This window comes from Nonomuraea turcica, from assembly GCF_030718205.1.
Lineage (GTDB): Bacteria > Actinomycetota > Actinomycetes > Streptosporangiales > Streptosporangiaceae > Nonomuraea.
This window is the reverse complement of record NZ_JAUZQF010000039.1, coordinates 1-53,790: the sequence shown is the minus strand read 5'-3', so window position 1 is coordinate 53,790 and position 53,790 is coordinate 1. Positions and strand designations below refer to the sequence as shown.

The 53,790-nt window shown below is 68.4% G+C and carries 63 protein-coding genes, 1 tRNA gene, 6 pseudogenes and 1 riboswitch (1 of these 71 only partly in view); of the genes and pseudogenes, 35 read left to right on the top strand and 35 right to left on the bottom strand.

Annotation, left to right across the window (positions count from 1 at the left end):
• The 7 genes from Q9G87_RS54705 to Q9G87_RS54670 all read left to right on the top strand — a co-directional run.
• Nucleotides 1-457 carry the 3' portion of an NAD-dependent epimerase/dehydratase family protein gene (locus Q9G87_RS54705; RefSeq protein WP_305924622.1) on the top strand. 434 nt of this gene lie to the left of the window's left edge, so 457 of the gene's 891 nt are visible here — the last part of the coding sequence; its start codon lies off the left edge, out of view; the stop codon is at nt 455-457.
• Nucleotides 454-1,326, top strand: a complete 873-nt coding sequence (locus tag Q9G87_RS54700) for a 5-dehydro-4-deoxyglucarate dehydratase (RefSeq protein WP_305924621.1) — start codon at nt 454-456, stop codon at nt 1,324-1,326. Before Q9G87_RS54705 ends, Q9G87_RS54700 begins: the two co-directional genes overlap by 4 nt.
• Nucleotides 1,323-2,381 (top strand): mandelate racemase/muconate lactonizing enzyme family protein, encoded by a 1,059-nt coding sequence (locus Q9G87_RS54695; protein WP_305924620.1) that lies wholly within the window; start codon nt 1,323-1,325, stop codon nt 2,379-2,381. Before Q9G87_RS54700 ends, Q9G87_RS54695 begins: the two co-directional genes overlap by 4 nt.
• Nucleotides 2,378-4,288, top strand: coding sequence for a DUF6807 family protein (locus Q9G87_RS61140; RefSeq protein WP_371825981.1), 1,911 nt, complete (start codon nt 2,378-2,380; stop codon nt 4,286-4,288). Before Q9G87_RS54695 ends, Q9G87_RS61140 begins: the two co-directional genes overlap by 4 nt.
• Nucleotides 4,289-4,336: 48 nt before the next feature.
• Nucleotides 4,337-5,332, top strand: a complete 996-nt coding sequence (locus Q9G87_RS54680) for an acyltransferase family protein (protein ID WP_305924619.1) — start codon at nt 4,337-4,339, stop codon at nt 5,330-5,332.
• Between the two features lie 18 nt (nt 5,333-5,350).
• A complete protein-coding gene (locus Q9G87_RS54675; RefSeq protein ID WP_305924618.1) occupies nt 5,351-6,574 on the top strand; it encodes an acyl-CoA dehydrogenase family protein in 1,224 nt (407 codons plus the stop codon).
• 149 nt (nt 6,575-6,723) lie between these two features.
• The gene (locus tag Q9G87_RS54670; RefSeq protein ID WP_305924617.1) at nt 6,724-7,692 is read left to right on the top strand and encodes an NAD(P)-dependent alcohol dehydrogenase; all 969 of its coding nucleotides are present in this window, start codon (nt 6,724-6,726) and stop codon (nt 7,690-7,692) included.
• Here Q9G87_RS54670 and Q9G87_RS54665 read toward each other — a convergent pair.
• The 5 genes from Q9G87_RS54665 to Q9G87_RS54645 form a co-directional block, all read right to left on the bottom strand.
• On the bottom strand, nt 7,644-8,459 hold the full coding sequence (locus Q9G87_RS54665; protein WP_305924616.1) for a polyphosphate polymerase domain-containing protein: 816 nt from the start codon (nt 8,457-8,459) through the stop codon (nt 7,644-7,646). The genes Q9G87_RS54670 and Q9G87_RS54665 overlap by 49 nt on opposite strands.
• A complete protein-coding gene (locus Q9G87_RS54660; protein ID WP_327585085.1) occupies nt 8,456-9,013 on the bottom strand; it encodes a DUF4956 domain-containing protein in 558 nt (185 codons plus the stop codon). Before Q9G87_RS54660 ends, Q9G87_RS54665 begins: the two co-directional genes overlap by 4 nt.
• 70 nt (nt 9,014-9,083) lie before the next feature.
• Nucleotides 9,084-9,746: a response regulator transcription factor gene (locus Q9G87_RS54655; protein WP_305924615.1), complete on the bottom strand. Its 663-nt coding sequence runs from the start codon at nt 9,744-9,746 to the stop codon at nt 9,084-9,086.
• Complete coding sequence (locus Q9G87_RS54650) at nt 9,743-11,125, bottom strand: sensor histidine kinase (protein ID WP_305924614.1); 1,383 nt, start codon at nt 11,123-11,125, stop codon at nt 9,743-9,745. The genes Q9G87_RS54655 and Q9G87_RS54650 overlap by 4 nt, the downstream gene beginning before the upstream one ends.
• Before the next feature lie 12 nt (nt 11,126-11,137).
• Nucleotides 11,138-11,482, bottom strand: coding sequence for a hypothetical protein (locus tag Q9G87_RS54645; RefSeq protein WP_305924613.1), 345 nt, complete (start codon nt 11,480-11,482; stop codon nt 11,138-11,140).
• 123 nt (nt 11,483-11,605) lie between these two features.
• Here Q9G87_RS54645 and Q9G87_RS54640 point away from each other — a divergent pair, with 123 nt between their 5' ends.
• Nucleotides 11,606-12,391 (top strand): SDR family oxidoreductase, encoded by a 786-nt coding sequence (locus tag Q9G87_RS54640; RefSeq protein WP_305924612.1) that lies wholly within the window; start codon nt 11,606-11,608, stop codon nt 12,389-12,391.
• Nucleotides 12,388-13,221 (top strand): SCO6745 family protein, encoded by an 834-nt coding sequence (locus tag Q9G87_RS54635; RefSeq protein ID WP_452452607.1) that lies wholly within the window; start codon nt 12,388-12,390, stop codon nt 13,219-13,221. The genes Q9G87_RS54640 and Q9G87_RS54635 overlap by 4 nt, the downstream gene beginning before the upstream one ends.
• On the opposite strand, the gene thiC is transcribed toward Q9G87_RS54635, so the two are convergent.
• A complete protein-coding gene (gene thiC / locus Q9G87_RS54630; RefSeq protein WP_305924610.1) occupies nt 13,208-14,839 on the bottom strand; it encodes a phosphomethylpyrimidine synthase ThiC in 1,632 nt (543 codons plus the stop codon). The genes Q9G87_RS54635 and thiC overlap by 14 nt on opposite strands.
• Nucleotides 14,832-14,944, bottom strand: a riboswitch (TPP riboswitch). (Overlaps the previous gene by 8 nt.)
• Nucleotides 14,945-14,995: 51 nt before the next feature.
• Between thiC and Q9G87_RS54625 the strand changes: the two genes are divergently transcribed.
• The 4 genes from Q9G87_RS54625 to Q9G87_RS54610 all read left to right on the top strand — a co-directional run bounded on the left by Q9G87_RS54625 (nt 14,996) and on the right by Q9G87_RS54610 (nt 17,997).
• Entirely contained in the window at nt 14,996-15,601 is a 606-nt protein-coding gene (locus tag Q9G87_RS54625) for a class I SAM-dependent methyltransferase (RefSeq protein WP_305924609.1), read from the top strand.
• Nucleotides 15,602-15,639: 38 nt separating this feature from the next.
• Nucleotides 15,640-15,993, top strand: coding sequence for a hypothetical protein (locus tag Q9G87_RS54620; RefSeq protein ID WP_305924608.1), 354 nt, complete (start codon nt 15,640-15,642; stop codon nt 15,991-15,993).
• Between the two features lie 12 nt (nt 15,994-16,005).
• The gene (locus Q9G87_RS54615; protein WP_305924607.1) at nt 16,006-16,842 is read left to right on the top strand and encodes a universal stress protein; all 837 of its coding nucleotides are present in this window, start codon (nt 16,006-16,008) and stop codon (nt 16,840-16,842) included.
• 123 nt (nt 16,843-16,965) lie between these two features.
• Entirely contained in the window at nt 16,966-17,997 is a 1,032-nt protein-coding gene (locus tag Q9G87_RS54610) for a cellulose binding domain-containing protein (protein ID WP_305924606.1), read from the top strand.
• 35 nt (nt 17,998-18,032) lie between these two features.
• Here Q9G87_RS54610 and Q9G87_RS54605 read toward each other — a convergent pair whose 3' ends face one another.
• Together Q9G87_RS54605 and Q9G87_RS54600 are read right to left on the bottom strand one after the other, a co-directional pair.
• Nucleotides 18,033-18,698 (bottom strand): AIM24 family protein, encoded by a 666-nt coding sequence (locus Q9G87_RS54605; protein ID WP_305924605.1) that lies wholly within the window; start codon nt 18,696-18,698, stop codon nt 18,033-18,035.
• 234 nt (nt 18,699-18,932) lie between these two features.
• Nucleotides 18,933-19,577, bottom strand: coding sequence for a DUF998 domain-containing protein (locus Q9G87_RS54600; protein WP_305924604.1), 645 nt, complete (start codon nt 19,575-19,577; stop codon nt 18,933-18,935).
• A gap of 130 nt (nt 19,578-19,707) precedes the next feature.
• On the opposite strand from Q9G87_RS54600, the gene Q9G87_RS54595 reads away from it, so the two are divergent.
• The gene (locus Q9G87_RS54595) at nt 19,708-22,989 is read left to right on the top strand and encodes an AfsR/SARP family transcriptional regulator (protein WP_305924603.1); all 3,282 of its coding nucleotides are present in this window, start codon (nt 19,708-19,710) and stop codon (nt 22,987-22,989) included.
• Here Q9G87_RS54595 and Q9G87_RS54590 read toward each other — a convergent pair.
• Nucleotides 22,980-23,366: a response regulator transcription factor gene (locus tag Q9G87_RS54590; protein WP_305924602.1), complete on the bottom strand. Its 387-nt coding sequence runs from the start codon at nt 23,364-23,366 to the stop codon at nt 22,980-22,982. The genes Q9G87_RS54595 and Q9G87_RS54590 overlap by 10 nt on opposite strands.
• Before the next feature lie 116 nt (nt 23,367-23,482).
• Here Q9G87_RS54590 and Q9G87_RS54585 point away from each other — a divergent pair.
• Nucleotides 23,483-23,554: transfer RNA gene (locus tag Q9G87_RS54585), tRNA-Arg, on the top strand.
• Between the two features lie 175 nt (nt 23,555-23,729).
• On the opposite strand, the gene Q9G87_RS54580 is transcribed toward Q9G87_RS54585, so the two are convergent.
• The 5 genes from Q9G87_RS54580 to Q9G87_RS54560 are packed head-to-tail and all read right to left on the bottom strand — an operon-like array spanning nt 23,730 to nt 25,728.
• The gene (locus Q9G87_RS54580; protein ID WP_305924601.1) at nt 23,730-23,942 is read right to left on the bottom strand and encodes an SDR family oxidoreductase; all 213 of its coding nucleotides are present in this window, start codon (nt 23,940-23,942) and stop codon (nt 23,730-23,732) included.
• A gap of 8 nt (nt 23,943-23,950) precedes the next feature.
• A complete protein-coding gene (locus tag Q9G87_RS54575) occupies nt 23,951-24,151 on the bottom strand; it encodes a hypothetical protein (RefSeq protein WP_305924600.1) in 201 nt (66 codons plus the stop codon).
• Between the two features lie 9 nt (nt 24,152-24,160).
• Nucleotides 24,161-24,904, bottom strand: a complete 744-nt coding sequence (locus Q9G87_RS54570) for an MFS transporter (protein ID WP_305924599.1) — start codon at nt 24,902-24,904, stop codon at nt 24,161-24,163.
• Between the two features lie 12 nt (nt 24,905-24,916).
• Complete coding sequence (locus Q9G87_RS54565) at nt 24,917-25,195, bottom strand: hypothetical protein (protein WP_305924598.1); 279 nt, start codon at nt 25,193-25,195, stop codon at nt 24,917-24,919.
• Nucleotides 25,195-25,728 carry a cupin domain-containing protein gene (locus Q9G87_RS54560; RefSeq protein ID WP_305924597.1) on the bottom strand — a complete coding sequence of 178 codons (534 nt, stop codon included), beginning with the start codon at nt 25,726-25,728 and terminating at the stop codon, nt 25,195-25,197. Before Q9G87_RS54560 ends, Q9G87_RS54565 begins: the two co-directional genes overlap by 1 nt.
• An 81-nt stretch (nt 25,729-25,809) precedes the next feature.
• On the opposite strand from Q9G87_RS54560, the gene Q9G87_RS54555 reads away from it, so the two are divergent.
• Nucleotides 25,810-26,667, top strand: a complete 858-nt coding sequence (locus tag Q9G87_RS54555; protein ID WP_305924596.1) for a LysR family transcriptional regulator — start codon at nt 25,810-25,812, stop codon at nt 26,665-26,667.
• 236 nt (nt 26,668-26,903) lie between these two features.
• On the opposite strand, the pseudogene Q9G87_RS54550 reads toward Q9G87_RS54555, so the two are convergent.
• The 6 genes and pseudogenes from Q9G87_RS54550 to Q9G87_RS54525 form a co-directional block, all read right to left on the bottom strand.
• Nucleotides 26,904-27,212: pseudogene (locus Q9G87_RS54550) on the bottom strand (transposase); the annotation flags it as partial.
• A 4-nt stretch (nt 27,213-27,216) separates the two neighbouring features.
• Nucleotides 27,217-27,489: pseudogene (locus tag Q9G87_RS54545) on the bottom strand (IS30 family transposase); the annotation flags it as partial.
• Nucleotides 27,490-27,506: 17 nt separating this feature from the next.
• Nucleotides 27,507-28,055: pseudogene (locus tag Q9G87_RS54540) on the bottom strand (IS3 family transposase); the annotation flags it as partial.
• Nucleotides 28,052-28,339: a transposase gene (locus Q9G87_RS54535; RefSeq protein ID WP_305924595.1), complete on the bottom strand. Its 288-nt coding sequence runs from the start codon at nt 28,337-28,339 to the stop codon at nt 28,052-28,054. The pseudogene Q9G87_RS54540 and the gene Q9G87_RS54535, both read right to left, overlap by 4 nt.
• Before the next feature lie 401 nt (nt 28,340-28,740).
• On the bottom strand, nt 28,741-28,983 hold the full coding sequence (locus Q9G87_RS54530) for a helix-turn-helix domain-containing protein (protein ID WP_305924594.1): 243 nt from the start codon (nt 28,981-28,983) through the stop codon (nt 28,741-28,743).
• A complete protein-coding gene (locus Q9G87_RS54525) occupies nt 28,983-29,681 on the bottom strand; it encodes a DUF2975 domain-containing protein (protein ID WP_305924593.1) in 699 nt (232 codons plus the stop codon). The genes Q9G87_RS54530 and Q9G87_RS54525 overlap by 1 nt, the downstream gene beginning before the upstream one ends.
• A 553-nt stretch (nt 29,682-30,234) precedes the next feature.
• Between Q9G87_RS54525 and Q9G87_RS54520 the strand changes: the two genes are divergently transcribed.
• On the top strand, nt 30,235-30,951 hold the full coding sequence (locus tag Q9G87_RS54520) for a sulfotransferase family protein (protein ID WP_305924592.1): 717 nt from the start codon (nt 30,235-30,237) through the stop codon (nt 30,949-30,951).
• A gap of 373 nt (nt 30,952-31,324) precedes the next feature.
• Here the strand turns inward: Q9G87_RS54520 and Q9G87_RS54515 are convergent, their stop codons facing one another.
• Both Q9G87_RS54515 and Q9G87_RS54510 read right to left on the bottom strand, forming a co-directional pair.
• Nucleotides 31,325-32,515 carry an MFS transporter gene (locus Q9G87_RS54515; protein ID WP_305924591.1) on the bottom strand — a complete coding sequence of 397 codons (1,191 nt, stop codon included), beginning with the start codon at nt 32,513-32,515 and terminating at the stop codon, nt 31,325-31,327.
• Nucleotides 32,516-33,323: 808 nt separating this feature from the next.
• Complete coding sequence (locus Q9G87_RS54510; RefSeq protein ID WP_305924590.1) at nt 33,324-33,911, bottom strand: NADPH-dependent F420 reductase; 588 nt, start codon at nt 33,909-33,911, stop codon at nt 33,324-33,326.
• Between the two features lie 91 nt (nt 33,912-34,002).
• Here Q9G87_RS54510 and Q9G87_RS54505 point away from each other — a divergent pair, with 91 nt between their 5' ends.
• Nucleotides 34,003-34,506: a MarR family winged helix-turn-helix transcriptional regulator gene (locus tag Q9G87_RS54505; RefSeq protein WP_305924589.1), complete on the top strand. Its 504-nt coding sequence runs from the start codon at nt 34,003-34,005 to the stop codon at nt 34,504-34,506.
• 189 nt (nt 34,507-34,695) lie between these two features.
• Here Q9G87_RS54505 and Q9G87_RS54500 read toward each other — a convergent pair.
• The 4 genes and pseudogenes from Q9G87_RS54500 to Q9G87_RS54485 all read right to left on the bottom strand — a co-directional run.
• A pseudogene (locus Q9G87_RS54500) lies at nt 34,696-34,791 on the bottom strand (helix-turn-helix domain-containing protein); the annotation flags it as partial.
• A 415-nt stretch (nt 34,792-35,206) separates the two neighbouring features.
• Complete coding sequence (locus Q9G87_RS54495; protein WP_305924588.1) at nt 35,207-36,439, bottom strand: FAD-dependent oxidoreductase; 1,233 nt, start codon at nt 36,437-36,439, stop codon at nt 35,207-35,209.
• Nucleotides 36,436-36,813, bottom strand: coding sequence for a hypothetical protein (locus Q9G87_RS54490; RefSeq protein WP_305924587.1), 378 nt, complete (start codon nt 36,811-36,813; stop codon nt 36,436-36,438). The genes Q9G87_RS54495 and Q9G87_RS54490 overlap by 4 nt, the downstream gene beginning before the upstream one ends.
• Entirely contained in the window at nt 36,810-37,457 is a 648-nt protein-coding gene (locus Q9G87_RS54485) for a sulfotransferase family protein (RefSeq protein ID WP_305924586.1), read from the bottom strand. Before Q9G87_RS54485 ends, Q9G87_RS54490 begins: the two co-directional genes overlap by 4 nt.
• A 100-nt stretch (nt 37,458-37,557) precedes the next feature.
• Between Q9G87_RS54485 and Q9G87_RS54480 the strand changes: the two genes are divergently transcribed.
• The 7 genes from Q9G87_RS54480 (at nt 37,558) to Q9G87_RS54450 (ending at nt 43,070) form a co-directional block, all read left to right on the top strand.
• Entirely contained in the window at nt 37,558-38,331 is a 774-nt protein-coding gene (locus Q9G87_RS54480) for a TetR/AcrR family transcriptional regulator (RefSeq protein WP_305924585.1), read from the top strand.
• Between the two features lie 66 nt (nt 38,332-38,397).
• Nucleotides 38,398-38,784 (top strand): TetR/AcrR family transcriptional regulator, encoded by a 387-nt coding sequence (locus tag Q9G87_RS54475; protein WP_305924584.1) that lies wholly within the window; start codon nt 38,398-38,400, stop codon nt 38,782-38,784.
• Nucleotides 38,785-39,678: 894 nt separating this feature from the next.
• Entirely contained in the window at nt 39,679-40,722 is a 1,044-nt protein-coding gene (locus tag Q9G87_RS54470; RefSeq protein ID WP_305924583.1) for an ArsR/SmtB family transcription factor, read from the top strand.
• A 98-nt stretch (nt 40,723-40,820) separates the two neighbouring features.
• Nucleotides 40,821-41,372 carry a hypothetical protein gene (locus Q9G87_RS54465; protein WP_305924582.1) on the top strand — a complete coding sequence of 184 codons (552 nt, stop codon included), beginning with the start codon at nt 40,821-40,823 and terminating at the stop codon, nt 41,370-41,372.
• Complete coding sequence (locus Q9G87_RS54460; RefSeq protein WP_305924581.1) at nt 41,369-42,310, top strand: alpha/beta hydrolase; 942 nt, start codon at nt 41,369-41,371, stop codon at nt 42,308-42,310. The genes Q9G87_RS54465 and Q9G87_RS54460 overlap by 4 nt, the downstream gene beginning before the upstream one ends.
• A 99-nt stretch (nt 42,311-42,409) precedes the next feature.
• Nucleotides 42,410-42,544, top strand: coding sequence for a hypothetical protein (locus Q9G87_RS54455; RefSeq protein WP_305924580.1), 135 nt, complete (start codon nt 42,410-42,412; stop codon nt 42,542-42,544).
• 73 nt (nt 42,545-42,617) lie between these two features.
• Complete coding sequence (locus Q9G87_RS54450; RefSeq protein ID WP_305924579.1) at nt 42,618-43,070, top strand: hypothetical protein; 453 nt, start codon at nt 42,618-42,620, stop codon at nt 43,068-43,070.
• An 11-nt stretch (nt 43,071-43,081) separates the two neighbouring features.
• Here Q9G87_RS54450 and Q9G87_RS54445 read toward each other — a convergent pair whose 3' ends face one another.
• Nucleotides 43,082-43,546 (bottom strand): MarR family winged helix-turn-helix transcriptional regulator, encoded by a 465-nt coding sequence (locus tag Q9G87_RS54445; protein WP_305924578.1) that lies wholly within the window; start codon nt 43,544-43,546, stop codon nt 43,082-43,084.
• Nucleotides 43,547-43,632: 86 nt separating this feature from the next.
• Between Q9G87_RS54445 and Q9G87_RS54440 the strand changes: the two genes are divergently transcribed.
• The 6 genes from Q9G87_RS54440 (at nt 43,633) to Q9G87_RS54415 (ending at nt 46,974) form a co-directional block, all read left to right on the top strand.
• Nucleotides 43,633-44,199, top strand: a complete 567-nt coding sequence (locus tag Q9G87_RS54440) for an NADPH-dependent FMN reductase (RefSeq protein ID WP_305924577.1) — start codon at nt 43,633-43,635, stop codon at nt 44,197-44,199.
• 180 nt (nt 44,200-44,379) lie between these two features.
• A complete protein-coding gene (locus Q9G87_RS54435; protein ID WP_305924576.1) occupies nt 44,380-45,153 on the top strand; it encodes a sigma-70 family RNA polymerase sigma factor in 774 nt (257 codons plus the stop codon).
• A 119-nt stretch (nt 45,154-45,272) separates the two neighbouring features.
• Nucleotides 45,273-45,440 (top strand): NmrA family NAD(P)-binding protein, encoded by a 168-nt coding sequence (locus Q9G87_RS54430; RefSeq protein WP_305924575.1) that lies wholly within the window; start codon nt 45,273-45,275, stop codon nt 45,438-45,440.
• A gap of 124 nt (nt 45,441-45,564) precedes the next feature.
• Complete coding sequence (locus Q9G87_RS54425) at nt 45,565-45,966, top strand: hypothetical protein (protein WP_305924574.1); 402 nt, start codon at nt 45,565-45,567, stop codon at nt 45,964-45,966.
• Nucleotides 45,967-45,972: 6 nt separating this feature from the next.
• A complete protein-coding gene (locus Q9G87_RS54420) occupies nt 45,973-46,197 on the top strand; it encodes a hypothetical protein (RefSeq protein WP_305924573.1) in 225 nt (74 codons plus the stop codon).
• A 408-nt stretch (nt 46,198-46,605) separates the two neighbouring features.
• Nucleotides 46,606-46,974, top strand: coding sequence for an AfsR/SARP family transcriptional regulator (locus Q9G87_RS54415; protein ID WP_305924572.1), 369 nt, complete (start codon nt 46,606-46,608; stop codon nt 46,972-46,974).
• A 110-nt stretch (nt 46,975-47,084) separates the two neighbouring features.
• On the opposite strand, the gene Q9G87_RS54410 is transcribed toward Q9G87_RS54415, so the two are convergent.
• A complete protein-coding gene (locus tag Q9G87_RS54410; RefSeq protein WP_305924571.1) occupies nt 47,085-47,660 on the bottom strand; it encodes a TetR/AcrR family transcriptional regulator in 576 nt (191 codons plus the stop codon).
• Nucleotides 47,661-47,750: 90 nt separating this feature from the next.
• On the opposite strand from Q9G87_RS54410, the gene Q9G87_RS54405 reads away from it, so the two are divergent.
• On the top strand, nt 47,751-48,215 hold the full coding sequence (locus Q9G87_RS54405) for a cupin domain-containing protein (RefSeq protein WP_305924570.1): 465 nt from the start codon (nt 47,751-47,753) through the stop codon (nt 48,213-48,215).
• A 98-nt stretch (nt 48,216-48,313) separates the two neighbouring features.
• Here Q9G87_RS54405 and Q9G87_RS54400 read toward each other — a convergent pair whose 3' ends face one another.
• The 3 genes and pseudogenes from Q9G87_RS54400 to Q9G87_RS61390 form a co-directional block, all read right to left on the bottom strand.
• Complete coding sequence (locus Q9G87_RS54400) at nt 48,314-48,622, bottom strand: hypothetical protein (protein ID WP_305924569.1); 309 nt, start codon at nt 48,620-48,622, stop codon at nt 48,314-48,316.
• 11 nt (nt 48,623-48,633) lie between these two features.
• Nucleotides 48,634-49,185 carry a LysR family transcriptional regulator gene (locus Q9G87_RS54395; protein WP_305924568.1) on the bottom strand — a complete coding sequence of 184 codons (552 nt, stop codon included), beginning with the start codon at nt 49,183-49,185 and terminating at the stop codon, nt 48,634-48,636.
• Nucleotides 49,176-49,358: pseudogene (locus Q9G87_RS61390) on the bottom strand (transposase); the annotation flags it as partial. The gene Q9G87_RS54395 and the pseudogene Q9G87_RS61390, both read right to left, overlap by 10 nt.
• Before the next feature lie 78 nt (nt 49,359-49,436).
• Here Q9G87_RS61390 and Q9G87_RS54390 point away from each other — a divergent pair.
• Complete coding sequence (locus tag Q9G87_RS54390; protein ID WP_305924567.1) at nt 49,437-49,655, top strand: hypothetical protein; 219 nt, start codon at nt 49,437-49,439, stop codon at nt 49,653-49,655.
• Nucleotides 49,656-49,979: 324 nt separating this feature from the next.
• On the opposite strand, the gene Q9G87_RS54385 is transcribed toward Q9G87_RS54390, so the two are convergent.
• On the bottom strand, nt 49,980-50,609 hold the full coding sequence (locus Q9G87_RS54385) for a hypothetical protein (RefSeq protein ID WP_305924566.1): 630 nt from the start codon (nt 50,607-50,609) through the stop codon (nt 49,980-49,982).
• Nucleotides 50,610-50,759: 150 nt separating this feature from the next.
• Here Q9G87_RS54385 and Q9G87_RS54380 point away from each other — a divergent pair, with 150 nt between their 5' ends.
• Together Q9G87_RS54380 and Q9G87_RS54375 are read left to right on the top strand one after the other, a co-directional pair.
• Entirely contained in the window at nt 50,760-51,287 is a 528-nt protein-coding gene (locus Q9G87_RS54380; protein ID WP_305924565.1) for a hypothetical protein, read from the top strand.
• A 403-nt stretch (nt 51,288-51,690) separates the two neighbouring features.
• The gene (locus Q9G87_RS54375; protein WP_305924564.1) at nt 51,691-52,056 is read left to right on the top strand and encodes a hypothetical protein; all 366 of its coding nucleotides are present in this window, start codon (nt 51,691-51,693) and stop codon (nt 52,054-52,056) included.
• 335 nt (nt 52,057-52,391) lie between these two features.
• Here the strand turns inward: Q9G87_RS54375 and Q9G87_RS54370 are convergent, their stop codons facing one another.
• From Q9G87_RS54370 to Q9G87_RS54360, 3 genes and pseudogenes are all read right to left on the bottom strand, one after another.
• The gene (locus Q9G87_RS54370) at nt 52,392-52,559 is read right to left on the bottom strand and encodes a hypothetical protein (protein WP_305924563.1); all 168 of its coding nucleotides are present in this window, start codon (nt 52,557-52,559) and stop codon (nt 52,392-52,394) included.
• 302 nt (nt 52,560-52,861) lie between these two features.
• Complete coding sequence (locus tag Q9G87_RS54365; protein ID WP_305924562.1) at nt 52,862-53,140, bottom strand: hypothetical protein; 279 nt, start codon at nt 53,138-53,140, stop codon at nt 52,862-52,864.
• Nucleotides 53,141-53,673: 533 nt separating this feature from the next.
• Nucleotides 53,674-53,790: pseudogene (locus tag Q9G87_RS54360) on the bottom strand (IS5/IS1182 family transposase); the annotation flags it as partial.

The following is a 53,790-nucleotide window of genomic DNA, read 5'->3' as shown; positions in this document are numbered from 1 at the left end:
GTCCAAGGTGGCGGCCGAGCAGACCATGAAGGCGTTCGCCGAGGCGGGGACGACGAAGCTGGCCGCGATCAGGCCGTGTTTCGTCATCCCTCCGGAGGAGTGGGCCGGCGCGCCCACGCAGTCGGGGCACACCGTCACCGAGCGGCTGGACCGGCCGGAACTGGGCGGGGTGTCGCTGTTCAACTACGTCGACTCCCGTGACGCCTCCGAAATGGTGGGCGTGCTCATCGAGGCGCTGCCCGAGCTGCCGAACGGTGAGGTGTTCTTCGTCGGCGCCGCGGACGCGCTGGCCAGGAAGCCGCTGGCCGAGCTGCTCCCCCAGGTCATCCCGGGCACGGAGCCGTTCGCGGCGGGCCTCACCGGGACCTCCCCGGCCTTTTCGACGTCCAAGGCGGAGCGGTTGCTGGGCTGGCAGGCGAAGCGTAGTTGGCGTACCGAACTCAAGGAATCTCTATGAATCTCAGCGGTGTGCTGTTCTTTCCCGTGACCCCGTTCGCCGCCGACGGCACGCTCGCCGAGCAGGTGCTGGCCGAGCACATCCGGCAGGGCATGGCGCACGGTCCCGGCGGGGTGTTCGTGGCGTGCGGCACCGGCGAGTTCTCCGCGTTGTCGGAGGGTGAGCACGAGCGGGCGGTGCGGGTGGCGGCCGAGGTCGTGGACGGGCGCGTGCCGCTGTTCGCCGGGGCGGGCGGATCGCTCGGCGCGGCGCTGAACCAGGCGCGGGCGGCGCGGGAGGCGGGGGCCGACGGGTTGCTGCTCATGCCGCCTTACCTGGCGCAGGGGCCTGGGCACGGGTTCAAGGCGTATGTGGAGGCGGTGGCCGCGGAGCTGCCGGTGATCGTCTACCAGCGCGGAACCGTGGTGCTGGAGCCGGACGCCGCGGTGGAGCTGGCCGGGATCCCCGGGGTGATCGGGCTCAAGGACGGCCTCGGCGACATCGACCGGATGCAGCGGACCGTGCTGGCGATCCGGGAGACCTACCCGAACTTCCTGTTCTTCAACGGGCTGCCGACGGCCGAGCTGACCATGCCCGCGTATCGGGGCATCGGCGTGGAGCTTTACTCCAGCGCGGTGTTCGCGTTCGCGCCGGAGATCGCGCTGGCTTATCTGAACGGTGACGAGCGGCTGCTGACGGAGTTCTACGCCCCGCTCGTGCGATTGCGCGGCAAGGTTCCGGGCTATCCGGTCGCCCTGGTCAAGGCCGGGGTACGGCTGCGCGGCCTGGACGTGGGCCCGGTCCGCCCGCCGCTGGTGGACGTGACGGCCGAGCACCTGGAGGAGCTGGCGACGCTGATCAAGACGGGGCTGGAGCTGGCGACGTCATGACCATCGCGGACCTGCGTACCGAGCTGCGCACCGCCCCGCTGCCCCGGCCGTGGGGCGCGGACGTGCCCGCCAACCACGTGATCGTCACGCACGTCACGCTGAAGGACGGGCGCACCGGGACGGGGTTCTCATGGACGCCGCAGATCGGCGCGCACGCCGTACGGGCACTGCTCGACCACGACCTGCGGGAGGCGCTGATCGGGCTGCCCGCGCACCCCGAAGTCGTGTGGGACCGGCTCTGGCGGCACCTGCGTGAAGCCGGACCCGGCGGGATCACCACGATCGCGCTGGCCGGCATCGACCTGGCGTTGTGGGATCTGCGCTGCGGCGAGGCCGGCCTGGCCGACGTGCTGGGCCGGCGGCGCGACGAGGTCCCGGTCTACGGCAGCGGCGTCAACCTGCACTACTCGCTGGAGGAGCTCCTCGAGCAGGTCAGGCGGTGGATGGCGGCCGGATACAAGGGTGTCAAGATCAAGGTGGGGCGTCCCGACCTGGCCGAGGACGTGGCGCGGGTGGCCGCGGTACGCGAGGTGCTCGGGCCCGACCGGCTGCTGATGATCGACGCCAACCAGCGGTGGGACCTGCACCGGGCCCGGCGGGCTCTGGCCGCGCTGCGCGAGTTCGACCTGCACTGGATCGAGGAGCCGCTGCCCGCCGACGACGTGGCCGCCCACGTGGAGCTGCGCCGCTCCATCGACGTGCCGGTCGCGGTGGGCGAGAACGTCTACACGACGTACGGCTTCCGCGACCTGCTGGCGGCCGGCGCGTGCGACGTCGTGCAGCCGAACGTGGTGCGGGTCGGCGGCATCACGCCGTTCCTGCGCATCGTGGAGCTGGCCAGGACGTACGACGTGCCCGTCTACCCGCACCTGCTGCCGGACGTGTCCGGGCAACTGGCCCTGGCGCTGCCGCTGCCGATCATGGCGGAGGATGTGGAGGACGCGTCGTTCGCCGCGCTCGGGCTGCTGGCGGAGCCGTATCCGGTTAGCGTGGCGGACGGTGTGCTGCGGGTGGGCGAGCACGAAGGGCTGGGACTGAGGTGGGCACGACGATGAAGGTCGTTCTGGCGGGGGCGAACGGGCACGGGCAGCACCATCTGCGCAACCTGCGCGGGCTCGCCGACAGAGGGCTGGTCGAGCTGGCCGGGATCTGCGACGTGCGGCCTGTGGAGGTCGACTTCGCCTCGCCCCTGCAGTCGTCCGATCTCGGCGCGCTGATCGAGAAGACCGGCGCGGAGATCACGATCATCTGCACGCCCATCCACACGCACGCCGACCTCGCGGTGACCGCCCTGCACGCGGGCTCACACGTGCTGCTGGAGAAGCCGCCCGCGCCCAGCCCCGCCGAACATGGGCGCATCGCGGCGGCCGTGGCCGCGACCGGGCTGGCCTGCCAGGTCGGGTTCCAGTCGCTCGGGTCGGCGGCCGTGCCCGCGGTGCGTGAGCTGATCGCGAGCGGCGCGCTCGGCCGGGTGCGCGGCATCGGCGGGGCCGGCGCGTGGGAACGCCCGTCGACGTACTTCACCCGCTCGGCCTGGTCGGGGAAGCGCCGCCTCAACGGCGTGGACGTGGTGGACGGCGCGCTGACCAACCCGTTCGCGCATGCCGTGGCAACCGCGCTGGCGCTGGTGGACGGCCCGATCGCGGAGATCGAGACCGAGCTCTACCACGCCAACCCGATCGAGTCGGACGACACGTCGTGCGTGCGGATCCGGATGGACGACGGTCTCGTGGTCACGATCGCGGTGACGTTGTGCGCGTCCGAGCGGCACGAGCCGTACCTGGTCGTGCACGGCGACCAGGGCCGCGCCACGCTCGTCTACACCCAGGACCAGCTCAAGGTCGAGCACGCGGACGGGTCGGTCACGACCACCGTGTACGAGCGCACCAACCTGCTGGAGAACCTCATCGATCATCTCCGTACGGGCGTGGACCTGCTGGTGCCGCTCTCCCGGACCGAGACGTTCACGCAGGTGCTCGACGCGGTGCGGCTGGCGCCCGAGCCGCTGCCGATCCCCGAGCGGCACCAGCTCCTCGCACGGGAGCCCGGCTCGGACGAGATCGCCTACCGGTTCCTGCCCGGCATCGCGGACCTGACGGCCCGCAGCGCGGACGAGCTGGCCCTCTACTCGGAGCTGGACGCGCCGTGGACGAAAGTGCGGCTCCTGGTCGCCGGCACGCCGGTAGCGGACTACGAGCTGGAGCCCGACCTCCCCGCGACGGACTCGCCGCGCCCGTACGTGCACGGGGTGCGGACGCTGGGCGGCGTCGAGGTCACCCAGGTCCGGCCCGAGGACCACGTGCACCACCTCGGTGTCGGCGTGGCGATCTCCGACCTGGGCGGGGCGAACTTCTGGGGCGGCCGCACGTACGTGAAGGACCAGGGTCCGGCCTGGCTCGGCGATCACGGCGGCCAGCGGCACCGGGCGTTCTCGCGGCTCGACGACGACGGCTTCATCGAGGAGCTGGAGTGGATCGGCCCTGACGAGCGGCTCATGGCACGTGAGGAGCGGACGGTGGTCGTGCGACCGCTGGGCGAGGCATGGGCTCTGGACTTCACGTTCACGCTCACCAACCTCACCGGCGCGCCCGTGGAGATCAACAGCTCGGCCACCAAGGGCCGGGTCGGCGCGGGTTACGGCGGCTTCTTCTGGCGTGCGCCAGGGACCTCCACCGCCCGGACGACTCTGCCGGGCGACGAGCAGGCCGTGCACGGCAGCCGGGACCGGTGGATCGCCATGTCCGGCACGGACCCGGAGGGGCGGGACTGGACGCTGGTGTTCGTCCAGGACGACGGCGACGCGTGGTTCGTGCGGGTCGAGGAGTATCCGGGCGTCGGGCAGGCGCTGGCGTGGGACCGGCCGCTGGTCGTCGAGGACACGCTGACCCGGCGGGTGGTCACGATCGTCGCGGACGGGCGGCTCGACCACGCCCAGGTGGCCGAGCTGGCCGCCGAGGTTTAACCCGCGGTTTCCTGGCGGTTCCATGAGCCTGGCTAGGGTGCGTTGCCTGTGAGCACGACCGTAATTGCCGAGCCTGTCACCGCCAGGGATCCGTTCTTCGACAACGCCAAATACCTGGCCATCCTGCTCGTCGTGTGCGGTCACCTCATCGAGAACCAGCGGGACGCGCCCCTCGCGCACGCGCTCTACTTCTACGTGTACGTCTTCCACATGCCGCTGTTCATCGTGCTCACCGGCTACCTGTCGCGGAAGTTCACGTTCGGGGCCGGCAAGGCACGCAAGCTGATCTCCACGCTGGCGGTGCCGTACGTGATCTTCGAGCTGGCGTACTCACTGCCCCGGCTGTTCCTCTACGGGAAGTTCGAGCTGAGCCTGCTGGAGCCGTACTACCTGACCTGGTTCCTGATGTCGTTGTTCCTGTGGCGGCTGTCCACGCCGGTGTGGCAGCAGCTCAGGTGGCCGTTGCTGGTCGCGGTCGTGCTGTCGCTGCTGACCGGGATGAGCAAGCTGCCGGACGAGCTGTCCATGAACCGCACGTTCGGCCTGCTGCCCTTCTACGTGCTGGGGCTGATGCTGAAGCCGGAGCACTTCCAGTGGCTGCGCAGGCCGTACATGAGGCTGGCCGGGGCCTGCGTGCTCGGCCTGGGGCTGGCGACGGCGCTGCTCGTGCACGCCGCCGTGCCGACGGAGTGGATCAGGTGGCGGCTGTCGAACACGGAGATCGGCGTGGACGACCTCACCGGCACGGCGATCAGGCTGGGGCTGCTGGTGGCGGGGGCGCTGCTGGTGGCGGCGTTCCTGGCGGTGACGCCGGCGCGGCACACGTGGTTCAGCGGGCTGGGCGCGGCCACCATGTACGCCTACCTGCTCCACGGCTTCGTCGTCAAAGCCACCGAGCGGTTCGAGCTGGGCCTGCTGCCGTCGATCGGGCTCGGCCTGGTCGCGGCCACGCTGCTGTGCACGCCGCCGGTGCGCAAGCTCTTCCACTGGGCGGTCGAGCCCCGCATGTCCTGGGCCTTCACCCCGCTGCGCAAACCCAACTGAGAGAGTACTTTCGGGGAGGTGGCCATCGATTTCACCCTCGCCCCCGAGCACGAGGAGATCCGCAAGCGGGTCCGCACCTTCATCCAGGGCACCGTCATCCCCGCGATGGAGGAGGTGAAGGAGCACGACCGCGACGCGTACCTGCGGACTCTCGTCCGGCTGCGCTCACAGGCGAAGGCCGAGGGCCTGTGGCTGCCGCACATGCCTAAAGAGTGGGGCGGCATGGGGCTGGGCCACGTGGAGCTGGCCATGGTGCAGTCGGAGGCGGCCAAGACCCGCGTCGGCCCGTGGGTGCTCAACTGCATGGCCCCCGACGAGGGCAACATGCACACGCTGCTGCACTGGGCGACGGACGAGCAGAAGGAGAAATACCTGCGCCCGCTGCTCGACGGCACGCAGATGTCCTGCTTCGCGATGACCGAGCCCGAGGTGGCGGGCTCCGACCCCACGCTGATCCGCACCGAAGCCGTACGCGACGGCGACGAATGGGTGATCAACGGCCACAAATGGTTCATCTCCAATGCCCGGCGCGCCACCTTCGCCATCCTCATCGCCAGGACAGAGCCGGACGTGCCGGAGGGGTCGCGCGGCGCCACCACCGCCTTCCTCGTGGACCTGCCCAGCCCGGGCTGGAACGACGTGCGCGAGGTCGAGACCATGCACGGCTCGACCGGCCACAGCGAGATCCACATCCAGGACCTGCGCGTGCCCGACGACCAGATCCTGGGCGGACGGGGCAACGGCCACCGCCTGGGCCAGTATCGGCTCGGTCCGGCCAGACTCGCGCACTGCATGCGGTGGATCTCGCAGGCGGAGACCGCGCTGGACATGATGGTGGACCGCGCGCTCAACCGCTACAGCCACGGCTCCCTGCTGGCCGAGAAGCAGGGCATCCAGTGGATGATCGCCGACTCCACCATGGAGCTGTACCAGTGCAAGCTGATGGTGCTGCACGCCGCCTCCAAGATCGACAAGGGTGAGGATTTCCGCACCGAGGTGTCGATGGCCAAGCACTTCGTGGCCAACAGCCTCAACCGGATCGTGGACCGGGCGATCCAGGTGCACGGGGCACTGGGATATTCGACGGACACGCCGCTGGCGAGCATGTTCCAGCACGCCCGCTGGGCCCGCTTCGCCGACGGGGCCGATGAGATCCACCAGATGCGCATCGCCGAACGCACGATCGCCGCCTATCGGGCGACCGGCTCGACGAGCGCCGCCACCGGCGGCCTTCCTCTGTAGTCCTCCGCCCCTCCCGCCTCTCCCGCCCCGGAACGACGTGCTCGTCTCCGGGGCTTTTTCATGCCATTGCCGGGCCGGGAGGCGAATGTTACGGTTACACCTGTCAGAAATTTATTACACCCGCCAGAGCAAGATGAACAAGGAGTCTCATGAAGGCGATCCGCTTCTACGCCTACGGCCCGCCCAGCGTGCTCACTCTCCAGGACACCGGCCTGCCGGCGGTCGGCGACGACGACGTGCTGGTCCGCGTCCGATCAGCCGCGGTCAACGCCGGCGACTGGCATTTCATGCGGGGCGCGCCCTACATCTTCCGCGCGGTGGCCGGCCTGACCCGCCCCAAGGCCAACGGCCTGGGCGCCGACTTCGCCGGGCACGTCGAGGCAGTGGGCGCGAACGTCACCGAGTTACAACCGGGCGACGAGCTGTTCGGCTGCGCCGAGGGAGCGCTCGCCGAATACGTCTCCGTCCGCCAGGACGCGGCGGTGCTGAGGAAACCGGCCGGCCTGACGTTCGAGCAGGCGGCGGCCGTGCCGACGGCGGCGGTCACCGCCCTGGTCGGCCTCCGCGACGTGGGACGGGTCCGGCCCGGGCACCGGGTGCTGGTCAACGGCGCCGCGGGCGGAGTGGGCACCTTCGCGGTGCAGATCGCCAAGGCTCTGGGCGCCGAGGTGACCGGGGTGTGCAGCACCGGCAACGTCGAGATGGTCCGCTCCATCGGCGCCGACCACGTCCTCGACTACACCAAAGAAGACTTCACCCGCGGGCCCCGCCGCTACGACCTCATCCTCGACAACGTCGGCAACCATCCCCTGTCGGCGTGCAGACGCGTTCTGACCACCCGCGGGACGTTCATCCCCAACTCCGGCAGCGGCGGTCGCTGGGCCGGCCCCATGAACCGGATCATCGGGGGGAAGCTGATGTTCCTGTTCGGCGGCCAGAGGCTCGTGAACTACGTGGCCCGCCCGAGCAAGGACACGCTCGCCGCCCTGCACGACCTCCTCCACGACAAGAAGATCACCCCGGTCATCGACCGGACCTACCCGCTGAGCGAAACGCCCGAGGCGATCCGCTACCTCGAAGAGGGACACGCCAGGGGCAAAGTCGTCATCTCCGTCTGAACCGCCGGCTCGGGCTCGAGGTAGCGGTGCAATACCGGATGCCACCGGTTGGCGCGGCGGTCGCGGAGGGCGGCGACGGCGATGCAATATTTGCTCACGCTCACCGGCCGAACCCCCATCCCCCGTAACACCCGATCGACGGCCGCCTTGCCGTCCGCGGACTTCGACTCCAGCAGGACCAGGTCCCTGTGGGCGGGCACGACCCGGCCCGCACCGCGGCAGACCAGGCCGGTGTCGCAGGTGAGCCGGGCCATTCCCGCCCGGTCCACCAGGGTCACCCTCTTGTAGTCGGTGGACAGGACCGGCCCCAGCGGGCGGGGCATGGTCAGGCGGAGCTCACGCACCAGGGTGTCGCTCACGAAGTCCAGCGCCTCCGCGGTGAGCGCGTGCGCCGGCGCATCGTCGTAGGGGATGCGGTGTTTGTCGGTGCTGCCGCGTGCCCCGCCGAGCTTGAGCTCCAGCCACCGGCCGCCCCCGTCCAGGTACGTCCGCGTCCGGAGCTTGAACCGGCGGCGCCGGTCCTGCCGATGCTGCCGGAAAGTGACCAGGTCCGGCGTGTCGAAGTACGTCGAGGTGTAGCGGAACTGCCGCCGCCCGTCGATCCGCAACACCGCGAACCGGTCACCCAGCTCGGCGGCGAGCCTGACCATGGTCGCGGCCGGCACGATGTACTTGGAGTCCACCCGGCTCATCAGCTCCGGCACGTCCTCGAGCTCGATCGCCGCCGCCCCCGCGGCGACCCCGGCGAGCACCACGTCCGCGTTCACCGCACCCTCGCCTTCATGTCCGGCACCACGTAGCGCACGTCCACGACGGTCACGTCGCGTACGTAGTCCACCTGAGTGACCATGGCCTGCAGCACCCGGGCCCGCAGCCGGCTCTCCAGGTCGGCCTTCAGCAGCTCCGGGTCCGCGTGCACGACGTCCAGCGTCACGAGCTGCTGGCGGGTGCGGCCGAGCAGCCCGCGGTGGTCGGCGACGTACATCACCGCGAGCAGCACCCCGTTCAGGGTGAGAGCCGTCAGCGGCATCGCCGCCGCGATCCCGTTGACCAGCCCCAGCACGATCGCGACGAAGTAGTAGGCGATCTCCTGCTGGGTGATCTCGCTGGAGCGCAGCCGGATGATCGACAGCAGCCCGAACAGCCCGAATCCGACGGCGATGTCGACCCGCTGGACCAGCAGCAGCGACACCACCGCGAAGATGCCCACGTTCAGCGCGATGTAGGCGAACAGCAGATCGCGCCTGTGGTGGCGCCGATAGTAGATGCCGTAGGCGAGCAAGATGATCGCCACGAGGTCCATCGCCAGTCCGGTGAACACGGTCCCTCCTCTTTCTGTCCTGTTGATGAACAGCCTGGAGGAGGCCGGTGAAGCAGCCGTGAGGTGATGATTAGGCGACTCTCATGCGATATCCGGTGCCGCGTACGGTCTCGATCCGGTCCGCGCCGATTTTGCGACGCAGGTACCGCACGTAGACGTCCACGACGTTCGAGCCGGGGTCGAAGTCGAACCCCCACACGTGGCTCAGCAGTTGCTCCCGGGTCAGCACCTGATCCGGATGCCGGCAGAAGATCTCCGCCAGGGCGAACTCCCGGGTGGACAGGTCCACCGCCCGGTCCCCCACATAAGCACGCCTGGTACGCAAATCCAGCGACAAATCCGACACACGGAGCACGGTCACCTCGGGCGTACGATCGGCCCTCAACCGCAGCCGCACCCGGGCCAGCAGCTCCTCGAAGGCGAAGGGCTTGGCGATGTAGTCGTCCGCGCCGCCCTCCAGCCCCGCCACGGTGTCGGTGACGCTGTCGCGAGCGGTCAGGATGATCACCGGGATGGTCACCTTGGACTCCCGCAACCGCCGCAACACCGTGAAGCCATCGCTCAACGGCAACCCGATGTCCAGGATGAGCAGGTCGAACCCGCCCGCGCACGCCAGGTCGTACGCCCCGAGCCCGTCCCCCACCACGGCGGTCACGAACCCGTTGGCCCGCAGCCCCTTCTCCACGAAGGAGGCGATCCTGGCCTCGTCCTCGGCGATCAGAATGCGGTTCACCGCACCTCCCACAGCGGGATGGACATGACAAAACAGGCCCCGCCGCCCGGAGCCTCGGTCACCTGCACCTGGCCCCCATGGGCCTCGGCGATGGATTTGACGATGGCGAGGCCGAGCCCGGACCCGTCGTGGGCGCCGGTACGGCCCGCCCCGCGGGCGAACCGGCTGAAGATGCGCTCCCGATCCGCGACCGCCACCCCGGGACCGCTGTCGCGTACCCACAAATCGGCCCGGCCATCCCGGACGGCGGACCCGACGGCGATCAGGTCGCCGTCCTTCGTGTGCCGGAAAGCGTTGGCGACCAGCTGCATGAGCGCCTGCGTGAGCCGCTGGCGGTCGGCCGGCACGCGGGCCTCGGCCACCTCGTCCACCCGCCACTTCCGCTCGCCGAGCGCCCGCGCCTTGGCGACCACGCTGACCGTGAGGTCGGCCAGCTCGACGGTGTCCACGGCCAGGAACCCCGGCTGCTCGGCCTTGGCGAGGGTGAGGAGGTCGTCGACGATGCGGTTCATACGCTCCAGCTCGTCGGTGACCAGGGCCAGCGTCTCAGCGCGGTCGGCCGGGTCGTCGCCCATGAGCTCGAGGTGACCGCGGATGACGGTGATCGGCGTACGCAGCTCGTGCCCGGCGTCGTCCAGGAAGTTCCGCTGTACTAAGAAGGCGCGTTCCAGCCGGTCGAGCATGTGGTTGAACGTACCGGCGAGCGCGGCCACGTCGTCGTCCCCCGGCACGTCCAGCCGGCGGGTCAGGTCGGAGGAGTCGCTGATCTGCTCGGCCGTCTGGCTGACCAGCCGGACCGGCGCCAGCACCCGCCCGGCCACGAACCACCCGGCCGCCCCGGCCAGCGCCATCGCGGCCAAGGCGGACAGCCCGAGCACCCGCACCGCCTCCACGATCTCATTACGGTGAATGTCGTAGAAGATCGCTACTACGAAGTGGGCGGGGCGGGGGTCGGCGGTCACCCTGACCGGGATGACCGCATAGTGGACCCTCCCCTCGGCGGTCTCGACATTTCCGCTGATTGTCCTGGTGGCCGTGGCCAGCCGCGCCACCAGGTCGCCGTCAGCGTCGAGGGGCACGGGCGGCGGGATCGCTGTGGCCTTGTGGGGCTGGCCCTCGACGATGCTGAAGAAGGTCTCGTACCGGTCCGGCGAGTTGATCGCGAGGTACCCCTCGAGCAGGACCTCGACGTCCCTGATGGCGCGGCTGTTGTCCGCGTACTTACGCAGCTTGTCGACCTCGTTCTCGAGCTCGTGCTGCACCCGGTTGTCGAGGTTCGTCTGGAGGAAGGTCCAGGTCGCGAAGATCGAGACTGACAGGGCGAGGCCGACGACGGCGAGCATCCAGCCCACAATCCGGGCACGGGCGCTCACTCGCATGCGGTCTCCCCATCAGTCGTCATCGTCATCGTCCCCACCATCATCATCGTCGTCGCTGCCATCATCATCGCCACCGCCTGGCCTGGGGGATGGCGGTTTGACCGGCTCGGCCTTGGTCTTGCGTGGGGTCGGCCGCTTGCTCTCGGTCTTCTCGGGCGCATGGGCCGCATCGCCTGACTGGCTCCGGCCTGGCGACGGGGACTGGCTTCGATCAGGCGAGCCCGAAGGGGATGGCGAGACCACGACGGGCTCACCCAGATCAGAGCCCCGATCGGCCGCATTGACCAGCCCCACCGACAGGATTCCGGCCACCGCCGCACCCAGCCCGAACAGCATCACCATTGCCCGCTGTTTCATGCCTTCGACCTTGACGCCCTTCGAGGAGACCACGCTGAAGCCCAGATGAGAAACCTCTCATCTGATCACGCTTGTATAGAATATGGTTCTACATACCGGGCGGTCGGTTCAGGAGGAGCATCCATGCAGGTGCGGGACAAGGTCGTCGTGGTCACGGGTGCGGCGGGCGGGATCGGCCGGGCGCTGGCCCTGCGGTTCGCCGCGGAAGGCGCGGCGGGGGTGGTGGTCGCCGACCTCGATGAGGCGGGCGCGAGCGCGGTGGCCAAGGAGATCGGCGAACGCGCGGTGCCCGCCCGGGTGGACGTGGCATCGGAGGCGGACGTCGCTGCCCTGGTGGACACCCCGTTCGGCCCCGTCGACCTGTTCTGCTCGAACGCCGGCATCATCGGCGGCCACGGCCTGGACGCCCCCGACCAGGAGTGGAGCGACCTGTACGCGGTCAACGTCCTGGCCCATGTGTACGCTGCCCGCGCCGCCGTCCCCTCCATGATCGCCCGCGGCGGCGGCTACCTCCTGAACACCTGCTCCGCGGCCGGACTGATCGGCTGCCCCGGGGACGCCCCGTACGCGGTCACGAAGGCGGCGGCGATCGCGTTCGCCGAGTGGGTCGCCATGCACTACAGCTCCCAGGGCATCAAGGTCAGCGTGTTGTGCCCGCAAGGGGTGCGGACGAACATGTACGAGCGTGGCCAGGAGGAGGACCACCTGACCGCCCGCGCGGTGGGCGCGTCGGGCACGATCCTCGACCCGGCCGACGTGGCCACCACCGTCGTCGAGGGCCTGGCGGCCGAGCGCTTTCACATTTTCCCGCACCCGGAGGTGGCGGAGTTCGCGCGCCGCAAGGCGGAGGATCCCGACCGATGGCTGGCCGGGATGTCGCGCTTCATCGACTCGCTGACGACGTCATGACGGGCAACACGGTCGCGGCCCGCCGCGCCTGGCGCCGCCTGGAGCCGTTGCACGGCATGATCTACTTCGTTCCCGAGGCCGCCAACCGCTACGCCACTCTCGGCCTCACCGGCATGTCCGGATATTTCGCCTCGCGTGGCGCTGCCTTCGGCCGGGCCTCCGCCGACCTGGTCATCGCCACCTTCTACAACTTCTGCCCCGACCTCGTACGCCGCTCCCTCCCCGCCGCCTGGGACGTGGTGACGCCGGAGCAGATGCTCGAGGCCCGCCTCGAAGCCGCCGACGAAGCCCTGCGCCGGGCGGGCATCCACGAGCTTCCTCACCTGGCCGAGACCCTCGACCTGGCCCGCCGAGCCGCCACGGCGGCCTGCGACCACCCCCAGGGCCGGCCGCTCTTCGCCGCCCACGCCGCGCTCCCCTGGCCGGACGACCCGCTTCAGCAGCTCTGGCACGCTCAGACCCTGCTCCGCGAGTTCCGCGGCGACGGCCATGTGGCCACCCTCCTCGCCGAAGGCCTCACCGGCCTGGAAGCCCTAGTCCTCCATGCCGCCGGCGGCGAGGTCCCCGTCGCTTTCCTCAAGATCAGCCGTGCCTGGCCGGAGGAGGCGTGGACGGCCGCGGAAGCCGGCCTCCACGCCCGCGGGCTGCTGGAAGGGGGCGCACTGAGCGCGGCGGGCCAAGCGCTGCGCCGCCACCTCGAGGACCGTACGGACACCCTGGCCATGGCCGCGTACGGGGCGCTGGGCGAGGACGGCTGCGAGCGCCTGGCCGAACTCGCCCGCCCCTTCGGCCGCCGGGTCGTCGACGCGGGCCTGCTCAGCCTCGGCTGACGACCTGGCCCGGCCGGCCGTCGTCCTGCACGGGCGAGGTGCCGGCCCCGGTCGGCGGCGAGACCCTGACTGGCTGATCGACGTAGACGGTGCCCCCGCGCTGCCGGAACTCCTCCGCCTTCTCCGCGTAGCCCGCCTGGCGGATGTCGTGGCTGATCCGCATGGAGCAGAACTTCGGCCCGCACATCGAGCAGAAGTGCGCGGTCTTGGCCGGCGCGGCAGGCAGGGTCTCGTCGTGGAAGGCGCGGGCGGTATCGGGGTCGAGCGACAGGTCGAACTGGTCCTCCCAGCGGAACTCGAACCGCGCGTCCGACAGCGCGTCGTCCCACTCCTGCGCCCGCGGATGCCCCTTGGCCAGGTCCGCCGCATGGGCGGCGATCTTGTAGGTGATCACGCCGGTCTTGACGTCGTCCTTGTCCGGCAGGCCGAGGTGCTCCTTGGGGGTGACGTAGCAGAGCATGGCGGTGCCGTACCAGCCGATCATGGCGGCGCCGATGCCGGAGGTGATGTGGTCGTAGCCCGGGGCGATGTCGGTGACCAGCGGCCCGAGCGTGTAGAAGGGGGCGTCGTCGCAGAGCTCGCGCTGCAGGTCGACGTTCTCCTTGATCTTGTGCATGGGCACGTGTCCCGGGCCCTCGATCATGACCTGGACGTCGTGCTCACGTGCGATCCTGGTCAGCTCGCCGAGCGTGCGCAGCTCGGCGAACTGGGCCTCGTCATTGGCGTCCGCGATCGAGCCGGGCCGCAGCCCGTCCCCGAGTGAGAACGACACGTCGTAACGAGCGAGGATCTCGCACATGTCGGCGAAGTGCTCGTACAGGAAGCTCTCGCGGTGGTGCGCCAGACACCAGGCGGCCATGATCGAGCCGCCGCGCGAGACGATGCCGGTCTTGCGGCCGGCGGTGAGCGGCACGTACGCCAGCCGCACCCCCGCGTGCACGGTCACATAGTCCACCCCCTGCTCGCACTGCTCGACGAGCGTGTCCCGGTAGACCTCCCACGACAGGTCCTCAGGACGGCCCTTGACCTTCTCCAGCGCCTGGTAGATGGGCACGGTGCCGACCGGGACCGGCGAGTTGCGGATGATCCACTCGCGGGTCTCGTGGATGTCCGGGCCGGTGGACAAGTCCATGATCGTATCCGCGCCCCACCGCGTGGCCCAGGTCATCTTCTCGACCTCCTCCTCGATGGAGGACGTCACGGCCGAGTTGCCGATGTTGGCGTTGATCTTCACGAGGAACTCGCGGCCGATGATCATCGGCTCGGACTCGGAGTGGTTGACGTTGGCCGGGATGATGGCCCGGCCGGCCGCGACCTCCTGGCGGACGAACTCGGCGTCGAGGCCCTCGCGGACGGCCACGAACTCCATCTCCCTGGTGATCAGCCCCTTCCTGGCGCAGCCGACCTGGGTGACGGGCTGGCCGGCGGCGCGGCGGTCGCGCACCCACTGCTCGCGCAGGCGTGGCAGCCCTCGCCTGACGTCGGTCTCGACGGCGGGGTCGGTGTGCGGGCCTGACGTGTCGTACAACGTCACCGTCGATCCGTTCGACAGGCGCACCTGGCGCATCGGCACACGGAGGTCACCGGTGTAAACCTTGGTAAAACGCGCGTCATGCATCGCGCAAACTCCCTTCGCCGGCATTACCCGGAGCAGGTTCTGGCGGTCGGCGGCTGTCAGCCGTCCTCTCAGCCCGGTCCGTACCGGGCTCCCGCGTTGGACGGCGATGATCGTACCCACCCCCGATGCCGCGCCAAACCTGGCATGATCCGGGTGATGGACGATCCCACCCCCCGCACGACCGCGACCTACGACCGCATCGCCCCGGTTTTCGCCGAGCGCAGCCGGACCCGCAGCGGCGGCTTCTTGGCCTTCCGTCAGCGGTTCGCCGAGGCGGTGCGGGGGCCGGTGGCCGACCTGGGATGTGGTCCTGGGCATGACGCGGCCTGGTTCCTGGAGCAGGGGCTGCCGGTCGTCGGGGTCGACCGCTCGACCGAGATGGCCAGGCTGGCCGCCGCCCAGAGGGTGCCCGCAGTGCTGGGCGACCTGCGCAGGCCACCGCTCGCCCCCGGCTCACTGGCGGGTCTGTGGTGCTGCGCGGCACTGCTCCACGTGCCCGCCGACGAGACCGAGCCGACGTTGCGCGCCTGGTCGGCGGCGCTGCGGCCGGGCGGCGTGCTCGGAATGAGCACTTCAGCCGGCGACCGGCAGGAATGGGAGCCGATCCCGTACGACACCGAAGTCTCCCGGTGGTTCGTGCACCGCGACCCCGACACGCTGCTGGCGATGCTGGAATCGACCGGGTTCGAGGTCCTGGAACACGGTCTGAGCACCACCCACCGCACCTGGCTCAGCGTGCTGGCGCGCCGGCGCGAGGTTTGACGAGCGCCCTGGGCGGTACGTCCCCATCAGGGGAAACCATGATGAAGATAGCCGCTGTCGCAGGACTCGTGGTGGTGGCCGCGTTGGGAGGGACCACCGCCGCTGGGGACGGCATGGACAAGCACGAAGTCAGCCAGGAGCAGTTCGACACCTTGATGGCCCAATGCCGCTACGCCAACACGGCGCGGGCGCGGACCCAGTGCCGCACGGACGTCAAGGCCATGTACCGGATCGGAGAGGCCGACCCCACGCTCGACTGCCGCACGTACTCCGGCGTGTCCGTCTGCGGCACGCTGAAGCTCAGCAGAGCCGAGCGCCAGTGCACCAAGGACTCCACGGACAAAGGGCTGCCGTTCCGCCGGGCAGAGGTGGAGTGCTTCGCGTTTACCTGAAAGGCGGTTGTCGTGATCATCGTTGGGGTGGACGGCTCACGCACCGGGCTGGAAGCCGCCGCGTGGGCCACCGCCGAGGCCGCCCTTCGACACACGCCGCTCGTCGTGGCCCACGCGGTGGCCAAGTGGGTGTACGAGGACACGCCCAGCAGCCACTACGTCGAGGTCAGGCGATGGATGCGCGAGGGCGCCGCCACGGTGCTCGCGGCGGCCGAGGACCGGGTCCGTCGCGAGCACCCGGAGGTGGAGGTGACCACCGAGCTGCTGCCCGGCGATCCCCGCACCGCGTTGATCCACGCTTCCGAAGGCGCCGAGCTGCTGGTCGTGGGCAGCCGCGGCATCGGCGGCATCCGCGGGCTGCTGGTCGGGTCCGTCGCGCACGGAGTGGCCGCGCACGCCCGTACGAACGTGGTCCTCATCCGTGAGCTGCCCCGGCCGCCGCGCAGGGAAATCGTGGCCGGGGTGGACGGCTCGCCCGGCGGGCTGTGTGCACTTGACTTCGCCCTCACCGAGGCCGAGTTGCACGGTGCGCGGGTGCGTGCCGTGCAGGCGTGGGCCTGGCCGCACCCGAGCGGCTTCGAACCGGCCGACCCCAACGGCGAGCAGAACGCCCTCCGGGCGCTGCAGAAGCTGACCGACGACGGCCGGTCGCGGCATCCAGGGGTGGAGGTGGTGGCCGAGGTCGTCCACGGGCACCCCATCGAGGTGCTCAAGGAAGCGGCGGCGCGGGCCGATCTGCTAGTGGTGGGGACGCGCGGGCATGGTCAGCTGACTGGAATGATCATGGGTTCGATCAGCCACGCCCTGCTCCACCACGCCCCGTGCCCGCTCGCCATCGTCCGCCCCTGACTTGAAAGTTACATCCCGGATCGCGCATCGCCGCAGGTCGCGTCCCTCCGCCCAGGCTGCCGCCTTCCCGTCTCCGAGCCGCGCTCTTACGATCAGCGCCAGGCGACGACGGGAGCGCGGACGATGCGGAAGACCTGGGCGTTACTGGCGGCGTTGCTCGCGACGGCCGGCGCGGTGCTGTTCTTGACGACCACCCCGGCCAGCGCCGCCGCCATCAGGGTGATGCCCCTGGGCGACTCGATCACCGGCTCTCCCGGCTGCTGGCGGGCCCTGCTCTGGAACAAGCTCCAGAGCACCGGCTACACGGACGTCGACTTCGTCGGCACCCTCCCGGCGCAGGGTTGCTCGGTCCCGTACGACGGCGACAACGAGGGACACGGCGGCTACCTGGCCACGAACGTCGCCAACCAGAACCAGCTGCCCGGCTGGCTCGCCGCGACCCGGCCCGACATCGTCATGATGCACTTCGGCACCAACGACGTGTGGAGCAACATCCCGCCCGCGACGATCCTCAGCGCGTACACCACGCTGGTGAACCAGATGCGGGCGAGCAACCCCGCCATGAAGATCCTCGTCGCCCAGATCATCCCGATGAACCCGTCCACGTGCGCCGAATGCGCCCAGCGCGCCGTGAACCTGAACAACGCCATCCCCGGCTGGGCCGCCACCACCTCCACCCAGCAGTCGCCGATCACGGTGGTGGACCAGTGGACGGGGTTCAGCACCAGCACGGACACGTACGACGGGGTGCACCCGAACGCGGCGGGCGACCAGAAGATCTCCGACAAGTGGTACCCGGCCCTGGTGAACGCCCTGTCCGGCGTAACCCCGTCACCCTCCGTAACCCCCACCGGTACTGGAGGATGCACGGCCACCTACAAGAACGTCGGTCAATGGCAGGGCGGCTTCCAGGGCGAGGTCACCGTCAAGAACACCGGCACCGCGCCGATGAACGGATGGACGGTCCGGTGGGCGTTCGCCAACGGGCAGCAGATCAGCCAGATCTGGAACGGCACGCTGAGCGCGAGCGGCGCGGACGTGACGGTGCGTAACGTGAGCTGGAACGGCTCGCTGGCACCCGGCGCCACGGCCACGTTCGGCTTCCTCGCCTCCTGGAACGGCGTCAACACCGCCCCCGCGCCGACCTGCGGCTAGCAGCTCGTCATGACGTCGTCACGATGGGGGCACCTTCACTGGCCTGTCACTATGGGGGCACCTTCACTGGCCTGCACCAGCACGAAGCCCTGCCCCCTGAACGCCAGCTGCATGGCCTCCCCGCTCCCCCGCCCGATCAACGCCCCCACCTTCATCGTCCGATTGACCCCGACCTGAAGCCCCGTGCTCCAGCAGACCGCCGACTGCCCATCCGCGAACGTCGGCATGCGGGCGACGTCGAGCAGCACCGGCGTGCCGTGCGTGGTCACCGCCACCCACCCCGTCCCCGTGACCGTCGTGTTGAACAGCCCACCCGCAGCCACCCCAGCCCCTTGCACCCGCTGAATGTCCCAAGTGAGCTGTGGCTGAAAAGCCAGCAGATTCCGCCCGTTGACGGTCAGCCCTTCGTTCTCCAGGAAGAACAGGTGAATGTCGTCGGCATTGTCGGCCAGGTAGAGCAGGCCCTCACCACGGACCCGCATGAGCGAGGCGCCCTCACCGGTGACGGCCTTCTTGAACAGCTTGCCGAGCCCTCCGGCGCTCTCGTAATCGAAGTCCATCTGCCCCTGAAAGGCGACCATCGAGCCCTGTTTGGCGAGCACCTCATGAGGCAACTGGACCCGCAACATCTTCTTGTTCTCCAGCGCGAACCCACCGGGCAGCTGCTGGCCGTCGAGATTGCCGAAAATCGAGCTACGCACGATTCAACCCTTCGAACGGGAATGTTGCCGCCAGCGTACGAAAGAGCCCTACACCGGCGCACGCGCCTCGTCGACCAAGCGCAGAACCACGCTGGCACCACTGGCCTCGACAACCGCAGAGCCCTCGTCCCCAGGGGCGGGTTGTCACTCCTCGCGGTGAGCGACGATGGCGTTGCCGGGCGCGGGCGCGAACATCGAGCCGTCGCCGACCGCCCTCACGGCACCGCTGAGTTCCTACGCACGGCGCCTCCGTAGTGCCGCTCCCACGATGATGAAGCCGATCAGGAACGGATAGATGATTCCGCGTTCGAAGAGGCCGATGAGGACGCCGGCATCCGAGACGAGGACGGTTCCGAAGCCCACCAGCGCGACCAAGCCGAGTATCCCGAACACCACCAGGGCCCGGCCTAGTCTGGGGGAGATTCCTAGGAGCTGATGCGCCCTGCCGATCAGGATGGAAAGCACGTTGCCGGGGATGAACGTCATGAGAGCGCCCAGCCCGTGGTAGTCGGTCGTGCCGTTGTCGTCAGACCCCGGAAACAGTCCCACCAGCATGCCGCCGACCGCCAGCAGCACCGCCGTCGCGGCCATCGCCCAGCGCCACCTGCCCGGCAGTCCCCTCAGCATGACGACGCCGGTCAGCACGGCGAGCCCGAACAAGAAGAAGCCGGTATTCATCACCGTCGCGAGCGGGGAGTATATGAACTGCCCAAACGCCGTTATGGGGCCGTGAACCCCGAGGTTGCTGATGAAGTGGTGCGTGTAGCTGTAGGGCGGATCCGTCCATGCTGCGGCGGCGATGAACTCGGCGGTGAAGAAGATGCCTCCGCTAGCGATGAGCGCCGTCCCGGCCCCGCGGCGCTGCTTGATGTCGTTCAAGGTTTCCTCCTGTGGTTCGGCATGTGAAGACTGAGGCGGGTCGCTCACACGAGGCACACACGGGGCACACGCGGCGCTGACACGGCCCCCCGATTTGGGGCTTTGCGGGTGTGCGCGCGAAACTCGGGGAATGGACGGGGATGCACGGCTTCGCGTCAGGCTGCTCGGCGCGTTTCAGGTGTCCCGCGGTGACGCCGTCCTGCCCGTTGCGGGTGCGCGGTTGCAGGGCCTGCTCGTACGGCTGGCGCTCGCCGGTGGCCGCGCGGTCGAGCCGGGCGTGCTGGTCGACGCGATCTGGGCCGAGGAGCCGCCGTCCGGCCCTGCCCACGCCCTGCAGACCCTCGTCTCCCGGCTGCGCCGCGCCCTCACCCCGACCGGCACGGCCGGTGGCGTGATCGTGCAGGTCGCGGGGGGCTACCGGCTGGCGGTGGACGCGGCCGACGTGGACGCGCCGCGCTTTGAGCGGCTCACCGCTGCCGGTCGGGAGAGGCTGCGGGCAGGTGACCCGGAGGCCGCGGTCGTCGCGCTTGCCGAGGCCGTGGCGTTGTGGGGCGACGACCCTGGCGCCGAACCCGCGGTCATCGCCGCGGTCGCGCCCACGGTCGCGACACGGTTGGTACATGTGTCGATCGAGGCGGTCGCCGACCTCGCCGACGCCGAGTTGTCGCTGGGACGGGCCGAGGTGGCCGCTGCCCGGCTGACCGGGTTGCTGGCCGAGCAGCCCGTCCACGAGCGGGCGGCCGCGCTGCTGATGGACGCGCTCGCCGCCCAGGGGCGTCAGGCCGAGGCGCTGGCCGTCTATGAGCGGGTCCGGCAGACCCTGGCCGATGTCCTCGGCGCCGACCCGGGCACCGCCCTGCGGGAACGCCACCAGCGCCTGCTGCGCCCCGGCCAGAGCGCTGCGGCTGTAACCGGGCGGAATGCCGCGTGGCAGGCGGCCACCGACCCCGGCCAGATCCGGTCGACCAACCTGCCCGCGCCGCTGACCAGCTTCATCGGCCGCGACGACGACCTCAGCCGCATCGGCACCTTGCTCACCACCAGGCGCCTGGTCACCGTCCTCGGCCCCGGCGGCTCCGGGAAGACTCGGCTCGCGCTGGAGGCCGCTCGCCGCCACCGCCACGAATACCGCGACGGTGCCTGGCTCATCGACCTCGCCCCCGTCACCGAACCAGCGAAGATCGCCACGGCCGTGCTCGCCGGGATCGGGCTGCGCGGCGGCGCGATGCTCGACGCCCGCAAGCGAGTCGAGGGTGACGAGCTGGACGTCCTCGTCGGCGAGCTCGGCGGCCGGGAGAGCCTGCTGCTGGTCGACAACTGCGAGCACCTGATCGACGCCGTGGCCCACCTGGTCGCGGCGCTGCTGCCCCGTAGCCCCGGGCTGCGCGTGCTCGCCACCAGCCGCGAACCCCTCGCGGTCGACGGCGAGGCGCTCGTGCCGCTGGCCCCGCTCTCGCTGCCTGACCCGGGCGACAACATCGAACAGGCCCGAAGGGCGGCCTCGGTGCGCCTGTTCACCGATCGGGCCACCGCCGTGCGACCCGGTTTCGACGTCGACGAGACCACACTGCCCGACATAGTGCGCGTGGTGCACGGCCTGGACGGCCTGCCGCTGGCCCTCGAGCTGGCCGCCGCCCGGCTGCGGACGCTGTCACTGCCCGACCTGGCCGACGGGCTCTCCGACCGGTTCCGGCTGCTGTCCTCCGGCAGCCGCACCGCGCCACCCCGGCACCGTACCCTGCGCGCGGTCATCGCCTGGAGCTGGGAGCTGCTGAGCGAGCACGAACGCATTGTCGCGGAACGGATCTCCATCCTGCCCGGCGGCGTCACACCCGCCTCAGCCACCGCCGTCTGCGCCGGCACCACCGTGCCCACCGCCGCAATCCCCGAACTGCTCGCCACCCTCGTCGACCGGTCACTGCTGCAGCTCGCGCCCGGCACCGGCCGCTACCGCATGCTCGAAACCATCCGCGAGTACGGCGCCGACCGCCTGACCGACACCGGCGACCTCCGCACGGCCCGCGACCTGGCCGCCGCCCACTTCACCGAGCTGATGGCCCGCCACGACCCTCAACTGCGCGGGCCCGGCCAGCTGACAGCCATGAAGGTCATCAGCGCCGAGTACGACAACACCCTCGCCGCCCTGCGCCACCTGTGCGCCACCCACGACTCCCCCGGCGCGACCGCCCTCGCCCTGACCCTGACCTGGTACTGGCAGATGTCCGGCCGCCACTCCGACGCCGCCTACTGGCTGGGCGAGGCCCTGGCGCTGCCCGGCGGCGGGCCAACGCCCGAGCGCGACTGCGCCCGAGCCGTCTACCTGCTCAACCGGGCGGACATCCTGTCGGGGATCAGCGCCGGGGAAGCCGCGGACGACCGGGCGGAGATGCGCGAGCTGGCCGACCGGCTGCTCGCGCATCCGGAGCTGCCGAGCCACTACCGCGTGATCGGCCCGGTCCTGCTCTTCCTGCTGGAGGAGGAGGCCGCGCTCGCGATCTTCCAGCGCCTGGCCGACGGCGACGACGTGTGGCTGTCCGGGCTGGCCCACATGTTCCAGGCCGAGATCGCCGAGAACGCGGGCGCGCTCGACCGGATGCGTGTCCACGTGGAGGCGGCTCTGGCCTGCTTCCGGCAGGTCGGCGACCGTTGGGGCGAGGCCGCCACGCTTCCGAGGCGCGCCCGGCTGCGGCGATACGACGACCTCGACGGCGCGCTGGCCGACCTGCGCGAGGCCCGCACGCTGGCCGCTGAGTTCGGCTCGCTCAGCCTCGGCGACCAGCTCTACAGCGACCTGCGCTGGATCGACGTGCACATGCGGCGCGGCGACACCGACCGCGCGATGGCGATGATCGACTCCGCCCGGGAGCGTGCGCTGCACGCGTCCTCGGCAGAGCTGCTGGTCCTGGTCGACGCGCGGGAGGCCGACCTCCGGGTGCGGCTCGGCGGCCTGGGCAGGGCGGCCGACCTGCTCGACGACGCCGAACGGGGTCTGCCCGGCTACACCGCGTTCCCCGCCGACCACGCCCGGACGCTGGTCGGCAACGCACGGGCCGCGCTCTGCCTGGCGCTGGGCGACCTGCCCGGCGCCGACAAGGCGCTGCGGGAGGCGTACGCGGCCGCACTGGCAACCCGGGAACTGCCGATCCTGTCGCTGGTGACGGTGAACGCGGCCGCGCTCGCCGAAACGCGCGGGCGGCAGCACGAGTCGGCCGTGCTGCTCGGGGCCGCCGCCCGGCTGCGGGGCGCGCACGACCACACCGATCCGCAGGTCCGCGAGCTCACTCGCAGTGGTCAAGCCGCGCTGGGCAGGGAAGAGTTCGCCGCAGCGTACGCGAAAGGCTGGGAGCTGGACGCAAAGACGGCCGTGTCCACAGCCTTCGTGGCACTTGGCACCCGCCCCCTTCACCCTTGAGCGTTCGCCGCGAGATCCCGCACAACTTCAATCAACTCCGCCGGATCAAAGGGTTTCGTCAGATAGGCGTCAACCCCGATACCCCGCCCCCGGCGCTTGTCGTCATCCTGCGCCCGCGCCGTGATCAACACGACCTTGATGTGACTGGTGTCCTCGTCCGTACGCAGCTTCTCCGCCGTAGCCCACCCATCCAGGTACGGCATCATCACATCCAGCGTGATGACGTCGGGCATGACGTCCCGCACGCGATCAAGGCAATCCTGCCCATCCGTGGCGGTGGCCACCTCGAACCCCTCCAGATTCAGGTTGACTGCGATGAGCTGACGGATGACCTCGTCATCGTCCACGACCAGCACTTTGCCAAGAACCTCGCTCACGGGCGCAAAGTTAACCGGTAGCGGACCCGTCACGTGCGGTTTTCACGGGATGTGTTCGACGAGCGTTATCCGGTGCAGAGTGGTAGCTAGATGCTGGTAGCCTTATCACTCGTTGAGCCCCGTTAGCTCAGGGGATAGAGCACCGGCCTCCGGAGCCGGGTGCGTAGGTTCGAATCCTACACGGGGCACACGATCTTGACCGGCGGTTCCGGCCGCTGACCAGGGCGAACATCGTACGAACGGGCGGGTCTCCAGTCTCACAGAGTCCCGCCCGTTCTCGTTGACGCTCGCGGGTTGTGGGCCAGGATAGGGCTTCCATCGGTCCCCAAACGGCGAGGCAGCCTCATGCCATCTGTGGCTTCCTCACACGCAGTTAGGAACAACCCGGTGACGCCCGACCAACGCGGCGCGCAGAGTCTCCGGTTCGGACGGGTCGCCTGCGACGACTTCGACCCCGGCCGGGAGACCGGCGGTGGCGGGGTGGCGGGTGGCGGCGCGCACCTTGTTGCCGGCGTCGAGAAGCTGGTCGATGAGCGTGCGGCCTAGCAGGCCGTTGCCTCCGGTGATCAGATACATGGCTGCTCCTAAGGGATGCGAGAGAGTTTGTCGGGGTTGGTGACGACATAGATGTCGTCCACCTGAGCACCGTCCTGGATCAGGCCGACGACCATGACAGCGAAAGGGGAGTCGTCGGCGAACACCACGGCTGACGGGGCGCCGTTGACGTTCCGGTACCGAATGGACAGGCCGTGTCCGGCGGCGTTCGTGCCCCGGGCGACCAGCAATCTGGCCCGTCAGTACGCTCGAGCATCGCGGCGATCTCGCCGTGCGCGTAGCCGAACACGTCGTGCTGGCGGTTGTCGCGCGCGCAGGCGTCCTGACAGCCGGGAGAGCACGGCGCCGACAGCGGCGCCCGGGAGTAGCGCGGCGCCGATCCCGAGCACGCTCCAGCCATGAGCAGCCAGGATCTGCGGGACCGCGTACATGCCCGCGAACAAGCCGCCGAACACGCCGACGCCAATGGACACCACCATCCAGAAGCCACCCTCGGCGACCACGGGCCAGGGGATGAACCCGCCCGGTCTTCGGCGGACGTGCCGCACCATCGTCGCGGCGGCCAGCAGGAACATCGACGCCAGGGCAAGGACGACTACGGGTTGCAGGTCCAGGGTTCGCGCCTGCATGAGCGTCAGCAGTGTGCTGACGGTCACGGTGAGGACGGCGGCGCCGGTCAGACCGATCGGCAGCCTGGATCCGGGGCGCCGTGCCAGCGGCAGGCACAGCGGGACGGCGGCCAGCGACAGGGCTGGGAGGACGAGGGTCAACCGCCAGGTCAGCAAGGTGGTGACAAGCCCGCCGACCAGAGTGGCGCTGGCGGCGAGGCAGGCCATGACCATGCCGTAGCCGGCGAGGATCTGGCGTCGGTGCGCGGGTTCCAGCGTGGTGAGCAGCGCGCCTCCACCGGCCGCCATGGCGCCCGAGCCGGTGGCCAGGAGCAGGCGGCCGGTGACCAGCAGGCCGAGGTTGGGTGCGGGCACGCAGACGACGGCTCAGGCGGCCAGCACCAGCGCGCCGATGAGGAGTGCGGCCCGCAGGCCGCGCGAGGTGGCCAGCTTGGCGAACACAGCGGTGCCCACGCCGAGGGCAAGGGCGTGCGCGGTCAGCACCCAGGCCACGCTTGCCGGATCGGCGCGCAGTGCTGCGGCTACCTCGGGCAGCGCAACGCCTGCGGCCGTGACGCCGAAGACCGTCGGGCCGAACAACGCGCCCAGGCGCAGTGCCGTGGACAGTGGGGAGAGGTGTCGGTGGGAGTCGTTCAGAGTGGTCATCAGGATCGCTTTCCGTGGTCGGACCTGGCGGCGGCCCAGGCCGGCGCGTCCAGGAAGTGCACGTCGTAGCGCTCCTGCAGGGGCAGAAGGCTGTCGAACGGTTCTAGCCCGTGCTGGATGCGCCCCAGTGCGCGGAAGTAGCCGAAGCGGTCGATGCCGGGGGTCAGGACCACCAGGCTGGCCGTGGTGGCGGGCGTCGCGCCGAAGGCATGCGGCATGCGCGGCGGTATCACCACCAGACCTCCCGGGCCCACCGTGATCACCTGGTCGTCGAGCAAGAACTCCACCGTCCCGTCGAGCACGTAGAAAAGCTCCGTCGACAGCTCGTGATGATGCGGTGCCGCGCCATTGGCGCCCTTGCCGAGACTGAGGCGGTTGGCGGCCAGCGCTCCGCCCGCGTCGCTGGCATCGGCCAGCAGCTGGAATCCGCCGCCACCCGGCAGCGCCACGTACTCGGCGTCGTGCGGCTCCAGTACCAGCGCATCAGCGAAAGAGGACATGATCAGCTCCCTTGTACTGAGATCGGGATCCATTCGAGCGCGGGAAGAAGGTGGCAACCAGGAGCGTTCGCCCCATGCATTGATCAGGGATCGTGATAGATCGCGGGAGGATGTGTGGAGCTGCGGCAGTTGCAGTACTTCGTGGTGGTGGCCGAGGAGGGTGGTTTCAGCCGGGCCGCGGAGCGGCTACACATTGTCCAGGCGGCGGTCAGCCAGCAGATCGCCCGGCTGGAACGTGAGCTCGGCGTGATCTTGTTCGACCGCACCACCCGGCAGGTGCGTCTGTCGAGCGTCGGCGAATTGTTGTTGCCCGAGGCTCGGGCCGTGCTGGCAGCGGCCCATCGGACCCGCCAGGTGGCCGTGGACATCGCCGCGGGCAAGGAGGGCATCTTGCGCCTAGGCGCCATCCAAGGGCCCGGTGACCGCATCCACCGCCTGCTGAACGATCTGGCCGCCATCGCGCCCACGCTTCAGGTACGGCTGCACCGGCTCAGCGTGGCCGAGCGGCTCGCATCGGTGCGATCAGGGGAGCTGGACGCCGCCGTGGTCCGCGCCCTTACCGAAGCTCCCCAACTGGAGCTGCTCCCAGTGTGGAGCGACCCGCTGTTCATCGCTCTCCCGATCGGCCACCCGCTCGCCGCCGAACCCGTCCTGCGCGTGGAACAGCTCGCGGGACTCCCGCTGCGGCTCGCACCCCGCGATCACAACCCACCCTTCCACGACCTGATCGTCGGCATCATCCGAGAAGCCGGGGCCGAGCCGCTTCTCGGGCCGCCGTTCACCGCCATCGGCTCAAGCACACCGTCCTGGACGGTCTTCTACCAAGTGGGCGACCTTCCTCCGATGCCCCGAGTAGCCATCCGACCCCTGGCCGCCCCGACACTGATCACGTCACTGGCCGTACCATCAGGACCGCCTGGACCGGCCCTGCGCTACCTGCTCCAGGCCATCGCCGGCACTGATCCACTCTGACCGCAAACGCCCTATCTGAGGCCAAGGTGCTCGCCACCGCCGCTGAGGGCGCTGTTCGTCGAGCAGGGTACAACGTGGAGATGTCGGAGCTCTCGAGAAGGCCATGGGGCTCGACCGAGCCGCAAGAAAAGACGCGCGCGGCAGTCCACGCCGTTGTCGCGGAACTGATCGACTGAGTGAGGGCCGACTGGACGATTGAAGTTACCCCGGTTTGATGGACACATCAGGGCTTGCGGCTACGCGGCAGCATAGTCGCCTTCTTGGGTGTTCTTGAGCGCCTGGCGATGCTCGTACTCGGCAGGGCTGAGTTGGCCGTTGGCGGAGTGACGGCGGCGTCGGTTGTAGAAGCCCTCGATGTAGCGGAAGAGGGCCCGTTCGGCCTCTGACCTGGTCCGGAACGTGCGCCGGTCGATCAGCTCGCACTCCAGGGACGCGAAGAAGCTCTCGGTGATGGCGTTGTCGAAGCACGTCCCGGTCCTGCCCGTCGAGGGGCGGATGCCGGCCTGTTCGCAGCGCTGACCGAAGGCGATCGAGGTGTACTGCTCGGGTTCAAGGAGTCGTTGCAACACTGCCTGTCAACGAGCATAGATGCTCGTTGAACGCCTCGGCGGGAGTACGCCAGCCGAGTATCTTCCGGGGGCGGCTGTTGAGAGCGGCAGCGACCGCGTCCAGATCGTTTTGGCTGTGCCGGCTCAGGTCGGTTCCTTTGGGGAAGTACTGCCGCAGCAGGCCGTTGGTGTTCTCGTTGGTGCCGCGTTGCCAGGGGCTGTGTGGGTCGGCGAAGTAGATCTCCAGCCCGGTGTCGATGCGCAGTTGAGCGTGCTGGGGCGGCGCTGGTGGATGGCCATCGCCAACGCGTCGGTCACCAACTCGGTGCGCATGTGGTCGGCCATCGCCCAGCCGACGATGCGGCGGGAGAAGACGTCCAGGACGACCGCGAGGTAGACGAAGCCCTGCCAGGTCGGCACGTAGGTGATGTCGGCGGTCCAGATCCGGTTCGGCTCGACCGCGCTGAACTTCCGCTTGACCAGGTCGGACGCGGCGACGGCCTGCCTGTCGGCGATCGTCGTCCGGCAGCCCTTACGCCTGCTCACCCCGGACAGCCCGGCCCGGCGCATGAGCCGGGCCACGCGTTTGCGGCCGACGCGTATGCCGTCGATCTCTCGCAGGTCAGCGTGGATGCGCGGCGCCCCGTAGATCTCATCGGAGGCCTGATGATGGTCGCGGATCTTGCCGGTCAGCTCGGCGTCGCGGCGCGCCCGAGCCGAAGGGCCGCGCTCCTGGCGAGCCGCCCAGGCGTAGTAGCCCTGGCGCGACACACCCAGCACCCGGGCCAGCAGGGAGACATCGTGGTGGTCCTTCTCCGCATGGATCAGCCGGAATTTCATTTCGGCAGATCCGTCTCCCGCGCGAAGAAAGCCGCGGCCTTGCGCAAGATCTCCTTCTCCTCGCGGAGGATCTTGTTCTCGCGCCGCAGCCGGGCCAGCTCGTCCTTCTCGGTGCTGGTCAAGCCGTCTTGGCGGCGGCCGTCATCCAGGTCGGCCTGGCGCACCCAGGTACGGATCGACTGCGCGGAGGGCTGGAACTCCTTGGCCAGCTCCTCCGGCGTCCGTCCCGCGCGCACCAGTTCCACCATCTGCCGGCGAAACTCCGGCGGATAGTTGTTCGGCACAGTGAACTCCTTCTTCTGGGAACCAGGGTTCCTCAGAGATCAGGTGTCCACCAAACCGGGGCAAGACCACGATCCTGTCCGATGTGACGACGGTGGACGTCAAAATGATCATCTGCGGTCTGGCGGCTGTCATCCGCCATTTTGCCGGTGATTGACGGCGGTTCACCGAGCGCCCTCGACGGGCTGAGCCCCCGGATGTCACCCGCTGTGGTCTGATGTCGGCCAAAGTCCACCGCCGCAGACCCCACTCCATCCACGGTCGCAACAGCGTGGCCCAAGTGCTTGCCGCTACACAGGTTGAATACGTAGAGGCGGTAATGGGCCCGCATGGACGTCGAGATTGAGCCCGACCTGCGCCGCAGCGCCTGCGTCTTCCGTCACGACCCGGGAACTTCACGCGTTCAACCTCTGGAAGAGCGGGGTATGAAGGATAGGAGGTCGCCGGGCTGGCAGCCGAGGACCTCGCAGATCTTGCTCAACGTAGAGAACCGGATCGCCTTGGCGCGGTTGTTCTTGAGGATCGACAGGTTCACATTAGTGATCCCCACCTTGTCGGCCAGCTCGACCACCGTCATGCCACGCTCTTCGAGCAGCCGATCCAGATGCACCTCGATGGTGTGCTCGGGGTTTTCGGCAGGCGGCATCAGACAGTTCCTTCGAGTTCCTCGCGCATGTGCGCGCCGACGCGAACGACCTTCGACATGACCATGAGCCCGAGCCCGGCAAGCAGGAACGCCCACGGGAAGGCCCAACCGAGCAGGGCCATCTCCCACACTTCCCTGACGGAGCCGGCCACCATCGATACGGCCAGCCCGGTCTCAACGATGCTCGTGTAGAGCGACGCCGCGACTGTGCTGACAATGAGGAACGCACCGAGGAACCACAACCTGCGAACGACCACCTCATCGAAACCGTTCTCCCGCTGTGCGCCTCTGATCAGCTGGTCGAGGAGGAAGAGCGCGATGAGCAGCACGAGCGGGGTTGCGAATCGCGACGTCTGATAGAGCACCTGCGTGCCGAGGCTGGAGTCGTCCCTGCCGATCCGAGGCAGCGCGTAGGCGAACTCGACTCCCTTCTCCACGGGGTAGCGGTCGTCGACGGTGCTACTCGCCACCACGGCCTTCCGGCGTTGCGGGTCCTCGGCGAAGTTGCCCTCCACATCATGGATGCTCGGTGATGACACACACACCAGGCTCTGGGTGCCACGCGAACCGAAGGCGTTCTCTCCGCCAGTCAAGGCCGCACGCCCGACCTCGTAGACCATCGTCGCGGCGAACAGCACCAGGAGAACCCGGACGACGATCGCCGTCCACTTCAGGGGGGTGGATCTTTCGACGGGCACAGCACGCCTCCACATCGTTGAGCGATATTATCGTTTATCGATAGTATCGATCAACGATAAAGAGTCAAGCGATGACCCAAGCTGTGCCCTGTCGTCCCGCTGCGGGGTTTCGAGCACGTCCCGAGCGGCATGCTCTGGCCACGAAGCGGCCTCGGCCAGGAGTTCCTGCGGTCACAGCCCGGCTCAGTCATAGGATCGGCCGGCTGAAGTCGCCTGGCGCGATGGTGGGCAAGGTGATCAGGATTTCACCCCAGCCGCGCCCGATGACCATCCTGGATCGGCCTCACTCCCACGGCCCGGGCACATTCATGACGACTCTAGAATTCACCCTGTGTAGCGCCACGTAGCCAGTTGAAGACCTGGATATCCAGTAGCGGCAGGTCAGCGGCGACCATCCGCCGTGCCCTTCGTGGAGAAGGGCTCTTTCACCGTCATGATCGTGGATCTCACGCGCTTTCAGCTCTCATGTCCGCGATGTCGGCACTTCACCAGCTCTGGCAAGTTCGGGGTCGCTGTCACACTGCGGCCGCGAGATCGCTCTCAGGATGCGTTCGTGGAATTCGACAGTCGGGAGCACGGCGTGTTGAAAGTCATTGGCGCGGGGTTCCCGCGTACCGGAACCTTCTCGATGAAGGCGGCGGTGGAGCGCTTGGGGTTCGGACCCTGCCATCACATGTTCGAGATCCTCACGGATCCGAGCCAGGTGGACAGGTGGCTGCCGGTGCTCTCCGGTGAGCCGCTGGACTGGGGCCGGGTGCTTGATGGGTACCAGTCGACGCAGGACTGGCCGGCCAGTTTTTTCTGGCGTGAGCTGGCGGACACCTACCCGGAGGCGAAGGTCATCCTGACCGTCCGCGACCCGCACCCCTGGTATGTCAGCATGCAGACGCTCATCGCCACCGGCCCCGGCCGGGAACTACCGCCGAACTTGCCGGAACGCGCGGCCGAGGTCTTCGGCGCTCTGAAGCGGTACGGCCCGATCATGGACCACATCGGACAGTCCATCTTCGGCGACCAGGACTGGCACTCCCGTGATGGCATGCCAGCGGAAGAGATCGCGGTGGCGGCGTTTGATCGTCATGTCGCGACCGTCCGGGAGAGCCTTCCAGCGGATCGGCTGCTGGTGTTCGACGTTCGCGAAGGCTGGGAGCCACTGTGCCGGTTCCTGGACGTCGATGCACCGGTGGACGAGCCGTTCCCACATCTCAACGACGCCGCGGGGATGCAGCGCACGATGGAGCGGCTAATAGCCGGGGGCAGCCTCGCCTAGACCCTCACGTGCCGAAACGTCGAGGTGAGCCCTCTGGCAGGGGCGGAAGCGGAGGACGCAGGCGCCCTTCCGCCCCTGCCGGAAACTGTGTGGCGAAGAGATCGCGGGCACAGAACCATCGGACCTGATGCTGCGTTCAGCTGCGGTCGCGCTGTGGACCTCCCGTTGCCTGAACGCCATCGTCGAGACGCTGCGCGACAAGGGCGGCAGGGGCAAGGACAGGGCCATGGCCCGGCTCAGTCGCTTCTCGCAACAACACCCGTATCGACATGATCGGGGCTATGCCTTCACTCCACCTGGGCCGCCACATGCGATGCCCCAACTTGACAATCACTCGGGGGGAGACCAAAAGGATCGCACGATGGGTCAGGGGTCACATCGTCGTTTTCGCCGTTGATCTGTTCGGGGCGGCCGGTACGCGGCTGCGTCTCCGGAAGCTCGTCAGCCCGGCCATGACGAGGCCCGCGATCCCGAGGATCACGGCGATCCAGGCGGGGCTGGTGTAGCCGTAGCCGGTGTCGACAGCCAGGCCCGCCAGCAGCGAGCCGAGAGCGTTGGCGAGGTTGAAGGCGCCGATGTTGGCCGCCGACGCCAGGGTGGGTGCTTTCTCGGCGCTGTCGAGCACCTGGGTCTGCAGTGGCGGGATCGTGGCGAACGCGGCGACCCCGAACAAGGTGATCGTGACGACTAACGCCGGCTTGTTCGCCGCGGTCAGCGCCGTCCCCAGCGACAGCATCGTGAGAGCACCGACAGAACCGTAGATGGCGTGCTGCACGGATCGGTCGGCCAACCGGCCGCCGAGCAGGTTCCCGAGCACGAGGCCGACACCGAACACCCCCATGACCACGGGTATCGCTTCCGGCGAGAAGTCGGCCACGTCGGTCATCATGGGGGCGACAAAAGTGATCACCGTGAACACGGGGGCGAAGCCGAGCACGGTGGTAGCGAGTGCCAGCCACACTCCGCCCTGCCGGAATACGGTCAGTTCGCGGCCCAGTCCGCCCTCTCGCGACCGTGCCTGTGAAGGCACGAGCGCCGCCACTCCGGCAAGGCCGACGGCGCCGATCGCGACGACGGCCCAGAATGCGGCACGCCACCCGAACGCCTGCCCGATCGCAGTTCCGCCGGGCACGCCAAGTACGTTGGCCAGGCTCAGGCCGGTGAACATCAGAGCCAGGGCACGGGCCCGCCGATGGGGCTCGACCAGGCCGGCGGCGACGACTGCACCGACGCCGAAGTACGCGCCGTGGGCGAAGGCGGCCAGGATCCGCCCGATCATGAGGACACCGTAGGTCGGCGCCAGTGCTGAAAGCAGGTTTCCGGTGATGAACAGCGCCATGAGAAACAACAGCATCGTCTTGCGCGGCAGCCGTGTACCCAGCAAGGTGAGCAGTGGCGCATCGACGACGACGCCGAACGCGTACGCAGTGACCAGCAGTCCGGCCGACGGGACACCAACGCGCAGATCGGCTGCCAGCTCGGGCAGCAGGCCGCCGCTGATGATGAACTCGCAGGTACCGATGCCGAAGGCACTGATCGCCAGGGCGAGCAGAGCGAGAGGCACGAGACGGGCTCCCTTCAGAGAGGAGAGGATGGCTCAGCGGTGGTGCCAGCAGCAGTCCAGGCTGAGCACCCGATGGGAGGGGTATTAGTTGCGGAGCACAGACGGCGCCAGGTCGGCGACTGCGTCTATGCGACGCCCGGACGGCCGACGGGCAGGTACTCAGATCGGCCGCGGCCGAACGCATGCCGGTTTTTGTGACCAGCCCCGGGCGTAAGGGCGCGGGTAACCCCTGAGCGGCGACATAAGCCGTGAGATGGTGCAGGAGGCCCGTGCCGTCCGGCTTACGATGCCGCGTAATCGGGACGATGATGCCACCGGTAAGGGATGTGACCCGCGACACGAACAGCACGCGCCCATGGCCCGGTTCGGTCATCTCTCGCAGGACCTGCCCGGGGAGTAAGAACGGTGTATGGAGTCGACCGCCACGCCATGGTTCCAGGCCAGAGATCGAGAGCGGCGTAGCCGGGTGATGTGCGGCACGCCAGACGCTGCAGATAGCAGGACAATCGGATCGAGCGACGACGGCGGCCTGGCGCGCCACCACGCCGGTGCCAGCACTTCGGCCAGGTCGCCGCCCAGCGCCTATCGCTTCGATTCTCGCGGCCTATGCCTTGGCCGTCAGACGGTGCGCCTTCCCGCGTGGCTACCGTAGGCGAATGGCGTCCTGACGCCCGCAGCGATGAGCTGGGGTCGGCGCCTTGCCGATTCCACTCGGCGCCTCGGCCGCCGCTGGCGCCACCTGCTCAGACAGTTCCAATGCTGGTCACGGGAAGTTCCTTTGGCCGTGACCGCGTCAGACCCTGGACCGTCATGCCCGCGCCAGCGTGTAGCCGATGCCGCCGCCGAGTCCGGAGCCGTAGGCAAGGTGCACCAGCAGTTCGACGGCCGGCTCCAGGTAGCGGGCGTTGGCGAGCGGGCCGGCGTCGACCGCGTCGAAACCGAGCTGGACGCCCAGGTCGATAACGGTCTTCTTGGCCATGTCGTCGTCGCTGGCCACCGGGAGGAACTGCGGGCTGCCGCCGAGGTCCGGGACCTCCAGGTTGGCGGCGAAGATCGTGTTGAACGCCTTCACCACCCTGGTGCCTGGGAGGGCGGCGGCGACCTGCTCACCGGCCGAGGTGGTGTGCCCGATGGTCAGCGCCATGAAGTCGGGCGTCTGCGGGTTGGTGGCGTCGATCACGATCTTGCCGTCCAGGGCGGCCTTGACCTGGGCGTCGAGCTGGGCGACCACGCGGAAGCGTACTGCGAGCACGACAATGTCCGCCGCAGCGGCTTGGGCCGCCGCCTGGGCGGGCGGGGTGGTCGAGTTCGCGACGGTGACGTCGTGGCCCATCTGGGTGAAGCGGCGGGCCAGGGCGGAGCCGACGTTGCCGTTGCCGATGATGCTGATCTTCATTGGTGAACCCTTCGGAAGGATTACGTCGAATTCGACGCATATGAATCGTACGCATGCGTCGAATTCGACGCAAGTCGGATAGACTCTCCCCATGAGCGAACCGCGCTGGCTGAACGAGCAGGAGATGCGCGCCTGGACCGGCTTCCTGGAAACCTCCGCGCTGGTCCACCGCCTCGTCGAACGGCAACTCCGGGAGGCGGGCGGGCTCACCATGGTCCAATACGAGATCCTGCACTGGGCCAACAAGGCCAGCCCACAGCACCGGTGCATCACCGAACTCGCCGACCTGATGATCACCTCACGAAGCGGCCTTAGCTACCAGGTCGCACAGCTGGAGAAGGCCGGTCTGCTCCGCCGCGAAACGAGCGCCGACGACGAGCGCAGGGCCATGGTCGTCATCACCGAGGAAGGCCGGCGGCTCCTCGAGAAAACGGCGCCCGGACACGTGGAGGCGGTCCGCGACGGCCTGATCGACCGGCTGAACGGCAAGCAGATCGCCCAGCTCGCCGAAATCATGGACACTGCCCGCACTCACCTGCGCGCCGTCGTCCCGGTACAACCGCAGCGTAAACGCAGGCCGTCTTCCGCTCATTGACCCTCGAAGGCGCGGCACCATTCCGATGCGCAGGAACTGATCTTCGATCTCGGTCACCGAATCGCCCTATCCATATGCCAACGGCGTGCTAGGCGTTCACCCCTCCGCGAAGCGAACGGGTGGTGCATCCAGTGGCCCCTGAGCCGCCCTCAGCTGTGGCCGCTTCGGCGGTCTCAGGCCTTGACCGGCCTAGCACAGCCGGTGCAGCAGATAGTCCACCCCGGACGAGGTATAGGAGATGCGGAACTCTTCCCAGACCAGCTCGATGATCCGGGCCAAGGTCCAGCATTGATCCTCGACCCAGCCGTACGCACCGGCCCTGCGCCCAACGCCGCCTGCAGCCTCTCTAACTGGCCTTGGCCGGCTCGCGCCTCTCCTCGCCCGGCCCCCTTGGGCAGCAGGGTCTGGCGGCCACCGGCGTCAAAGGCGCGGTGCCAGCGGTTGGCCGACATCCGGCTGCCGGGAACTCGGCTGCCACCTACACCTGGTAACCGTCCTCTGGGGCAACATGTCGGCAGGACCGGCCATGTCGAGCGGCTGGAAACCGGGGGAAGACGACGATCAAAACCCGCCGATGCACGCCTTCATGGCGTCGTGGACCCGGCATGGCGTCCACGACTCTGGTGTCGGGATGCTGCTGGCGGTTTGGACGAGGTGTGCCGTGTGGGGTGGTGGCCGCATGTTGAGGCGGCGGCTGTGATCACCTGCGGGCGTAGTCAGGCGCGTGCTCGGGGCGCGGGCCGTACGCGATCAGTTTGGACGGCAACTTCTTGAAGGCGGGAAAGTACCGCGCCATGAAGACCAGTGGCCGGGGAGGGCGGGCGCCTTTGCCGGTGAAGGCGGGGACGAACATCGTGCGGTGCAGCATGCGCTGGATAGTCTGGACGATGACGGTCGGCCACCACCTGCGCTTTTGCACCCTGGCCAGGTCGGCGGTGGTGACGTGGCCCCGCCGCAGCGGCTCGGCCAGGATCGTCGCGGCTGCCACGGCGTCCTGGATGGCGAGGTTGATGCCCATCCCGCCGGCGGGTGACATGGCATGCGCGGCGTCGCCGATGAGCAGCACGCCGTCGGCGTACCACCAGTTCAGCCGGTTCAGCTTCACATCGAGCAGGTGGAGGTCGTCCATGCCGGCGATGTGGTCCACCCGGTCGGCGAATCGGGGGAGCAGGTTGGCGATGCGCTCGCGGAAACGTTCGACGCCCTCCGCGCGCAGCCGGGGGTCGGCGCCTTTGGCGGTGAAGTAGGCGATCTGGTAGTAGTCCTCGCGGGTGAAGGTGAGCGCGATCTGGTCGCCTTTGAACTCGCCGGCGAGTCTGGCGATCTCGTCCTGCTCCCCGGCGTGCCTGGGCAGGCGAAACCACCATGTGTCGAAGGGGACCGGATACTCCTTGGGCGCCAGCCCCAGCCCCTGGCGTACGGTCGAGTGACGGCCGTCGGCGGCCACGGTGAGCTGCGCGTGAATCTCTCCCTCCGCGCCCTCTCTGGTGCGGTAGCGGACGCCCACGACCTTGCCGCTTTCCTTGATCAACCCCGTGACGGCGGTGCTCTTCCATAAGGTGAAGGCCGGCTCAGCGGCTGCCTCGGCGGCCAGGAAATCGAGCAGGTCCCACTGCGGGATCATCGCGATGTAGTTGTACGGGGCGGGCAGGGACGCGAAGTCGCTCAGCGCGATCCTGCCGCCGTCCGGGAGCGGCGCCACCAGATCGCCCAACCGGTTCTGCGGCAGCCGGCGGAACTTCTCTCCCAGGCCGAGTTCGTCCATCAGCCTGACGGTCGAGGCGTGCACGGTGTCACCCCGGAAGTCGCGCAGGAAGTCGCCGTGCTTCTCCAACACGGTGACCTCGATGCCCGCTCTGGCCAGCAGGAGGCCCAGCATCATGCCCGCCGGGCCGCCGCCGCACACCAGAACGCCGGTGCTCTCGTTGATCATAGTTGTCCCTTCCGGCGCAAGCCGTAGTGGATGAACAAGACGATGACCGCCACACGCAGCGCCACGTTCGCCCAGATCGTGGGATGGAGGCCGCGCGTGAAGGCGTAGATCTCCACGGCGGCCGTGCAGCCGTGGAACACGATCATGGTCCAGGTGATGAGCCGGACCCCGTCGGGGTGCCGGAGGGTTCTGCCGGCGAACGACAGGAACGCCACGGCGAGCTCGGCGGCTCCCAGGAGGTAGCACACCAGGTAGGCCTCCGGCGCGATGCGTATGCCGACGGCGCCGGGAATCAGGCCGGGCGCGGCGATGAGCACCACACCCGCCGCGCAGGTGACCAGGGCGTGGAGGGTGAGGAGCCGGCGCAGCTTCACGATCGCGCCGCCCGCCGCAGGTGGCTCAGGGCGGCCTGCCGGTCGTTGAGGCGCGGGTAGGGCTGGTCTGGCACGGCCACGCCGAGGAAGTCACACAGAGGCTCCCAGCCCTGCCCGGTCTGGTGGATCAGGACGCGGTCGGCGGGGAGGGCGTCCGTGACCTCCGCGGTGCGGCGCTGTAACACCTCGACGGCGTTGTGCTCGCCCGGCATCGGGTCGGCCAGCGCCGTGCCGAAGGTGTCGCGCCAGATCCGGTCCAGCACCGGCCGCATGCCGGTGACCACCGGTTCGAATTCGCGAGGTGCCGCGCCGGGGTTGCGCAGTAACGCGTAGACGGTGTCGCGCAGGCTGGCGTACCACGCGTGGGGATTTCGCACGGTGACGATGACCTTAGCGTCCGGGTACGTCCGCGCGAGCGGGAGCCAGAAGTGGGCGCTCGGCCAATCCACCGCCGCCTGGTAGCCCCGCAGTACGCCGCCCCAGTTGACCGGCCCCTCCAGAGTCTGGCGCCATCGCTCTGCCTGTTCGGGATGGGCGCCAATCTCCTGCATATGGTGACAGGGCCCGAAGCCGAGCCGCTCCAGCGCCGCCTTGAGTGACGTGGTTCCGGTGCGCGGCAGGCCCGCGCCGATCACACTCACCATCTCTCTCGGTCCTCCGTTCCGCTTAATTCATCATATGGTGAAACCTGTTGTAGACGATATACAGATGAGGTTCATATTGGAAGCGGTATCATCAGACGCCGTGGACAAGGACCTGGTGGATGCCGCGCTGGCGGCCGCCGAGAAGCAGGGCAAGGACGTGGCCGAGGTGCCGCTGAGGGCGATCGCGGCGGCCGCGGGAATCTCCCGCAGCACCCTGCTGAGGAGGCTCGGCGGGTCACGGGTCAGGCTGGACGAGGCGGTGCGGCAAGCCGGGGTCGATCCCGGCGGGCGGCCGCCAGTCAGAGAGCGGGCGCTCGCAGCGGCGGCCGAGCTGATCGGCCGCGACGGGCTAGGCGCGGTCACGCTGGAGGCGGTCGCGGCCGCCGCGCAGTGCTCGCCGACCAGCCTGCATGCCATCTTCGGCGGCCGCGACGGCCTGCTCGCCACCATGTTCGACCGGTACGTCCCGGTGCCCGACTTGGAAGCGCTGGCCACCGATCCCCCCGAGCGGATCGAGGAGACCGTCCACGCGATCTACAGCGCGCTGGCCGAGGCGTTCTGCCGCGAGCCGCGGGTGCTGCCGGCCATCTTCGGCGACCTGTTCAGCCGTCCGGATGGCACGGCAGCCCGGATGCTGAAGGCCAATCTGCCCCGGATGTTCGCCAGCCTCGGCACCCTGCTGACGTCACAGATCCAGGCCGGCCGGCTGCGGCCGCTCCCGCTGCCGCTGCTCATCCAGCTGATGATCGGCCCGATGGCGGGGCACATGCTGTTGCGCCCCGCCCTGCAGGACGCACTGGGTGACGTCCTGCCCCCGGTGGAGGAGGTCTCGCGGATGTTCGCCGATGCGTTCATCCGCGCCGCCGCCCCATGAGCCGGGCCCCACAGGACGCCTAAGAAGCGTGACTCATTTGGCGATCAGTCGTAAGACGCTGTCACCGTGGGCCATCTGGCGACGACAATCGACGACATCGCCGCGGCCGGCATCTCCCGGCGCTCCTTCTTCCGCTACTTCGGCGCAACGGAGGACATCGTGCTGGGCGACGTCGCCGCCCACCGCGAGCGGGTCCGCAAAGAGTTGGAGTCCCGGCCCGCCACCGAGGACGCGTGGACCGCCCTGCTCAACGCGCTGCGCCCCGCGCCGCGGCTCGGCCAGGACGACGTGACCATGTTGAAGACCTCGAAGATGCTCTATGGGACGCCGTCGCTGCATGCCCGCACCCCCGAGAAACGCCTCAATGCGAAGTCGCTGCTCACCCGGAGATCCACCGCCGCCTCGGCGTCACGCCGGAAGACGAGCACGACCTGCGCGCCGACGCGATCGTAGCCTGCGTGCTCACGTGTCTGGACGTTGCCGGCGAGGCGTGGATCCGGAGTGACAGCAGCGAGCCGCTGGACGAGCTGGTCCTCTCGGCGGTCGCGGCAGCGCGCCGGACGCCTGAACGGTCACTGCATCCTGGTGGCGGGAACCAACCAGCTGAAAGGCCGCTTGCCGCCATCGCGTAAATCGCCCACGCTGGCGATCAGCCTGCCGCGAGGGTCGTTCATTCGCCCGCGCCGGTCTCCTTGCACTGGGTCTTCCCGAGGAGCGGGCGTGTGCCGCGAGAGGCGTTTGCTCCCGGCTGCGGTGCAGGAGTGCCGCCGTGCTCGGTGCGTGCCCGTACGCCCCGAAACATCCCGTTAGAACGCCGCACACTGACAGCTGGCCAACTGAGTGGCGGCCGCAGGGGACCGCGCGGACTGACCACGTCGAGACGGAGCGCTGGCCGAGCGCTTCAATGGCCGTAGTGAGGCCATTGCGTCTCCGGCCGGATGCGACGGCGATCAGCCCGACGATCGCCGCCATGCCGATCCTGCCCAGGTATCCGATGAACGGCTGCGCCAGTGCGACGAGCCACGTCGCCGCGAACGCCGTCGTCATGAACAGGGCGATCTTCGTACGGGCGGCCGGCACGCCGACCTGGATGAGGCCGGCGGGAAGGGCGCCCGCCACGGACAGAGCCGTGGTGATCACTGCGGCGCGGGTCAGGAAGGAGCGGTGGCGGGCGGGTTCGTCCAGGACGCGCCGCCGCGCCACCCACATGCCCAGGAGCACACCGGGAACGACTGAGATGACACCTATGGCGAGGACGCCGGGAAATTTAGCATGTATCCCATACTTCGCGATGGTTTAGGTGCCCGGTGCCCACCGGCCGGACGTGCGGATGATGAGATCGGCTTCATGCCCACAGTGATCACTGGCCTTGACCGGTGCATGCAGGCGGGATCCCTGCTGCCGGCGGTATCGGCGATGACCGAATTCGGCTCGGCGTTGCATGTCCTGCGTGACCCCGGTCATCACGGCCTGGAGGATTGGGCGGCGAAGATCCGCAGGGCGATGAGCCCCCGCCTGGTAGCGTGGACGCGGTCGTGGTGGTGGACGGCACAGGCGATCAGAGCAACGCCGTTCGTCACACCCGCACCACCATCGGACGGCTTTGATGACCGCTTCGAACAGCTGTGCGCCATGCCCGCCCAGGAACTGGCCGATCAGTTGCTGCGACCGATCGCACCGTCGGGCGACACTCAAGTCGCGCTGCGCTGGTCGCGCTCACGAGGTCCGGCGGTAGCAGCACGCGTTGAAGCGCTCGCCACGCATCCGCACGACGCGGCCGGAGACTTTCTCTCATTCATGAGTTGCAGCTGGCGCGAGTGGTTCGAGGCCGAATGGGCGCGGATCCGGCCGGTGCTGGCAGCCCAGGCGCGGCGCTTCACCGACACCACGTCCTTACAAGGACCTGGGCCCGCGCTCACCACACTCGACCCCTCTATCGAGATGGCCCCGACCGGGGTAACCGTTCGCATCGCGAAGATCCAGGCCACCCGTCATGACGTGTCCCGGCGCGGACTCATTGTGGCGCCCAGCACCTTCATCCGGCCCCACTTGTATGTGGCCGACGTTCCCGGGCGGCCACTTCTTCTCATCCACCCCGTCGACGCCGGCTCCCCCGTTCCCTCCGCCGCCGTGGTGCGGCGGAGGCTTGAGGTCCTCGCACATCAGGGCCGCCTGGAGGTGGCCCGGGCGATCGCGACCGAGCCGCGGACGGCAGGAGAGATCGCGATGCTGTGGAACGTGGACCCGACGCAGGTGAACCGGCATCTGCGTGCCCTGGCCTCCTCGGGACTGGCTACCACGACCCGCCAGGGACGGTTCGTGCGATACCAGCTCGCCGCCGACGTCCTCGAGGCCCTGGGCACGGACGTGCTGTCACTCCTGCTGCGCTGAGCACGATTGACCAGATGCGTCAGTCCGCTGGCCGGGACGACCGCGGTGGTGCTGAAGTCCTCCCAACCACTCGTAGAGGGAGAAACACTATGACGATCTTGTCTCCGGAGGAGGCGATCGGCCGTTTGCATGCCGATCGGGAGATCCTCCTCGCACGCGTCACTGGTCTGACCGAGGCGCAACTCGACGCCGACTATCTGGTGAATTCCGGACCGCTCGGCGACTTCTGCCGTTCCTTGCACGACCTCATCGCTCATGTTCTGATGTGGGACGAGATCAACCTGGCGGTGCTGACGGATGCCGTCGCCGGCCGGCCGCACTGGAGCCTCGATCCACGCTGGGAAGACCCGGCCGTCGGGCAGGCTTTGAACCGCGGCGGCGTGGAAGCTAGTCGGCATCTTCCGGCGTCGTTGCTCCTGCACCGGTTCGAGTCCGTGCATGACGCGATCTTGGAGGACCTCGGCCGGCTCAGCAAGGAATCCTGGAACGACGCCCCTCAGGGTGCGCAGGGAGTCGGTGCGCTGGCGCAGAGGGTGTGGACCGTGCCCGGACAGCCAGCGTACTGGCATGCTGCGATCCACCTCGGCCAGGTGCCGTCCACCATGCCCGTCGCCGGTCACCAGCCGCGGAAGGGCAGCAGGTCCGCATGAGAACCCATCACCTTGACGAACCCGGCTTCGCGGACGAGACCGAGGCATTGCTCGCGAGATTCGGCCCGCGAGCCGAGATCGCCGACTATCGGACCCTGCTGGCCGCCCGCGCGGCATCCCCAGATCCCGCGCTGTCCGGCCGGCTTGATCCCTCGGTTCACGCCGCGGACCTCTACCTGCCCGTGCGATGCGGCTCCATATGGGCGCGCGTCTACCAGGCACGGCGGATCCCCAGGCCGCGGCCGGTTCTCCTGTGGCTGCACGGTGGTGGCTTCATCGGCGGATCCGTGGATGATCTCGACTATGTGTGCTCCCGACTGGCGTACCTGGCGGAGCTCACGGTGGTCTCCCTCGACTACCGGCTGGCGCCCGAGCATCCCCATCCCGCCGCGCTGTACGACACCTACGACGCCATCCAATGGCTGACCGAGCACGCTTGGCTGATCGGCGGCGATGGCCGGGTCGCGGCCGGCGGGCAGAGCGCGGGGGCAGCCCTGGTCGCCGGCGCATGCCTGATGGCACGCGACAACGCCGGCGCGACCGTGGCCCGCCAGATCCTCTGCTACCCGGTGTTGGACTTCGGCCAGGACACCGAGTCCTTCCGGGAGTTTGACGGGGTGTTCCTGAGCATCAAGCCCGGGCGCTGGTCCGAGACGCAGTATCTGGCGGGGCAACAGGTGACTCCGTACGCGGCACCCATGCGCGCCGAAACGCTGGCCGGACTGCCATCCGCTCTAGTGATCGGCGCCGGCCGCGATCCGCTGCGCGATGACGCACGCGGGTACGCCGCCCGGCTGGACGCGGAAGGAGTGGAGGTGAAGCACATGGAGTTCGCCGGGACGATGCACGCGTTCATGAACTTCTGCGGTGTCCTGTCCGCCGGACGCCACGCGGTCGAGCTGATAGCCGCCGACCTGACGCAGGCATTCTCGAAGTGAGTCTCGAGATCAACACCGTCTGGCTGTACGGCCCCTACAGCCCGGCCGGCTCCCAGCCCGACTTCTACACGGGCTTTCTGGAAGAGCGCGCCGCGCCTGATGCCCGCCTGGAAGATCAATCTCCTTGGCACCGCCCAGGCGGGAACCGTGCCATCGAGCGTGGCCATCCCCGCGCTGGCGCCGCTGGGCGTCATGCTCACCGGAATGCTCCTCTACCCGTTCATCGAACGATAGATCACCGGCGACCAGCACGAGCACCACATCCTGGAGCGCCCCCACAACACCCCCCCACCGCACCTCCATCGGCATGGCCACCCTCGTCTTCTACAGTGTGCTGTGGCTGCTGGGAGCCAACGACGAGATCGAGGCCACCTTCCACATCAGCCTGAACGCCACCACCCACGCCGGACGTATCCTGATGATCGCCGGACCCGCACTCGCATACCTCGTCACCTACCGGATCTGCCGCGGCCTGCAACGCGCCGACGCCGAACTGGTCAGGCATGGCACGCCGATCGGCGTGATCAAACGCCTGCCGGACGGCGCGTTCGTCGAGGCTCACGCCCCGCTGACGGAGGACGCCGAGGCGCACCTGCGCGCCAAAGGAACCCGTGCCCGTGATACCCGCTCACAACGGCTCCAGCATCCCGCTGGCGGGCATGCGCGGCCCCTCGGACGGCTGCGAGCCCGAACGTCGGAGACGTACGGAGGAGAGAAGGTGCCCATTGAAGAGGAGCACGACCCTTCCCTGACCCGTTGAACCTCACGGATTCACTGGATCGCCGCCCCCAGATGGTGCAGCACCGTTTCGGCGATGTCGCCCAGCGTGTCGAGCTGTTCCTGCGTCAGCAGATCGATGAGGTGGGCCCGTACGGACTCGACGTGGTCGGGTGCGGCCTGGACGATCGCGTCCAGGCCTTGGGCGGTGAGGACGATGACCGCGCCGCGGCCGTCATCGGCGCACTCCTGTCTGGTCACCAGACCACGCTCCTCCATGCGGCTCACGTGACGCGACAGCCTGCTCTTGGACCACAACATGCGGTCGGCCAGCTCCTGCAGCCGCCAGCGCCGGCTCTCCCTGGCCGACAACGCGGACAGCACGTCATAGTCGGCCTCCGAAAGGCCTGAGTCCCGTTGCAGGTCGCGGGCGATCTGGGCGTCTAGGAGCAGGCGCATCCGCCGGTAGCCGAGCCAGGCTCGGTATTCGCGTTCATTGAGCCATCGCGGGTTGGGCATGCCCTGCAGCCTAGCGCTAGTTGACATGTAAACCATAGCTGCGGCACCCTCTTGTTTACACGTAAACCAGTCTTGGAGGAGCCCGCATGCCGAGCCTTAAGGTCATCGTCGCCAGCACCCGCCCGGTCCGCATCGGCAGGACGATCGGCGACTGGGTGGCCGCCTGCGCCGCCGAACACAGCCACTTCCAGGTCGAGCTCGTCGATCTCGCCGAGGTGGGCCTGCCCTTCCTTGACGAGCCCGAGGACGCCACCACCGGACGGTACGCGCACCAGCACACCAAGGACTGGAGCCGCACCATCGACGCCGCCGACGCGCTGGTGTTCGTGATGCCCGAGTACAACTACGGTTTCAGCGCACCGCTGAAGAACGCCCTCGACTTCCTGCACGAAGAATGGGCGTACAAGCCGGTCGGGCTCGTGAGCTACGGCGGCTTGTCGGGCGGCCTGCGCGCGGTCGAGATGCTCAAGCCGGTGCTGGTCAAGCTGCGCATGATCCCGGTCGGCGACGCGGTGACCATCTTCCACCGCAAGGCTATGGGCGCCGACGGCCGGCTGATCGTGGACGATCACCTGCGTTCTGCAGCGGAGGACATGCTGCAGGAGTTGCGCCGTCTGACGGCGGCCATGTCGGTGATGCGAGCCGCGGTGTAGTGGCGCCGGGGCTCCCATCGACGCCGTCGCTGGAGTGCGACACCCGCTCGGCAGCGCGGCGATCGCCACCGCCCACCGGGCTCCCGCACGTGAGATGCGGGTCACATCTGGGCGCGACGACGTCACATCGCCAGTGGCTTCACAGCCCTTAGGGGCGATCCCAAAAGGAGGGATACCTCGATGCCCGACATGTCGACCGGCATCGCCACGCAGGTGTTCGCCGACCATCGCGAACTGCTGTTCTCCGTGACCTACAACATGCTCGGCAGCGTCCCCGACACCGAGGACGTGCTGCAGGACGCCTGGCTGGCGTGGGCATCAACGAAAGTGGAGCAGGTCGAGAACCACCGCGCCTATCTGGTGCGCATCGTGGTGAACAAGACACTCGCCCGCCAGGACATCATGCGCCGCCGCCGGGAGACCTACGTCGGCCAGTGGCTTCCGGAGCCACTCGTCAGCGCGGCCGACGCCGCCGATGACACTCTGCGGGCGGAGTCGGTGTCGCTAGCGTTGCTGGTGGTCCTGGAAACGCTCACTCCGCTGGAGCGTGCCGTGTTCATCCTGCACGAAGTCTTCGGGTACGCCCACGCCGAAATCGCCGCCATGATCGACCGGATGCCGTCGGCGGTCCGCCAGGTCGCCCACCGCGCCCGCGAGCACGTCCAAGCGCGGCGTCCTCGCTACTCCGTCGACCCGCGTACGCAACAACAGGTGACCGAGCGGTTCGTGGCCGCCGCGTTCGGCGGGGACTTGAACGCCCTGATGGACCTGCTGGCACCGGAGGTCACGCTGTGGACCGATGGGGGCGGCAAGGCGACGGCGGCAGCCCGCGGCCTATTCACAGCCGCGACAAAGTCGTCCGGCTCCTCGCCGCCCGCGCCGCCGGTCCGTTCGAGGGGCTGGACATCCACTACCGACTGGTCAACGGCGAGCCGTCGGCGGTGTTGTTCGTGAAGAACTCACCCTTCGCCGTCATGGTCCTCGATCTGAAGCCTGCCGACGATCGGGTGCGCAATATCTACGTCGTGACCAACCCCGACAATCTTTCCCAAATCCCCTGAACGGACCACCCCATGATTCTGGTAACAGGCTCGACCGGCACCATCGGACGCCCCTTGGTCGACCTGCTCGCCCCCGAGGGCGCCACGGTCCGCGCCGTCACGCGCGACTCGCAGACCGTGAACCAACCCGCCAGTGTCGAGGTCATCGCCGGCGGCCCGACACGCTGGCCTCCGCCCTGAAGGGCGTCACCGATCTGTTCCTGCACCCGCGCTGTCGGCCTGGCCGCTCCGGAGCTGCTGCCCCTGACCAAGGAACGGGGGACGCAGCGGTCGTGGTGCTGTCGGGCATCAACGTGGACGACCCTTGGAGGAGCAGGCGTCCCGGTTGAACGGCGACCCGGAACAAGGAAGTCGAACAGGCCGCCATCGCCAGGGGGCCTGGGGTGGGCGAGGCGAGTACGGCGGTCTGCACGTGTTCGTCCACAACGTCCAGACGTGGCTGGCCAGCTATCCTCGTTTTCATATGCACTTCGCTCCGACCAGCGCCTCCCGGCTGAATCAAGTGGAACGCTGGTTCGGGCTGATCACCGACAAACTTATCCGGCGGGGCGTTCACACAAGCGTCACCGCGCTGGAGAAGGACATCCTGGCGTGGGTGGACATCTGGAACGAGGACGCCAAGCCGTTCGTCTGGATCAAGACGGCCGAAGAGATCCTCGCATCCCTGGAGTTACTTCTGCGTCGCATTAAAGGCGAGGAACACTAGCCCACGATGGAGGCGTTGGCCTCCGTGATGAACATCCGTGCGGCGTCGTCAGGGGTCATCCGGCCGAACAAAACCTCATTCGTATACCGCGTGAGGATGTTCTCCATGGCGCTGGCGATGCCGCCGACGCTGGCCCTCGCCCTATCCGCGTACAGCGGTCACATCGTGAAGCCTGATCAGACAATCCTCAGCGGAATACGAGAGAGGAAACGTGTCCCAGTTTCGACATGACGTTCGCCTGCTCGGGGCGTTCGAGGTATCCGTTGGCGGTGGGGTCCCGATCCGCATGTGGCCGAAACCTCGTGCCCTACTTGCCCACATGCTGGTGGCCGACGCGCCGTTGCCGGTGGGGCGCATCATCTGTGAGCTGTGGCCGATCGAGCCCCCACATTCGGCCACTGCCAACATTCGCGGCTACATCCACCTCATCCGCCGGGCGCTCGGCCCGGACGCGGTCCAGACGCTGCATGGCAGCGTGTACCGGCTCCATTTACCTGACGCGCGGGTGGACTTCCGGACTTTTCTCGAGCTGCTTGACCTGTCCGAATCGGTGGACCATCCCCAGGAGCAGACAGCCCTCCTCAGGCATGCTCTTGACCTCGGGCAGGGGTCTCCCCTGAGGGGCATCTCGCATGGCCCATGCTGGAGAGTTGGATCGCGCGCATGCACGGCCACCGGCGGCGGGCCGTGCTCGATCTCGCTGAGATCCTAATTCGCATTGGGAAGCGCACCGAGGCGGAGGACCTGCTGCGACAGCGTTTGATGGAGCGGCCGGAGGACGAGACCGCATACATGCTGCCGATGCGCGCACTGTACCTGGCGGGGGATGGCAGCACCGCATTGGCCGTCTACCAGCAGGCATACCGCAGGCTCGCCACGTCTGGCCTGCGGCTCGGTCCGCAACTGCGAGCCGCCCATTACGCCATCCTCAACCACCAGCAGTTCGCCGACCAGGTCGGCATAAGTCGGCTTATCCGACCATGGCCGCCGATACCGGTAGGTGCGTGACGGTGTCCGCAGGCTGGGCCATGGCATGACCAGGTTCGCGATCCCTGAAGACATGGCGATCTGGTCCGGGCTCGTGGGGCGAGATGGGTGCGGGCCTGGGGGTTGTGCCATCACGTGGTCTGCGAGGGACGCAGGCCATCGAGCGCGATCTCGATGAACCGCCGCCAGTCACCGGCCGAATGGCGAATGACGGCCGCCAGACCACAGACGATCATGTTGACGTCCTCGGTCGTCACATCCGACCGGATTACGCCACTGGCCTGCGCCCGGTCTATCAGCTCAGTGACGACGGAAAGGAGCGCCGCGCGTGTCTCCCCACGGGGCTCGGTCGAGCCCATGGCCTTCTCGATCACCTCGGACATGCCGCGATCGTCCGCCAGCACCTCTCCGACGTGGCACAGGAACACGCGGAGCGCCTGAGGGGGATCCGCCTCGGCCTGGCATCGCGCCCGCGCGAAAGCCGCCATCTCGGCGGAACGGCGCTCGGCAACCGCCTCGATCAGGGCCTCGCGGGTCGGGTACTTCCGGTAGAGGGTCCCGACCCCGACTCCGGCCATCCGAGCAACCTCCGACATCTGCACGTCGTAGCCCTGTTCGGCGAACAGTGCGCGGGCCGCCTCCAGGACACGGTCACGGTTGCGCTCGGCGTCGCTGCGCGGCTTGCGCCGGATGGGCGGAGTTGACATGCCAGCACATCCTCTGTCTAGACTCATTACGGAATAGGGATTCCGTATTCCGAATTATGCCATGCGTGGAAGACCGAAAGGGACACCGTCATGTCGAAAGACCGTTTCATCCTGCTCAACCCCGGCGAGGTACGGCCCACCCGCGTCCCCGTCCCGCCCGTGTTCGGCTTTAAGGCCAGAACCGAGGACACCGAAGGCAGACTGTCCCTGCTGGAGGTCATTCTGGCCCGCGACATCCCCCGCCACGTCCACCACATGGCCGACGAATGCATCTACGTGCTCGACGGCGTACTGGAGGTGGAATTCGACGACCGCGTCGAGCACGTCGCCGCGGGCGGATTCGTGCTGCTGCCACACGGCGTCCCGCACGCCCTACGCCGAGGCTCCGCCCAGCCCCCGCGGGTGATACAGATCTCCACGCCCGGAGGATGGGAGTGCTACATCGAGGACCTCGCCGAGGCCGGACCGGACGCCACCACCACGGACGGACAGTTTGACCCGAAGAAGCTCAACCCCATCGCCGCCAGGTACGAAATCACCTACGAGGAGCAGTAGTCACCAGGGACTCCGAGGTCCGCCATTTTGCGCATGCCTCCACGCGCCCTCACCGACGAGGCGCGTTCTTTCGCCGCCCGCGGTGCGGCGGGAGCAGTTCACACCCTTCGCCGTGACGTCACGTGCCTCGCGCCTTCACCCCGCAACACCCGGTCAGACTTGATCTGTGCTGGTATGGCCTGGAGCAGGTGGCGTCGGCCCGGCGTGGGCGGGCCGGGAGGTACGGCCAGCGACGTGATCAGCGTGGGTGCGGCCAGGGTGCGGATGGCCACTCGGGGCAATGAGGGCAGGTCGCCCACCTGGTAGAAGACCGTCCAGGACGGCGCGCCAAGCCCGATCGCGGTGAGCGTGTCCAGCAGGGCGGTGAACGGCGACCCGAGCAGCGGTTCGGCCCCGGCCTCGCGCATGGCCTCGGCTATCAGTCGTGGAAGGGCGGATTGTTGTCCCGGGGTGCGAGCCGCAGGGGAAGGCCGGCGAGCTGTGGCAGGCGCGGCACGGGTTCGTCGGCCAGCGGATGGCCGACCGGCAGAGCCACCAGCAGCGGCTCGGTCCATACCGGCAGCAGCTCCAGCCCAGGGGCCGCCGTTGCGGCACGGACCAGGGCGGCGTCCAGTTCACCGGATAGCACGGCAGCTAGCCGCTCCGCCGGGACGAGCCGGTGCAGCCGCACCTGAAGCCGGGGCGCGATGGCCGCCAGTCCGTTCATCAGTCGGTGGATGCGCTCACTCTGCACGATGCCCAGGCGCAGGACGCCCTCCTCGCCGGCGGCGATGTCGGCGGCCACCTGCCGGGTCCGGCGAGCGGCGGCCAGCACGGCACGCGCCTCGGGCAACAACCGCTCCCCCGCGCCGGACAGTCGCACCTGCCGTGTGGAGCGGTCGAACAGGACCACGCCCAGCTCGCGTTCCAGCCGGGCGATCTGCTGGCTGACCGCGGCCTGGACGATGTGCAGCCGCTCGGCGGCCGCCACTTTAGCCCGTCGCAGACCACCATCAGCGCATCGCCCGCACCGCGGTTCTTGATCTCGGTCGGCACGCGCAGCCAGTACTTCGCGCCCTCGCCACCGTCGCCAGCCTCACAACTCGTGGATCTCGCCGCTCACCGTCGACGGTGAGCGGCCAGCGCAAGGTAAATGGGCCGGTTGGGGCGGCATCCCAGCGCTTCAGGGTGCTGGCCGGGTTCCCTTTTGCGGGAGGGCGTTAGCGGGACGCGGGACCGCAGGTGAGCACGTACGGTGTCCATGATGTCGGCGAGCTGGGCGATCTGCTTCTCGATGAGCAGGTCGATCAGGCCGTCACGGACCGTTTCCACGTGTCCGGGGTGCGGTCTTTCCAGGAGTCGTTGGCTGTCCTCGGTGATGACGACCATGGCCCGGCGTTCGTGGGTGGTGTCGGTTTCGCGGCGGAGCAGGCCGGCTTTTCTAGTTGGGCGACCTGGTAGCTGAGGCCGCTGCGTGAGGTGATCATCAATTCGGCGACCTCGGTGATGCAGCGGCGCCGAGGTGCGCATTCGTTGGCCCAGTGCGGACCTCGTACTGCACCATGATGAGTCCGCCGTCCTGGCGAAGTTGTCGTTCCACGTGGCGCTGGATTAGGCAGGCCGAGCCGTACCCGCTGTAGCTTCAGCTGCACCTGGTGCATGTCGCCTTCGGGCATCTTCACCCAGCCGAGCACGGGCCCGTCGACCGTCTCGTAGCTGTACCGCTTCGGGCCGAAGGTCTTCTCGACCAGGTTGAGGCTGATGCGGCCGTGCATCCACCACGGGTCATCCCGTGACCACTCGTGTTCGCGGGCCCACAGCTGCCAGCGGATCGCCCACTCGTCGACCGACACGTTGATCACCCGCGACGTGTAATCCCTCAGGGATGAGGCGGCGCTGCAGCCACGCGCCGAACCCTTCGGTGTGCAGGTACAAAGCGCCGAACGGCCACACCCGCAGATGCGCGGACAAGGTGTGCTCCGCGCCGGCGGCTCCGATCGTGATCTCGGCGGAGAAGACGCCGAATGTCCGGCCGATGACGAGCTCGCCGCCAAGCGTGCCGGTCGGCTTGTCCGGCCACGGGCCGGGCCCCCACGTGGTCGAACCCAGTTCGCGCATGGCCTGGATGAACTCAGGCCGGTACAGGTCGTTGGTGTACGGCTGGCCGAGCTCGAAGTGCTTCACGGGCAGGTTGCCCTGCGGGTCGGGCCGGACGGCGCACCGGTCGCACGCCACCCAGCGGGCCGCGTCAAGGCCAGGCTCGTACGGGCCGTACCCGTCGACCACCGGCCGGTGACCGCGGATCCGGCACCGCAGCATGAGCCGGGGCACCTCGTGCAGCCGGAAGCCGCGGTGGGCGAGCATGCCGCGCTGGCGGCCGTCCCGCTTGAGGTAGTCGATCGAATGCCACCACATGAGGGATCTCCGAGAGGGCCGATTACGTGAAAAGCCAGCGCCGGTGAGTGATCCGAGTGCCGCGGCGCCTGCCCGCAACTCCGCGAATCCCCAACAACCAATCCGAACTATCACTAAGGTGATCAAGTCAAAGATCAAGGAGGAAGCATCATGAACCGAACCAACGCCCTACGGGTCGGCCGCTCGGTGCTGGTGGTGGCGCTGGCGGGAGGTGTCGTGCCAGCCGCCGTCGCGCCCGCCGCGCTCGCGGCCCAGAAGGCGACGCTGGGACCGTACGGGTACGGCAACCTGAAGCTCGGCATGAGCGCCGCGAAGGCCAAAGCGACCGGGAGAATCGTCCGCAAATCAGTCGGGGACCACGCAAGATGCACGGGCTGGGACCTGAAGGAGAACCCGTACCCCAACTACCGGGTGGGTATGTACGTCTCCAAGAACTACGGCGTGACCATGATCGTCGCGCCCTCCGGCCTCAAGACGCCCCAGGGCATCGGCATCGGCTCCACCAGGGCGCAACTGAAGACCGCCTACCCCGACCTGCGGCGTGGTCCGGGCGGCTATCCCACCGCCGGCGTGCCGGGCAACAAGAAGGCGCTCTACCTCTTCTACCTGTCCTATAAGACCAACCAGGTCGCCGGGATGACCCTGGTTCTCGCCAAGCATGACTGCCGCAGGTACTAGTGCCCCGCATGGCCTCGGCGAGGCGACCGCTCCGGCGCTGGTCAAAAGGCATGCGAAAGGCCCTGGACCGGGGAGTATCCAGGACCTAGTTCGTGATCAAGGATCTGAGAGGCGATCTTTCGGGGGTACCCGAAGTATGGGGGACGTTGCGTTCGCGCCGGAGCGACGCTCTCAGTGCATCGCCTGAACCGTACGCGCGGGAGGAAACCCGACGTACCTACACGAATCCCAGATTGATCATGAGGGTACACACGGTTGTCAAGCCATGGCAAGCGCACGCGCGAACGGTGTGTGACCTAGGTCGCATCTTCTATAGCGAGGTCACACTTTGACCGGCTCCACGTCTCTCGGTATGCGGCAGAGCTTCCACCCACGGAAGCACGTTCCATGCATTGGGAGAGACATGTCCAAGCGCAAGTCCACTGTGATCATGATGGCCGTTGCATCGGCACTCATCCCCATCGGCACGATCGGAGTCGGCGCACCCTCGGCAAGCGCCGCCGCCACATCCAGCTTGAGCGCCACGCTCGAGGCGAACGTCTCGGCGACAACGATCTGCCGATACAAGGTCACCGCGACTTTGAGCCGGAAGTACTACAACAAGTACGGCGGTTCTTTCGATGGTTTCTGGACCAAAGGGCAGTACCTCTCAGCCTATAGCGGCGTCACGCTTGGCCTGCTGAAGACGACGATCAGCCACGACCACGGTGACACCTACTGGGTGACTGCCACTCACGTCACTCGGACGGCGGACGCTTGCTCGTCATAGTCCCTTAGTGACCGACCGCGCGCCCCGCTCGATCCACCACGCATCGAGCGGGGCGCGACGTGTGTCCCGTTACACGGGAGAGGCGCGCCCGGCTCCTTATGTCCGGGACAACCTCGCCATGCGGGCTACAGTCCTATGCCCGCCGTGGCGTTGTCGGCCCACTCGTCCACGATCCGCATGTACTCGTACAGCACGCGCGACGTGGGCGACCGGCCGCCCTACTTGGCGATGGTCTTGACGTCGTGGTCGGGGACGTGGAGCTGGTGGATCTGGTCGTGTTCCTGGTCGGTGGGAGGGGGCGGGCATGCGCACCTGTGTCAATACGACCCAGATGATCAAGGCTTGGATAGCCTGGCCTCTTCGGAGGTGATCTTGAACCACGGACTGAGGCGCTTCTTCCCGGTCGCCAGAACTACGCCCATGCCCTGTGCAATGCAGGTAGCAGCAACTCCGAGGACGCGGGCAAACACGTCCGGCTCGGCGGCAGTCACGAGTAAGCGCATGGTCACGAAGCTACCGTTTCGCGCAACTCAGCCGCTCGTACCAGCTTGGCCAGCCGCGGTCATTCGGCGATCGGCCAGCAGGGTTGCCCGACCCGCCGCGTCCCCCTCCCGCTGCGGGGGCAGATCCGCCACTGCTGGCCCCTCCGGCAGCATGACGCCATGCCAGCCTTCCACGTCGGCCAAAGGTCATCAGGCCCCTCGGGCGGGTGGCGGGATTGGCTGCTGTGGACTCGTGCCATGGCCGAATTCCAACCGGACGGAGCCGGGGCGCAGCAGCCCGTGCTCGACATGCTGGCTACTGATCAAGGAGAGTTGCTGTCCTTCGCACTGGTCACCGCGCGGAAGAATTGACGGCGGACGGCACAGAGCTGGCGCTGAAAGCTGCTGGGAACGGCGCTCTTGTGCAGGTAATCTGCGACCAGTCCTGCGCAACGCTGCTGCCGCAGTAAATCCACGTCGCGATCGGCCGGGATAATCAGCGAGACGGCAACTTTGGAGGTTAGTCCAACGAGAGGCAGTAGTTGTGCGGCAAAGGGCGCACGAAACTCGCGCACAGCGAATACTTCTCGGTAAGTCGCCATTTCACACCTTGCTCAACGGAACGGCGGGGCTCGACGCTCGATTCGAGCGAGCCCCACCGCAGCTTTCGTTTACCACGTGATGTTTCCGCGACAGCCTGGCGTTGGAGCCGCCGGTGCGCGGCATCCCGCCGATCCGCTCACGCCGCTGACCACGACGTCGCCGGCCCTGGACCACCCCCACGTGCAGGCATCCCTGCGTCGTTGACAGCATCCAGGCCTCCGGTCACGACGGCTCCTGTGAACCTGTCTCTCTCGATGAGCAGGCCAAGGGACGGCGGGTGCACCACCGATCAGTGAACAGCGGGAGGCGGGTGCCGCGGCACCTAGCTCCAGCACGTGCAGAGCCTGCCGCCTCGACACGGTCATGACGCTGCGGTGCGCGTTTCGGGGCCTTGCGAGCAGGCTTGCGAGAGCAACACGACGCTCCCGCCGAACAGCAGCACGCCGAGGGGTTCGTGGAGTTCGGGGGCGCGGGCTTCGCCGATGGCCGCTTCGGCCATCGACAGGATGAGCAGGAAGACACTGAAGGTTTTTCACCGCACCTCGCGAGCTTGCAGGACGAAGATTGCTTTGACGAGTTGACCTGCACGTAGCGGGCAACAGCGGAGTTTGCGCAGGATGCGCCAGTTCTTCAGGACGGCATTCGCGCG

What these genes read in the sequence shown, in the direction of transcription:
- Q9G87_RS54375 (WP_305924564.1), top strand. Translation starts at nt 51,691, where the DNA reads ATGTCCAAGCGCAAGTCCACTGTGATCATGATGGCCGTTGCATCGGCA.
- Q9G87_RS54380 (WP_305924565.1), top strand. Translation starts at nt 50,760, where the DNA reads ATGAACCGAACCAACGCCCTACGGGTCGGCCGCTCGGTGCTGGTGGTG.
- Q9G87_RS54625 (WP_305924609.1), top strand. Translation starts at nt 14,996, where the DNA reads ATGGACGATCCCACCCCCCGCACGACCGCGACCTACGACCGCATCGCC.
- Q9G87_RS54370 (WP_305924563.1), bottom strand. Translation starts at nt 52,559, where the DNA reads ATGCGCTTACTCGTGACTGCCGCCGAGCCGGACGTGTTTGCCCGCGTC.
- Q9G87_RS54435 (WP_305924576.1), top strand. Translation starts at nt 44,380, where the DNA reads ATGCCCGACATGTCGACCGGCATCGCCACGCAGGTGTTCGCCGACCAT.
- Q9G87_RS54620 (WP_305924608.1), top strand. Translation starts at nt 15,640, where the DNA reads ATGATGAAGATAGCCGCTGTCGCAGGACTCGTGGTGGTGGCCGCGTTG.
- Q9G87_RS54560 (WP_305924597.1), bottom strand. Translation starts at nt 25,728, where the DNA reads ATGGATCCCGATCTCAGTACAAGGGAGCTGATCATGTCCTCTTTCGCT.
- Q9G87_RS54410 (WP_305924571.1), bottom strand. Translation starts at nt 47,660, where the DNA reads ATGTCAACTCCGCCCATCCGGCGCAAGCCGCGCAGCGACGCCGAGCGC.
- Q9G87_RS54610 (WP_305924606.1), top strand. Translation starts at nt 16,966, where the DNA reads ATGCGGAAGACCTGGGCGTTACTGGCGGCGTTGCTCGCGACGGCCGGC.
- Q9G87_RS54445 (WP_305924578.1), bottom strand. Translation starts at nt 43,546, where the DNA reads ATGCCCAACCCGCGATGGCTCAATGAACGCGAATACCGAGCCTGGCTC.
- Q9G87_RS54440 (WP_305924577.1), top strand. Translation starts at nt 43,633, where the DNA reads ATGCCGAGCCTTAAGGTCATCGTCGCCAGCACCCGCCCGGTCCGCATC.
- Q9G87_RS54595 (WP_305924603.1), top strand. Translation starts at nt 19,708, where the DNA reads ATGGACGGGGATGCACGGCTTCGCGTCAGGCTGCTCGGCGCGTTTCAG.
- Q9G87_RS54635 (WP_452452607.1), top strand. Translation starts at nt 12,388, where the DNA reads ATGACGGGCAACACGGTCGCGGCCCGCCGCGCCTGGCGCCGCCTGGAG.
- Q9G87_RS54650 (WP_305924614.1), bottom strand. Translation starts at nt 11,125, where the DNA reads ATGCGAGTGAGCGCCCGTGCCCGGATTGTGGGCTGGATGCTCGCCGTC.
- Q9G87_RS54400 (WP_305924569.1), bottom strand. Translation starts at nt 48,622, where the DNA reads ATGCGCGAGGCCGGGGCCGAACCGCTGCTCGGGTCGCCGTTCACCGCC.
- Q9G87_RS54420 (WP_305924573.1), top strand. Translation starts at nt 45,973, where the DNA reads ATGGAGGCGTTGGCCTCCGTGATGAACATCCGTGCGGCGTCGTCAGGG.
- thiC (WP_305924610.1), bottom strand. Translation starts at nt 14,839, where the DNA reads ATGCATGACGCGCGTTTTACCAAGGTTTACACCGGTGACCTCCGTGTG.
- Q9G87_RS54455 (WP_305924580.1), top strand. Translation starts at nt 42,410, where the DNA reads ATGCCCGCCTGGAAGATCAATCTCCTTGGCACCGCCCAGGCGGGAACC.
- Q9G87_RS54430 (WP_305924575.1), top strand. Translation starts at nt 45,273, where the DNA reads ATGATTCTGGTAACAGGCTCGACCGGCACCATCGGACGCCCCTTGGTC.
- Q9G87_RS54640 (WP_305924612.1), top strand. Translation starts at nt 11,606, where the DNA reads ATGCAGGTGCGGGACAAGGTCGTCGTGGTCACGGGTGCGGCGGGCGGG.
- Q9G87_RS54470 (WP_305924583.1), top strand. Translation starts at nt 39,679, where the DNA reads ATGCCCACAGTGATCACTGGCCTTGACCGGTGCATGCAGGCGGGATCC.
- Q9G87_RS54530 (WP_305924594.1), bottom strand. Translation starts at nt 28,983, where the DNA reads ATGCCGCCTGCCGAAAACCCCGAGCACACCATCGAGGTGCATCTGGAT.
- Q9G87_RS54565 (WP_305924598.1), bottom strand. Translation starts at nt 25,195, where the DNA reads ATGACCACTCTGAACGACTCCCACCGACACCTCTCCCCACTGTCCACG.
- Q9G87_RS54580 (WP_305924601.1), bottom strand. Translation starts at nt 23,942, where the DNA reads ATGTATCTGATCACCGGAGGCAACGGCCTGCTAGGCCGCACGCTCATC.
- Q9G87_RS54485 (WP_305924586.1), bottom strand. Translation starts at nt 37,457, where the DNA reads ATGGTGAGTGTGATCGGCGCGGGCCTGCCGCGCACCGGAACCACGTCA.
- Q9G87_RS54645 (WP_305924613.1), bottom strand. Translation starts at nt 11,482, where the DNA reads ATGAAACAGCGGGCAATGGTGATGCTGTTCGGGCTGGGTGCGGCGGTG.
- Q9G87_RS54670 (WP_305924617.1), top strand. Translation starts at nt 6,724, where the DNA reads ATGAAGGCGATCCGCTTCTACGCCTACGGCCCGCCCAGCGTGCTCACT.
- Q9G87_RS54415 (WP_305924572.1), top strand. Translation starts at nt 46,606, where the DNA reads ATGCTGGAGAGTTGGATCGCGCGCATGCACGGCCACCGGCGGCGGGCC.
- Q9G87_RS54695 (WP_305924620.1), top strand. Translation starts at nt 1,323, where the DNA reads ATGACCATCGCGGACCTGCGTACCGAGCTGCGCACCGCCCCGCTGCCC.
- Q9G87_RS54365 (WP_305924562.1), bottom strand. Translation starts at nt 53,140, where the DNA reads ATGGCGACTTACCGAGAAGTATTCGCTGTGCGCGAGTTTCGTGCGCCC.
- Q9G87_RS54385 (WP_305924566.1), bottom strand. Translation starts at nt 50,609, where the DNA reads ATGTGGTGGCATTCGATCGACTACCTCAAGCGGGACGGCCGCCAGCGC.
- Q9G87_RS54505 (WP_305924589.1), top strand. Translation starts at nt 34,003, where the DNA reads ATGAGCGAACCGCGCTGGCTGAACGAGCAGGAGATGCGCGCCTGGACC.
- Q9G87_RS54510 (WP_305924590.1), bottom strand. Translation starts at nt 33,911, where the DNA reads ATGAAGATCAGCATCATCGGCAACGGCAACGTCGGCTCCGCCCTGGCC.
- Q9G87_RS54495 (WP_305924588.1), bottom strand. Translation starts at nt 36,439, where the DNA reads ATGATCAACGAGAGCACCGGCGTTCTGGTGTGCGGCGGCGGCCCGGCG.
- Q9G87_RS54405 (WP_305924570.1), top strand. Translation starts at nt 47,751, where the DNA reads ATGTCGAAAGACCGTTTCATCCTGCTCAACCCCGGCGAGGTACGGCCC.
- Q9G87_RS54460 (WP_305924581.1), top strand. Translation starts at nt 41,369, where the DNA reads ATGAGAACCCATCACCTTGACGAACCCGGCTTCGCGGACGAGACCGAG.
- Q9G87_RS54700 (WP_305924621.1), top strand. Translation starts at nt 454, where the DNA reads ATGAATCTCAGCGGTGTGCTGTTCTTTCCCGTGACCCCGTTCGCCGCC.
- Q9G87_RS54450 (WP_305924579.1), top strand. Translation starts at nt 42,618, where the DNA reads ATGGCCACCCTCGTCTTCTACAGTGTGCTGTGGCTGCTGGGAGCCAAC.
- Q9G87_RS61140 (WP_371825981.1), top strand. Translation starts at nt 2,378, where the DNA reads ATGAAGGTCGTTCTGGCGGGGGCGAACGGGCACGGGCAGCACCATCTG.